Genomic DNA, 56,456 nt, shown 5'->3' with positions numbered 1-56,456 from the left:
CTCGTGTTGAAGGAGCGTTGGCGCGCCAAGCACTCCTACATCGATGGGCGGCGGCTGGTCTTCACAGGATCGGCGTGGGGTCTGTTCGGCAACTGGATCAAGTGGTTCCTGCTCTGCATCATCACGATCGGGATCTACTGCTTCTGGGTCGGTCCGAGGATCGCGAGGTGGAAATGGGAGCACACCGATTTCGATCCGGCCTGGGCGAGCCAATCGACGACGTACGTCGACTGAAGGTCTGATTCGTAGCAGGCTCATGGCTGCGTCAGGTGACCTGGGCCCACATCCTCAGGTTGGTGGCGACCGCGTCGTCGTACAGCCCATGCGCGTGGGACGCGGCCCGGCGCAGGCGGCGTACGGCGCAGCGGAGGTCGCCCAGGCTGCTGTCCCAGCGCTGGTGGGCGACCAGCTGGGAGGCCGCGGCGTACCCCTCCCACGTCTCGTGCAGGCGACCGATCTGGCGCCACAGGTCGGTGCCGAGCTGCTCGAGGGCGGTGTCGGCGGCGCCGAGCTCGGCGACGAAGTCGAGCAGCTCCTCGAGGTCGACGGTGTAGGTCGGCAGCCGCAGGCGAGTCATCGCGACGCCGCCTGCAGCCGGCCGATGAGCTCCGTGAGCGCGGCGGCCGCGCCCGCGTCGGCGTCGTCGAGCCGGGACTGCGCCGCGAGCAGCTGCTCGGCCATCGTGAGCAGCGCTGTGCGGCAGTCGTCGGCCGCGGCGTGCCAGTCGCCGAAGGCGACCGCGAACGAGTCGGCGGCCGCGCCGGTCCAGCCGACGAGGAGCGAGTCGCAGCGGCGTACGGCGCGGCGGGTGGTGTGGTCGAGCAGGTCGGCCGCGGCGCCGACGTCGGCGACCCCCTGGCGGAAGGCTTCGTGCGCGAGAGCGAGCGTCATGTCCGCCATCTAGCCACATGCAAACGCAGCCGAACAACAGCAAGAGCGGTGCCTGTGGATAGCCTCAGCGCTCCCAGGGCGGCTCGTCGCCCATCTTCTCGTAGTACTTCGCGAGGTGGCTCCGCACCCGGGGGATGTCGCCCTTCGGCAGGTCGATGCCGCCGCGGGAGCCCTCGATGACGTTGCCGGCCGTCATGAGGCCGCGGGGGACGACCTTGAGGTCGCCGCCGACGACGTCGGCGATGAGCAGCTTGTAGGACGTGAAGCGGTCGGCCCGGTCGCCGTCGTACCAGACGTGTGCCTTGCGGTACGCCGCGTTCGGCTTCTCCTGGGCGTCGGCCCACCTCCGGACGCGCTTCTCGGCGGCGGCCCCGTCCCACTCGCGCGAGCGGTCGGCCATCGGCAGGTTCGCGAATCGGGTGACAGTCATGGTCGAAACACCTCCGCGACCCCGGTACCCGCGTCGTCCGGCGTCCCAACAGTGGGTGAAGGGTCTTGGTGCCCTGTTTCGCACCCCGCATCGGCGACCTAGAGTGGAAAGGAGGGAGGATGCCCTCCGTCCACATCGGCGGGGGACGAGCGAGAAGCGAGTCGGCAGTTGCGTTGGAGCAGGGCTTGTGCAGCGGTCTCGGCGGCCGTCGTAGTGCTGGTCATCGGGCCGATCGGAGGCGCGCGCGCGGACACCGTGCCGGTCCACGGCCTGAAGTTCCCGATGGGCAGCCCGCTCCAGCTGTCGTACGTCGCCTGCAGTGACCTCTACGCCTCCCGGGACAAGCCGAAGACGCTGCGCCCGGTGATGACCTACGACGCCGGCCTCGGCACGCGCAGCGTGGACTACACGCTCCCGAAGGGGTACGCCGTCGGCACGCTGGCCTACGTCTCCAGCGTCCGCGACACGACCGACGTCGGGCTCGAGGTGCGCGACGGCGGCACCGGCGTGGCGTACGTCGTCTACCAGACCAAGGCGCAGCGTGACACGACCCGGCTCTGGGTCGGCCGGGCGTCGCTCACGGCCGGCTCCGGCTGGCAGACCGTCCAGGCCGCCGACGAGACCTACACCTGGAGGCTGTACGACGGCGCCACCGGCACCGTCGTGCCCGGGAGCAGCACCGTCACGAAGACGGTCTCGGACTTCACGGCGGCGCAGGGCGACGGGGCCGGACTGTTCACCGTCGGCTTCGGCTGCGACGGGAACACCTTCGGCATCGACGGGCTGCGGCTCGGTGACACCGTCGAGGACCTCGAGGGGCTGGTGGCGGATGTCGGCATCAGCGCCAGCCGCGACACCGTGGCGAAGGGGAAGCCGGTCTTCATCAGCGGATCCCTCCAGGACAGCACCGGGGCGCCGATCTCGCGCGGTGTGCTCGTCCTCGAGCAGAGCACGGACGGCGGCGCGACGTGGACCCCGGCGCGGGTCGTCGACGCCAGCTCGGGCTCGGTGTCCGCGACCGTGACACCGACCCAGGACACGGAGTACCGCTTCCACTTCGCCGACCGCGACCTCGCTCCCGGCGCCTACTCCGGCACGGTCAGCGTCACCGTGCGCGGCGCCGGCGCGAGCCACAGCGCGAGTCCCAGCGCCACCCCGTCGCCGTCCGCGAGCGACACGCCGAGCCCCTCGCCGAGCGAGAAGACGACCGAGCCCAGCGCGACGGCCAGCAGCACGCCGAGCCCGACGCCCAGCAGCACCTCCAGCAGCACGTCCAGCACGAAGTCCAGCCCGTCGGCGACGTCGTCGCCCAGCCCGCAGAAGTCGACCACGCCGAGCAGCAAGCCCTCGCCGACGACGAGCCCGTCGCCGAGCGGGACGAGCTCGTCGAGCCCGGATGCGAGCCCGGATGCGAGCACCGGCGCCAGCCCCGACGCGAGCGCGGACGCCGACACCACTCGGTCGGGCGGATCGAGCATGCTGCCCGACCTGACCGCGCCGCAGTCGCTCGAGTGACGGTCAGATCACCCCGGCGGCCCGCGCCGGCTCGGCGTACGCCGCCGCCAGCGACGCGACCGTCTCGTGCGCGTTGAGGCCGCTCGGGTTCGGCACGACCCACAGCTGGGCCGGGCCGAGCGGCTCGGGCTGGAGACCGAGGACGGCCTTGGGGAGGCCGAAGGCGGTGCGGTACGCCGTGATCCCGGCGACCGCGACCACGCGCGGCCGGCGCTCCTCGACCAGCCGGGCCAGCGCGGCGCCGCCCTCACGCAGCTCGGCCGTCGTCAGCTCGGACGCGCGAGCGGTGGCGCGGTGGACGAGATTGGTGATGCCCAGGCCGCGCTCGCGGAGGTGGTCGCGATCGGGGTCGGTCATGCCGGCGGCCGCGTCGACCGGATGGGTGATGATCCCGGCCTGCAACAGCGCCGGGTAGAACCGGTTGACCGGGTGCGCGAAATGCGTCTGCGTCGCGGCCGTCCACAGCCCCGGGTTGATGCCGACGAAGAGCAGCCGCAGCTCCTGGTCCTCGCGGGGGAGCAGGTCCGGGACGGAGACGCCGTAGTAGCTGAGCAGCTCGGCCTTCGTGAAGCGGGGCACGGCGGGCATCCTGCCATCACCGCCGGCGCGGCCCCGGCCGGGTGCAACGAAGCGCCCGCCTGCTGCGTTGGTGGGGGTGTGACACGGATGATTCTCGGACTCCTCTCCGTCGTGCTGCCCGGCCTCGTGCTCGCCGGCTGTGGGACCGACACGGCCGACGACGGCTCGACCGGCGGCCCGTCGACGAGCCCGTCCAGCCCGGGCAGCCCGTCCAGCCCGTCCAGCCCGTCCAGCCCGTCCAGCGGCCCGATCGACGCCCGGGTGCTCGTCGTCTCCCAGGCCGGGCCGGGCGTGAGCCGGTCGGAGACGACGGCGACCGCGCTGCCGGACGAGCAGGCGCTGACGGCGTACGCCGGGAGGCTCCGGTCGGCGCTCCAGGACAAGATCCGGCAGGCGGCGAAGCGCCTCGAGCAGACCGGTGCGACGGTCTACGCGCAGGTCGTGCACATCGGCTGCCAGGCCGTGCCCGCGAAGGCCGTCACGGTCCTGAGGCAGGGCGACGCCGTCGTACTCTCCAGCCACTTCAAGGAGCCGAAGAACGTCAACTGCTTCGCGCCGGTCACCAGCGTCGCGCTCGCGGCGGTGCCCGACTGAGCGGGTCGTGCCTGACCGTCCCGGACGCCGTGTGCGCCTAGAGTGACGGCTGTGGCGGCGCAGAACACGTTCGTCGAGGGCGACAACCTCGACGTGCTCCGCGCGCTCGCGGCCGCGGGGGAGCGGTTCGACCTCGTCTACATCGACCCGCCCTACAACACCGGCAGCGCGTTCGCCTACCACGACGACGTCCGCGGCGCCGACGGACGGCGGTCCGGCCGGCACCACGCCTGGGTGGCGATGATGCGGCCGCGGCTGGAGGCGGCGCGCGCGGTGATGAGCCGCCGCGGTGCCATCTACGTCTCGATCGACGACAACGAGGCGGCGTACCTCCGGCTCCTCCTCGACGAGGTCTTCGGCGAGCGCAACCTGCTCGCCCAGATCGTGGTCAACCTCAACCCCAAGGGGCGTCAGCTGGGCGCGGGGTTCGCGACGTCGCACGAGTACCTCCTGGTCTATGCGTACGACGCCCGCGACTGCGTCCTGGACGCCTCGACGCCCGACGCGGTCGACGAGCGCGACTTCCCGCTGGTCGCGGCGGACGGGCGGCGCTACCGCCACCTGCCGCTGCGCAACACCAACAAGAAGTTCAACCCGCGCACCGCGCGGACGCTCCACTTCGCGGTCTGGGGCGACCCGGACACCGGGGCGGTGAGGACCCGGCCGTTCGAGGGCGCGGTCGAGATCGAGCCGGTCTTCGGCGACGGCACCCCGGCGGTGTGGCGCTGGAGCGCGCCACTCATCGAGCAGCGGCCCGGCGACCTGGTCTGCCGCCGGATCCGGGGCCGGCTGGGCGAGCGGGTCGACGTCTTCCAGCGGGACTGGCTCGACACCGCCGGCGGGCGCGCGCGGCGCAAGAAGCTGCGGACGATCTGGCTGGCCGAGGAGATCGGCTCGACCGACGTGGCCGTCGCGGAGGTGAAGGCGCTCGTCGGGAAGGTCTTCGAGTCCCCGAAGCCGACCGGCCTGCTGCGGCGGATCCTCGCCACCATGCCCGACGACGCGCGGGTGCTCGACTTCTTCGCCGGCTCCGGCACGACGGGGCACGCCGTCGCCCTCGCCAACGCGGAGGACGGCGGCTCGCGGACGTGCCTGTCCGTCAACGCCGCGGAGCCGGTGCGGGCCGGCTCGGCGGCCGCACGGGCCGGGCTGCGTACGGTCGCGGACATCACGCGTGCGCGGCTGGCGGCGGTCGCCGAGACGGTCGGCGGCGGGTTCGAGGAGCGAAGCCTCGGTGAACTCCTCGCCGACGCCGCGGCCGGGTCGTTGCCGGAGGCCGCCTCCTGAGGTGAGGCTGGGCGGCGTCCGCATCGGTCTATCCCGGGGGAAACATCATGATGCTGCGACGTCTCCTGCTGGCCACTCGCCGTCCACAGGCTGTGCTGCCGGCGCCTGCTTCCACAGCCGGACTCGCCGCCGCAGCCGGCCGTCGGCGTACGTGCCTAGCGTCGCCAGCGCGTGCCGGACCCGCCGGCACCCGACCCCTGGAGACGCCATGGTCTCGTCGCTCTCGTCCCTCCTCCGGTCCATCTCGCTGCGGCCGCTGCGGACGCTGCGGCCGCTCGCCCTCGTCCTGCCCGCGCTGCTCGCGTTCGGGCCGCTCGCGCCCGGTGCCGCCGATGCGCCCCGCCGGATCGTGGCGGCGCCGCCGCCCGCCACGATCGTGAGGATCACCGGCACCGCAGCGGACGGCTTCGGGATCAAGCACTACGACGGGTCGTGGGACTACCCGCCGACGACGTCGGAGGCGCTCGCCGAGTGCGAGGGCTACGACACCCGGGTCGACACGGTGAGGTGCCGGGTCCAGACCCGGGTCTGGTATCGCGATCTCGGCCGGACCAAGCGCGCGATCGACTGGGCCAGGCACCGCCCGTGAGGTGGTCCGTCCCGGCGGTGTGGCTCTGGCAGGATCGGAGCCATGCTCCCGGCCGCAGTCGCTCGCGCGCGCAACCGCGTCCGGAACACCGCGCGGAGGCAGTACCGACGCCGGTTCGCCCGCTGGCGGTCGAAGCGGTGGCACGTCGTCCAGGCGGCGCTCTCGGCCGGGGTGGCGTGGTTCATCGCCTCCGACGTGCTCCACCACAGCCAGCCGGTCTTCGCCCCGATCGCGGCCGTGGTCTCGCTCGGGACCTCCTACGGACAGCGGCTGAGGCGGATCACCGAGATCGCGATCGGCGTGGCCATCGGGGTGCTCGTCGGGGACGTGCTCGTCCACTGGCTGGGCTCCGGAGCGTGGCAGTTGGCGCTGATCGTGGCGCTGGCGATCTCGGCGGCGCTGCTGTTCGACTTCGGTCAGCTCTTCATCAACCAGGCGGCGGTCCAGTCGATCTTCGTGGCGACCGTGCTGCCCAACAGCGGCGGGGCGTTCACCCGCTGGACCGACGCGCTCATCGGCGGCGGGGTCGCGCTCGCGGCGGCGACCGTGGTGCCGGCCGCGCCGCTGCGCCGCCCGCGGGAGCAGGCCGCCGTGGTGGTCCGCAAGATCTCCTCGCTGCTGCGCGCTGCGGCGCAGGTGATGCTGGGGGCGCCGGGCGACCACGGCTACTCCGTGCTCGCGGACGCCCGGGCGACCGACGGCCTCATCCGCGAGCTGCAGGCCGCCGCCGACGAGGGCATGGCCGTCGTGGCCAGCTCGCCGTTCCGGGTGCGCCACAAGGAGCACGTCCGCCGGATGGCCGAGCTCGTCGAGCCCCTCGACCGCGCGTTGCGGACGACGCGGGTGCTGGTCCGCCAGGTGGCCGTCACCGCCCACCTGGGGCGCCCCGTGCCGGCGTCGTACGCCTCGCTCGCGCTCGACCTCGCCGAGGCCGCCGACCAGGTCGCGGAGGAGCTGGCCGCCAACCGGCTCGCCGAGGAGGCCCGGCCCGCGCTGCTCGCTCTCGGTGAGGCGACGGGGGCGGTCGAGCGCGCCGACAACATGAACGCGGAGGTGATCCTGATCCAGCTGCGGTCGCTGGTCGTCGACCTGCTCGTCATGACCGGGGTCGACCAGTTCGAGGCGGTCGACGGGCTGCCCGCGCCGCCCAGCGGCGACTGAGCCCGACGGGCTACTGCTGCGTCCGGGCGAGGCTGTTGCGCAGCTCGGCCACCACCGAGTCGACGACCGCGACGAGATCGCCGTCGGTGGCCGCGGCGACCGCACGCTGACGCTGGTATGACGCGCCCCGGGTGACGATGTCGTCCACGGCGGCGAGCTCGGCTGCACAGCCCAGCCGCTCGGCGGTCGGGGCGAGCCGGGCCAGGAGGTCCGCGAGGTCCTCGGTCACCAGCCGCTCGTGGGACTCGGCGTCGAGGATGACGATCGCGTCGAGCCCGTAGCGCGCCGCGCGCCACTTGTTCTCCTGGACGTGCCACGGCGGCATCGTCGTCAGCGTCTCGCCGGCGGCGGCCCGGGTGTCGAGGTCGACCACGAGGGAGTGGACCAGCGCGACCAGCGCGCCGAGCTCCTCGAGCGTGGAGACGCCGTCGCAGATCCGGGTCTCGAGGGTGCCGAGCTTCGGCGAGGGCCGGACGTCCCAGCGGATCTCGCTGAGCTCCTCGATGACGCCGGTGACGAGCTGGTCCTCGGCGAAGGCCTCGAACTGCTCCCAGGTCTCGAACTGGAACGGCAGCCCCGCGGTCGGCAGCTGCTGGAACATCAGCGCCCGGTTGCTGGCGTAGCCCGTGTCGACGCCCGCCCAGATCGGCGAGGAGGCGGACAGCGCCTGGAGGTGCGGGTAGTAGGTGAGCAGGCCCGACAGCACCGGCATCACCCGCTCCCTCTCCGGCAGCCCCACGTGCATGTGGACGCCCCAGATCAGCATCTGCCGGCCCCACCACTGGGTGCGGTTGATGAGCTCCTCGTAGCGATGGCCGGGAGTGAGCTGCTGCCTGGTCCAGGAGGCGAACGGGTGCGTCCCGCCGCCGTACAGGTCGACGCCGAGCTCGTCGCAGGCCGGCACGACCGCGGCGAGCGTGCCGGTCAGGTCGGCCATCGCCTCGCCGACGGTGTCGCACACGCCGGTGACCAGCTCGACGGTGTTGCGGAGGAGCTCCTTGTGGAGCCTCTCCGGATCGCCCATCCGGGGCTTGGCCTGCGCGAAGAGCGCCTCCGCCTCGTTGACCAGGTCGCGCGTCCCGCGGTCGACCAGCGCGAGCTCCCACTCCACCCCCAGGGTCGGGGTCGGCGAGGGATGGAAGTCGATCCGCATGTCTGAAGCCTTCCCGACGTACTCGTGCCTGTCGAGGCGTGGTTTCGACAGGCCCGACCACCGACGTGCACCATCGGACGCGTGGACGCACGCGAGGTCAACCTCACGCTGGACTTCTGCCTCCGGGTCGGGGAGCTACTGCTCTCATCGGGCGCCGGCGCGGCCGACGTGACCGCGACGATGCGGTCGCTCTCGCGCCATCTCGGCCTGCGCGGGGCCGAGATCGATGTGACGTTCATCAACCTCTCGATGCAGTGGCAGGCCAGCCCCGAGGAGGTCCCCGCGCTCGCGACCCGGCAAGTCAAGCTCCGCGCCATCGACTACGAGCACCTCACCCAGGTGGACCACCTCATCCGCGCAGTGCTCCGCGACGACGTCGACCTGAGGGAGGCGCGTGCGGAGCTCGGCCGGATCGTGTCCGGTGGCCACGGCCGGCCGCGGTGGGCGGTCACCGTCGGGCTCGCCGTGATGGCGGCCGCGGTGGCGATGCAGCTCGGCGGCGACATACGCGTCGCGCTGCTGGCGTCGATCTCCGCGGCAGCGATCGACCGGCTCCAGCTGATCATGATCCGGCGGCGGATGCCGGTCTTCTACCAACAGGTCGCCGGCGCAGGGGTCGCCTCGTTGCTCGCCGTCGGTGCCGCCGCACTGCCGATCGACGTCGACGTGTCGTCGTCGATCACCGCGAACATCATCGTGCTGCTGGCCGGCATCAGCTTCATGGGCGCGCTCCAGGATGCGCTCAGCGGGTTCTACATCACCGGGAGCGCCCGTCTCCTCGAGGCGCTGATGGCGACCGCAGGCATCATCGCGGGCGTGAGCGGCGGCCTCGGGGTCGCGGCGGCGGCCGGCGTGGCCATCCCGCCCGTCATCCCGGGTGCGTCCGACCTGCAGTCGGTCGGCCTGACCGTGCTCGGCGCTGCGCTCGGCGCCGGGGCGTTCGCGTACTCGTCGTACGCCCCCCGACGGATCATCGCGCCCGTCGCGGTCATCGCAGGGCTCGCGACGGCGATGGTCGTCTCGGTCCCCGACGACGTCAGCCGGACGTGGAAGGTGGCGGTCGCGGCCTTCTTCGTCGGTCTGGTGAGCTACTCGGTGTCGGGTCGGATGCGGGTGCCGCCGCTCATCGTCGTCGTCTCGGCAGTGGTCCCGCTGCTGCCCGGTCTGTCGATCTACCGCGGCCTCACCCTGCTCGCCGACGAGTCCGGTCGCGACACCTCCGAGGGGCTGCTCGCGATGTTCACCGCCGCCTCGATCGCGATGGCGCTGGCATCGGGCGTGATCCTCGGTGAGTACGTCGCGCAGCCGCTCAAGCGGCCCGCCCGCCGGCTGGAGGTCAGGCTCGCCGGGCCGCGCCTCGTCGGCCCGGTCAAGCCGCCGAAGCCACGCCGCGAGCGCCGGGAGCGGCGGGAGCGGGAGCGCCGCGACAACCACGAGCGCCGCCAACGCCGGCCACGGGCGCGGGAGGAGTCCGCTTCCTAGCGGCTACTGCGTCGGCAGGTCGGGGAGGTCGCTGGGCAGGTCGCTGGGCAGGTCGGTCGGCAGGTCGCTGGGCAGGTCGGTCGGCAGGTCGCTGGGGATGCTGCTGGGCAGCAGGTCGGTGGGCAGGCCCGTCGGACCGGTAGGCGTCGAACCGGGCTCGCCCCACTGGCCGGGTCCGAGCCAGCGCGGGCAGTGGTCGTCCAGGAACTTCACCTCGGTGCTGATGAACGGGACCAGCCGCCGCAGTGCGGCGATGCCGCCCTGGAGGTCCCGCTTCTGCAGCGCCGTCTGCGCACTGTCGATGTCGTCGGCGGCGTGCTGCAGGGCAGTCCCGAACGACTCGTCGGTCATCTGCCCGCCGAGCTTCCGCAACCGGTCGGCGGTGCGCGGCAGCTGCGCGAGGCGCTCGTCCGCTCCGGCGCCGGTCTGGTTCAGGCTCACCAGCGTCGCCAGGTCGTTGCCGAAATCGGGTGCCGCTCTCTCGATCGCCGCGCAGTCGGCCGCGTAGTCGGGACCCTCGCCGCGGCCCAGCCACGCCCACAGGGCGATGCCGACCGCGATGAGCAGCAGCACGACCCCCGCTGCGACGAGAGGGACCACCGACCTGCGCCGTCTCTCCTGCTCCGGGCGTTCCGGGCCGTTGCCCGGACGATTGGTCTCTGGCCCGTTGCTCTCCTCGGACATCGCTCTCCTCCCGTCCGGGGCTCATCCGCGCAGCCGGCGTCGTACGGCGACCCCGATCGTCGCCAGCCCGGCGAGCAGCAGCCCGCCGACGGCGTACGGCGCCAGGTCGCGCAACCGATCGCTCGACGTCATGCTCTTCGACGGCCCGCTCGGCTCGCGGGCCGGCGGGAATGCGCGGGCCAGTGCGGTCGGGTCGACGTGCGACTTGCCGCCGACCCAGCCCGTGCCGGAGCGTGTGACGGTCCCGCCGTGCAGGCTCCGGTCGACGGCCGGGCCCAGTCCGGTGCGCTTGAAGGCGGCCTGTCCGACGGCATTCCGGGGCACCGCGCTGAAGTCGACGCCCCCGGTGACGACGGTCATGGTGTAGACCCGGTTGCCCTCGCGCCAGGTCTTCGTGAAGCGGAACTGACCGTGCGAGAACGCCTTGACGTACCGCCTGAAGGTCAGCTTCGGCCGCCAGGTCCCGTGCTCGACCCAGCGGCCGATCCGCCCGCTGTCGACGATGTTGCCGAACGTGGTCTGCTGCTGGGCGCTGCGGTCGCGGTACCACTGCGCGGCGACCCGGCTCAGGTAGATCCGGCGCAGCGCGGCGTACGCCGGCGCGGTGTTCACGGCGTGCACGACCTTGGGCAGGATGATCCGGCGGTAGGCGGCGATGATCCGCCCGTTCACCGAGTCGGGCTGCTGCGGACAGGACCGCCCCAGCGACGGCGGCAGCGGGTCGCCCTGGCGCGGGTGGTAGTCGAACTGCTCGATGCGTACGTCGAGCGGCGCGTCGACGATGTAGAGCTGGTTGCCGTCCTCGCGCACCTTGGCGACGCCGGGCGTGATCCACAGCCGCAGCCCCGGCATGCAGCGCCGGCCGATGACCGCCCACAGCCTCGCCCCGGCCGCTGTGTTGGGGTCGACCAGTGCCGATGATGTTCTCTTCAGCGAGAAGTCGGCCTCGAGCATGATCCGACCGACCGCCGTACGCCCCAGCTTCGGGTCGATGATCGTGTCCGGTTCGTTCGGCTTGAGGTTGACCCAGAAGGTCGAGGGCCGGAGCGCGAGCCACACGAAGAAGGCGTCGGAGGCCTGCAGGGCATTGGCCACCCCGTCACCCACCGTCGTGCCGTGCGCCCCGGGATCGGCGCTGAACGCGTAGCCCACGCCCTCGTCCTTCGACTCGCCGAGCGAGAGGTAGCGCAGCGACAGGGACGAGAAGTCGATCCCGCCCGGCGCGTTCGACGCCGCCTGCTCCAGTGAGCCCACCACGTCGTTCGAGACCGGCGCGGGGTTGAGCGGGCAGCTCCCCATGAGGCCGGTGCACCTCGTGCGAGCCGACGCAGACCCACTCGGCTCCGCGGATTCCGTCGTCGACACGGACTTTGCCGGCTGTTCGGGCGCGAGGACCGCGGGACCAGAGCCGCTCGGAGCAGGACGCTTCTCCCACCCCGAGCTGGTGAGCTCGAGCCGAGTGGCGACTCGTAGATCGCTGGTCATGTAGACGAGCCCGGTCCCCGGACGCGTACCGTACTTCGCCGCGTTGGCGAGCGAGAACGGGGCGTACTTGCGAGCTTCGTCGACGTACTCCGCGAGGAGGTTGGTCGCCGACGTGTCGCCTGTCGCCGCGTCGAGCCCGAAGAGGTTGACGACGATGTAGTAGTCCCCCTCCTTCGGTACGGGCTCCCAGGTGCCAGGCACCCAGAGCTGACTGGTGAGCTGCGACGCACGCCTGCCGCCGGAGCCGTCCGGGTCTGTTCGCAACGCGTTCTTGGTGGTTGTCACCAGGTCGTCGACCGACAGTTCGCGCAGCCTCCACGAGTCGTTGATGCCGTTGGGCGTGAGGGTGACGGTCTTCTCCTCCGCCCGTCGCCAGGTTGTCTTGCCGCTCGAAAGGAGCCGCTGCACGATGGCGTCGGGTGTCCTTCGCTTGTCCGGATCGGCTCTCCTTCCGGGCGGGAGAGGCTTGACGGCCGGCATCGGCTGCACGACGAGGTTGTCAGGGTCAGACAGGAGCTTCTTGTAGAACACGAGCTGGTTGAGCGCTGAACGCTGCTTCGACGGCTCGCGAGTACGCCGCATGTCCCGGAACAACTCGAGAAGCGCCTCTGAGGTCCAGCGATTGTCGGGCACGCGACCGCGATGCTTGTCGACGAACTCCTGGGCGCGCAGAGCGTCTTCGTGGAGCTCGTCTGGCGGTATCGCCGTCTTCGGCCTGCGCGACCGCCTTTTCTTGGGCGAGGCCTTCTTCTTGGGGCTGGGCTTCTGTGTCCGTACGTCGGGTGCCTGCCCAGAACCGGCGCCGGAGGCGGCGTCTGCGGTCACAAAGAGACGAGGAGACGGGGTCCTGACAGCAGCCGCCGGTGCGAGCTGCCCGACGGAAGCCATCCCTGCCAGCAGGCAGGCAACGACCGAGAGGACAAGCAGCCTGGCTATTGCGGCCATCCGGACCCCCGAGAACACGGGTGTCGGCGCAGGTCGTGCGTCGGCACGAAGTAAAGAGCGCCGACCACGCTAAGCCCGCGGGCGGGCGAAGTCTCGGGACCTATGACCCTATCTGGGGTGGAGGGTCCGACGGGTGCGCGCTACTCGAGGTAGTTCTCGACGACGCCCTCGGGTCGCACCGAGGCGGACGACGGGTCCTCGCCGGCGTTGCGGAGCGCGTCCCGCTGGCGGAGCAGGTCCCAGCACTGGTCGAGCTCGGTCTCGACGGCCTTGAGCCGCTCATGCTCGTCGGACACGCTGATCTCGCCCTCGGAGAGCTGATCGCGCAGCTCCCTCTCCTCGCTCACCAGTGCGCTGATCCGATGCCGGATGTCCAGATCCTCGGTCATGCCCCCAACCTAGGCGCCTGTCGTACGACGGGGAAGGATGCCGTCATGGACATCACCGTCGGCGAGGGCGACGCCGAGCTCGACCGGCGCCTCTCGGACGAGCTGGACAACGTCAACGCTGCGCGTACGCCGGGAGTGCAGTCCGCCCGCGAGCTCACTGTGCAGGTCAGCGACGCCGACGGGCTGGTCGGTGGGGTGAGCGGGTGGACGTGGGGCATCGCTGCCGGGATCGGGATGACCTGGGTCCGCGAGGACGCCAGGGGGACGGGCGTCGGGACGCGACTGCTTGATGCGTTCGAGACCGAGGCGCGCGCCCGCGGCGCCGGTCGGGTTTTCGTCACGTCGTTCACGTTCCAGGCGCCGGGCTTCTACCAGCGGCACGGCTACCGCGAACTGTTCCGCTGGGACGGCGTACCCGCCGAGGGCTTTGCGGATATCCATCTCCGCAAGGACCTGCTCTGAGCGATCCCCGGGCCCACAGACGTACCGGATACGTCTGAGGGCCCAAGCTCGGGCGCCGTTGGTCCGGACAGTCGCCTCGGGGACGGACGGTCGCCCGTACGGGACCTAACGGTTGGTGGCGGCGACCAGCGGTCGGGGAGAATGGAGGCGACATGCCTGAGACCCCGACGATCGCGATCACGTATCCGCCCCAGCTGCCGGTCACGCAGCGGCGCGACGACATCGCGAAGGCCATCCGCGACCACCAGGTCGTGATCGTCGCCGGCGAGACCGGCTCGGGCAAGACCACCCAGCTGCCCAAGATCTGTCTCGAGCTCGGCCGCGGCGGCACGGGCCGGATGATCGGGCACACCCAGCCGCGCCGGATCGCCGCGAGGTCGGTGGCGGAGCGGATCGCGGAGGAGCTGGACACCGAGCTCGGCGACCTGGTCGGCTACCAGGTGCGGTTCACCGACAAGACGTCGAAGGACAGCCGCATCAAGCTGATGACCGACGGCATCCTGCTGGCCGAGCTGCAGCGGGACCGGGAGCTGAAGCGCTACGACACGATCATCATCGACGAGGCCCACGAGCGCAGCCTCAACATCGACTTCCTGCTCGGCTACCTCAAGCGGCTGCTGCCGCGGCGCCCGGACCTCAAGGTCATCATCACCAGCGCCACGATCGACCCCGAGCGCTTCGCTGCCCACTTCAACGACCCTCGCACCGGCGAGCCGGCGCCGATCATCGAGGTGTCCGGACGCACCTACCCGGTCGAGCTGCGCTACCGCCCGCTCATGCAGCTGCCCGGCGATCCTGACCTCGACGACGTCGACGAGGAGGGCGAGCCCGTCGTACGCGACCAGACGGAGGCGATCGTCGACGCCGTCAAGGAACTCTCCGCGGAGGGCCCGGGCGACATCCTCGTCTTCCTGCCGGGCGAGCGGGAGATCCGCGACGCGCAGGACGCGCTCACGGACGCGCTGGGTCTCGGCCGCGATCGTCGGGCGGACCTGGTCGAGATCGTCCCGCTCTTCTCCCGCCTGTCCGCCGCCGACCAGCACAGGGTCTTCTCGCCGCACACCGGCCGCCGGATCGTCCTCGCCACCAACGTGGCCGAGACGTCGCTGACCGTCCCCGGGATCACGTACGTCGTCGACACCGGCGTCGCGCGGATCAGCCGCTACAGCGCTCGAACGAAGGTGCAGCGGCTCCCGATCGAGCCGATCAGCCAGGCCTCGGCCAACCAGCGGTCCGGGCGCACCGGCCGGGTCCGGGCCGGCATCGCGATCAGGCTCTACAGCGAGGAGGACTACGAGAGCCGCCCGGAGTTCACCGACCCCGAGATCCTGCGCACCAACCTGGCCAGCGTCATCCTGCAGATGGCCTCGCTCGGTCTGGGCGACATCGAGCGGTTCCCGTTCGTCGAGCCGCCGGACCGGCGCAACATCGCCGCCGGCGTACAGCTCCTCGAAGAGCTCGGCGCCTTGCGAGACCATCGCCTCACCAAGCTCGGGCGGCGGCTGGCGCGGCTGCCGATCGACCCGCGGCTGGCCCGGATGATCCTGGAGGCCGAGCGGCTCGGCTGTGTCCGGGAGGTCATCGTGATCGCCGCCGCGCTGAGCCTGCAGGACCCGCGGGAGCGGCCCGGTCCCGACCACCCCAAGGAGCAGGCCCAGGCCGACCAGCTGCACGCCCGCTACAAGCACGAGACCTCCGACTTCGTGACCTGGCTCAACCTGTGGCGCTACGTCCGAGAGCAGCAGCGCGAGCTCTCCAGCAGCGCGTTCCGGCGGATGTGCCGGCGGGAGTTCCTCAACTACCTGCGCGTCCGGGAGTGGCAGGACTTCGAGTCCCAGCTGCGTCAGGTCTGCAAGGAGATGGGCGTCCGGCTCGGCAAGGGTGGTTTCGAGACGGTTGCTAGCGCAACCTCCTCAACCACCGCGACCTCCTCAACCACCGCGATCGATGAGGACGGCATCCACCAGGCGCTGCTGTCGGGGCTGCTGTCCCACATCGGGATGCTGGAGGAGCGCGACGCGAAGCAGAAGGGCCGCCGCCCCGGCCCGCGGGAGTACCTCGGCGCCCGCGGCACCAGGTTCGCCATCTTCCCCGGAAGCGTGCTGCACCGCCGCAACCCGCAGTTCGTGATGGCGGGCGAGCTGGTCGAGACCTCGCGCCTGTGGGCCCGGCAGAACGCCGCGATCAGGCCCGAGTGGGCGGAGCGGCTGGCCGGCGATCTCGCCAAGCGGAGCTGGTCGGAACCGCACTGGTCGCAGAAGCGCGCCGCCGTGATGGCGTACGAGAAGGTGACGCTGTACGGCGTACCCCTCGTCGCCGACCGGCTCGTGTCGTACGCCAAGGTCGACCCGGAGCTCTCCCGCGAGCTCTTCATCAGGCACGCGCTGGTGTACGGCGAGTGGCGCACCCAGCATCGCTTCCTCCGGGACAACAGCGCGCTGATCGAGCAAGCCGAGGAGCTCGAGCACCGCGCCCGCCGGCGCGACATCGTGGTCGACGAGGAGACCCTGTTCGCGTTCTACGACCGGCGGCTGCCCGAGACGATCGTGAGCGGCGCCCACTTCGACCGGTGGTGGAAGGACGAGCGTCGGAAGCACCCCGACCTGCTCACCTTCGACCTCGACATGCTGACCAACGAGGCCGCCGAGGAGGTGACCGAGACCGACTACCCCGAGACCTGGGACGCAGGCCCGCTGACGTTCGACCTCAGCTACCACTTCGAGCCGGGGGCCGCCGACGACGGCCTCACCATCGACGTCCCGGTCGCGACGCTCAACCGGGTCGGCGGCGACGACTTCTCCTGGAACGTCCCCGGTCTGCGCGAGGAGCTCGTCACCGCGCTGATCCGCAGCCTGCCCAAGCAGCTCCGGGTCAGCTTCGTCCCGGCGCCCGACAAGGCCAGGCAGTTCCTCGCGCAGACGCCGCCGGGGGAGGAGCCGCTGCTCGATGCGCTGGAGCGCTGGGCGCGCTCGACGGCCGGCGTCCACATCCCGCGCGAGGCGTGGGACTGGTCGAAGGTGCCCGAGCACCTGCGCCCGACCTACCGCATCCTCGGCGAGGACGGCGCCGAGCAGGCCCGCGGGAAGGACCTCGACGCGCTCAAGGCGCCGCTGCAGCCGCAGTTCGACCGGGCCATCGCCGACGTCGCCTCGGACGCCGGGATCACCCGCACCGGCGAGACGTCGTGGGCCTTCGGCGAGCTCCCCGCGACCGTCACCGAGAAGCGGGCCGGTCACGAGGTGACCGTTCACCCGTGCCTGCAGGACGAGGGCAAGACAGTGGGCCTGATGGTGGTCGGCAGCGCCGACGAGGCAGCCGCGAGGCACCGGCTCGGCGTCGCCCGGCTGCTCCTGATCGAGCTGCCCGACGTCACCAGGACTGTTGTCGACGGGCTGTCCAACCTGGAGAAGCTCGGTCTCGCCGGCTCGCCGTACGCCTCCGTCGCCGACCTGGTCGAGGATTGCCGCGCCGCCGTCGTCCAGCAGGTCGTCGACGTCCGCGAGCCCGCCCGCACGAAGGAGGCGTACGACGCCCTGCGGACCGCCGTGGGCAGCGAGGCGGACCTCGTGGCCGCCGTCCGTGCCGTCCTCGGCGACGTGCTGAAGGCGCTCGACGGCTGGCGCGAGGCCGACAAGCTGCTGTCGGGCCGGGCCGACATGTACCAGCTGCCGGCCCTCACCGACATGCGCGACCAGCTCGGCCGGCTGATGGCGCGCGGGTTCGTCCGCGACGCCGGCACCGCCCAGCTGCGCCGCTACCCGACGTACCTCCGCGCCATCGTCGAGCGCCGCCGCAAGCTCGACGCAGACGTCACCGGCGACCGCGCGCTGATGGACCGGGTCTCGGAGCTGCAGGCGGCCTACCTCCACCAGCTCGCCGCGCTCCCCGAGGGTCGACCGCCCGGCGAGCGGCTGCGCGAGGTGAGGTGGATGCTCGAGGAGTACCGCGTCCAGCTCTGGGCCCAGCAGCTCGGCACAGCCCGCACCGTCAGCGACGCGCGGATCCGCAAAGCCCTCGGGTGACCACCGTGGTCCCGCTAGCCTGATCGGGATGACCAGGCAGTTCCACTCGCCGATGACACCGGGCGACGGCTTCTTCGACCAGCTGCTGGGCGGCACCGACCCAGCGGTGGTGCAGGAGGCCGCCGACCGGGCAGCGACCGCGCTCGTCCGGGGCGCGCGCGAGAGCGACGACCCGGAGGTGGCGGAGCGGATCCTCCACCTCGCCGAGGAAGAGGGGATCGAGACGATCGCCGAGGTCTGGTCGGGCTCGCCGGCCGACACCCTCGCCGGCTGCCTGTGGCGGCTGTTCCTGCTGCGCAGCTGGGTGTACGCTGACCCGGCCGGTGTCGCCCGGGAGTACGACGCGGGCCGCGCGCACGCCCAGGTCGCCCGCGTCGTCGCGGGGGTCGCCGACCCGCCCGGGCCCGACGAGCTCAAGACGATGATCGACGAGGTCCTGCGCGGGATCGCGGGCGGCGACTTCGCCGACGTACTCCTCCGGGCCGCCGCCTTCGCGCGCGTCGTCGCCACCGGCCGGGCGGCGCTCGAGCCGGCCGCCGGCGGCCCCGACGTACGCCACATGCTCCAGCTCTCCGAGCAGCTCGAGTCCGCCGGCCATGCCGAGCTCGACCACCGGCTCGGGTGACGGGCCGATACCCGAAAACGAGACCGCGTTGGGGGTGCGTCGTTAAAATGGTCAGTGAGTACGCCGGGCCGCGGCAGCCCCGGGTCCCAACATCAGCCGCTACGAGCGGCCACGCGCCGTGAGGCGCTCCCGGTCCGGCGTGCTCCCTTCTCTGCTGAGGCGGGGTCTCGACAGGCTCGACCGACGGACGGGCAGGGTCGGACGACGGCTGCCCTTCCCCGCCCGCTGGCGGGCGTCGTACGCCCCCGAGCGCGACGGGTTGCCCGACCCGGGCGAGGTCTGCTGGGCATGGGTGCCCTACGAGGACGACCCGAGCCAGGGCAAGGACCGGCCGGTGCTGATCATCGCCCGCCGCGAGGCCGGTGCCGGCGCCGAGCGGCTGCTCGCGCTGATGCTCACCAGCAAGGACCACGACCGCGACGCGGCCGACGAGGCGCGCTGGGGCCGCTACTGGATGGACGTCGGCAGCGGGGGCTGGGACCGCGAGCGGCGCCCGTCCGAAGTGCGGCTGGACCGGCTGATCGAGCTCACCGCGACCGGCGTACGCCGGGAGGGGACCGCGCTCGACAAGGGCATGTTCGAGCGGGTCATCGCCGAGGCGCGCCGCTTCCACGACCTCTGACGACCGGGCAGCCACGTCCCCGGTGAACGGGTTGTGAACAAGGTCGGGATCGGTCGGTACAGTGGGGCGGCCCGGCGATGCCGGAGCGTGAGTGAGTCGTAGCTGGAAGGCGGGGGTCGTCGGTGGGATCGCACGTGCGGTCGGTCGCCGGTCTCGTCGCCGCAGCCGTCGTCCTGACCGGGACGCTCGCGGGCTGCGGTGACGACGAGCCGGGCGCGAGCGGGACACCCTCGGCGACGCCGAGCAGCGCATCCTCCGCCTCCTCCGCATCCTCCGCCTCCTCCGCAGAGCCGGTCACCCTGACCTTCGGCGTCTACGGCAAGTCGCCGGTGGTGAAGGCCTACAGCGCAGCCGCGAAGGCCTACCACCAGGTCGACCCGAGCGTCACGATCAAGATCAAGTCGTGGCCGGACGAGTACTCCATGACGAGCAGCCTCACCGGCAGCGGCGAGGCGCCGGACGTCTTCCTCACCCCGCGCGCCGACGTCTCGCGGCTCAGCGCCGCCGGCGTCGTACAGCCCGTCGACACCTACCTCGAGGCCCGCAACATCGACCTCGGGGACAGCTACTCGCGGGCCGCGGTCAACGACTTCTCGCTGGACAAGCACCTCGTCTGCATGCCGTACGCCGTCTCGCCCGACGTGCTCTACGTCAACACCGACCTGGTCGACTTCGACGCGATGAAGAAGCGCGGGCTCGACGTCCCGGACGCGCCCGAGACCGGCACCTGGGACCTCGACGACTTCGCCGCAGCGATGAAGTTCGCAACCAGGCCGCGCAAGCACATCGCGGGGATGTACGCCGCGCCGAACCTCCGCGGACTCGCACCGTGGCTGACCGCAGCGGGCGGGTCGTTGGTGGACGACCCGAAGAACCCGACCCGGCTCGCGCTCGAGGACAGCACCGATGCGATCAAGGCGCTGTGGCCGACCGTGCTCAACCAGCGCTTCCGACTCAGCGCGACGCAGCTGGAGCAGGCCACGCCGCTGCGATGGTTCGAGCGCGGACAGCTGGCGGTGCTGCCCGGCGACCGGTCGCTCGTCCCGCACCTACGCGGCGTGCCCGGGCTGCACTGGAACGTCATGGCGATCCCGAGCACCGGCGACCCGGCGACCGTCGGCGACTACAGCGGCCTGTGCCTGAGCGAGCAGACCGAGGACCCGGACGTCGCCGCCGACTTCCTCGCCTACCTCGTCTCGGCGAAGGCCGTCGCCGAGGTGGCCAGGACCGGCTACGTCGTCCCCGTCAACCAGCAGGTGGCGTACGCCGACGCGTTCGTCCAGCCCAACCGCGCACCCGCGAACGCTGCGGTGTTCACGTCCGCGATCAAGGGGATGACCGCGATCCCCGCGCCGCACACCTTCGACCAGCTCCAGATCGTCGCCGGACCGCAGATCAGCAAGCTGCTGCATCCGGGGATCGACGTCGAGTCCGTCACGCAGACGATCGACGACCTGAGCACCAACGTGCTGCGCCCCGTGACGCCGTCGGCCAGCCCGACCGGCTGAGCCTCACTCCTCCGACTCCGCCCGCAGGATCGCGTCGGTGAGCAGCGGGGCGGTGAGGGCGATCTGCCAGCCGCGGGCGCCGTACCCGTCCAGCAGGCCGATGACGGCGTCGAGCAGGGCGCCGGGATCGCGGGTGCGCGGGGGCGCCCACAGCACCCGCCGCAGGTGGTCGGGGGTGAGGAGGTTCTCGACCGGCAGGTTGCGCTCCTCGGCGAGCCCGCCGAGCGCCGTACGCGCGAGGGTGAGCCGCCGGGCGGCGACGGGGTCCTTGTCGGCCCAGGCCCGGGGCGCCGGCGGCCCGTCGCCGCGCGGGGTGCGTGCGGGCAGCTCCTCGTCGGACATCGCCAGCACGCGCTGGATCGTCTCGACCCAGACCCGCGAGTAGCGCTCGGCGCCGCGTCCGTGGAAGCCCTTGAGGGAGAGCAGCCTCTGGCGGTCCGTCGGCAGCTCCTGGGCGGCGACGACGATGGCGGAGTCGGGGATGATCCGCCCGGGCGTCACGTCGCGCTGCCGGGCGAGCTCGTCGCGCGCCTCCCAGAGCGCCTTCACCGCTCCGAGGCCGCGGCGGCCGCGGACCCGGTGCATCCCCGACGTACGCCGCCACGCGTCGATCCGCGGAGGGGGCTGGAAGCCGCGCAGGTGGTCGAACTCCTGCCGGGCCCACTCGTCCTTGCCGGTCTCCCGCAGCTCGCGGGCCAGCGCGTCGCGCAGCTCGACGAGGACCTCGACGTCGAGCGCGGCGTACTCCAGCCACGGCGTCGGCAGCGGCCGGGTCGACCAGTCGGCGGCGGAGTGCTCCTTGAGGAGCTGGTAGCCGAGGACCGTCTCGACGAGCGTGGCCAGCCCCACCCGCGGGTAGCCGAGCAGCCGGCCGGCGAGCTCGGTGTCGAACAGCTCGCTCGGGTGCAGGCCGAGGTCGGCGAGGCACGGCAGGTCCTGGGTGGCGGCGTGCAGGATCCACTCGGTGCCCTCGAGCGCCTCGACCAGCGGCGCCATCGTCGAGAGCGGGATCGGGTCGATCAGCCACGTGCCGGATCCCTCGCGACGCAGCTGGACGAGGTAGGCGCGGTTGGAGTAGCGGTAGCCGGACGCGCGCTCGGCGTCGATCGCGACCGGGCCGGCGCCGCGCTTGATCGCGGCCGCGGCGGTGGCGAGGCCGTCGTCGGTCTCGGTGACGCTCGGGAGCCCGTCTCGCAGCGTCAGCAGGGGGGCGGGCGGCGCCTCCGTCTCGGGGACGTCGGCCCCGGCGGCCCCCGTCCCCGTCTCCTCCGTCACGAGCCGCGCTGTCCTCGCCGGCTGGGGATGACCGTGACGCCGTCCGGCACGGGCGGAAGCCCGGCCGCCGTGCACAGCAGCTCGCCCCAGGCCTCCGCATGCGGACGTACGTCGACCGGCCCGGCGTCGTCCCCGGCGGCCACCGGCGTCCACGAGGCGCGGATCTCGATCTGGGCCGAGCCCTCCTCGTCGGACATCCCGCCGAAGCTCTCGGTCGCGACCCGGGTGACGGTGCCCGAGACAGCGGCGTACGACGCGCCGTGCGCCTCGAGCGCCTCGGTCAGCCACGACCAGCCCACCTCGCCGAGCATCTGGTCGGTGATCAGCTCGACGTCGATCTCGGCCCGCGCGTACGCGACGAGACGGAAGGTGCCCCCCGCCCAGGCGTCGTTGCCGTCCGGGTCGTGGAGCAGGATCAGGCGCCCGGTCGCGACGTCGGTGTCGGTGCCGTCGACGGGGACGGTGACGTCGGCGGAGAGGGCCGTGGCGTACGGCGCGATCCGCTGCGGCGCCGGCATCTCCTCGCAGAAGACCTCCGGGCGCAGGGTGGCGGCGCGCAAGGCTGCCACCGCGGCCCTGAACTCAGCAGGGCCGCGCGCACCCGCGTCCGGGCGCGTCTCCTCGCGCACGACCATGCCGCCAGCGTAGGTCGCTTTGCCTTCCGGCGATGTGCGCACACGCCGCACCAGGTGGGACCATCGTCCCGTGACGACCCCCCGAGCGGACGAGCAGGACCACGGCACCCCGGGGCGGGGCGCCCTGACGCAGAGCGCGTTCCTCCGGGCGGTCCGTGGCGAGAAGCCGTCCCACACGCCGGTGTGGTTCATGCGCCAGGCGGGCCGGGCGCTGCCGGAGTACCTCGCCGTACGCGAGGGCATCGGCATGCTCGAGTCCTGCATGGATCCGGACCTGGTCACCGAGATCACGCTCCAGCCGGTGAGGCGGTACGGCGTCGACGCGGCGATCTTCTTCAGCGACATCGTGCTGCCGCTCAAGGCGGTCGGTGTCGACCTGGACATCAAGCCGGGCGTCGGTCCGGTCGTCGCGCAGCCCGTGCGCACCCTCGCCGACGTCGAGGCGATCCCCGACCTCACCCCCGAGCACGTCCCGTTCGTCACCGCAGCCGTCCGGTCCCTGATCGCCGAGCTGGCGGGGATCGGCGAGCACGGCACCCCGCTGATCGGGTTCGCCGGCGCGCCGTTCACCGTCGCCTCGTACCTCGTCGAGGGCGGTCCCTCGAAGGACCACGCCCGCACCAAGGCGCTCATGTACGGCGCCCCCGACGTCTGGGACGCGCTGATGGCGAAGATCGCCGACATCTCTGCGGCGTTCCTCGAGGTGCAGGTGGCCGCCGGTGCCAGCGCCGTCCAGCTCTTCGACTCCTGGGCCGGCGCGCTGACGCCGCAGGACTACGAGCGCTTCGTCATGCCGCACTCCGCGCGCGTCCTCGCACGCGTGGGCGAGCTCGGCGTCCCGCGCATCCACTTCGGGGTCAACTCCGGCTTCCTCCTCCCGCTCATGGGCGAGGCTGGCGCCGACGTCGTCGGCGTCGACTGGCGTACGCCCCTCGACTGGGCGATCGGGCAGGTCGGCGGTCGCGTGGTCCAGGGCAACCTCGACCCCACGCTCGTCTTCGCGCCCACCGAGGTCCTGCTCGAGCGCGCCGCCCAGGTCATCGAGGCCGGCCGCGCCGCGCCCGGCCACGTCTTCAACCTCGGCCACGGTGTCATCCCCAGCACCGACCCCGACCAGCTCGCGCGGCTCACCGAGTTCGTGCAGGCCTACCCGCTGGACTGAGCGCCGGCCTCACGACGCCGAGCGCTGCTCGGCGGAGCCGTCGGACTGCGCGAGGAGCGCGCGGAGGAGCGCCTCGGTGCTCCCGCCCGACCTCGCCGTACGTGCCTGGAGGGCGACCATCGTCACCGCGGTCTGGTCACCGGCGATCGGCCGCGCGGCGATCAGCCCGGCGCGCTCGAGCGTGTCGCCTACGACCGAGAAGTCCGGCAGCAGCGTCACGCCGAGGCCCTCGGCGACCATCATCTTCCCCATCTCCGCGCCGTCGGTGATGTGCCAGCCGCGGGGCAGCGAACGACCGAAGACGCGGTGCGCGAACCGGTGCATGAGGTAGCCGGCGCGCATCGCCACGAACGGCTCCGCGCGCAGGTCGTCGATCCGGATCTCGCTCTCCTCCGCGAGCCGATGGTCGGCCGGGAGCACGACCACGGGCCTTCCCCTCCGCAGTGGCGTCGCGAGCAGGTCCGGGGACAGGTCGTCGCCGTCGAGGAGGTTCACCAGCCCCAGGTCGAGGGCACCCTCGATGAGGCCGACCCTGATCTCGTCCTGCTGCAGGTTGCGGATCTCGACCGGCGTACCGGTCTGCTCCCGCTGGAACTCCCGCAGGGCGGGGAAGAGCAGCGACGTCGTACCGGCGTTGACGGTCCCCACGCGTACGACGCGCCCGCGCGTCTCCTGGGACCCGGCCGCGACCCGGAGCCGGTCGACCGCCTCGAGGACCTCCGTCATGCTGCCGAGCAGCTCGCGCCCCTCGCGGCTGATCCGCGCGCCGGACCGGCGTCGGTCGAGGAGCGTCACGCCCAGCTCGCGCTCGAGCTTCGTCACCGCCTCGCTCAGCGCGGGTTGCGAGATGTGCAGCTGCTCGCTCGCGCGGCGCAGCGAGCCGTAGTGCGTCACTGCGGCGATGTACTCCAGTTGTTCGATGCGCATCGCGGGCTCCTGTAATAGTCATGTAACTTAATGCAGTTAATGGTTTTGCCGATCTCGCTATCGGTGCTTCCGATCGTCGAATCGGCTCGGCGCCCGTGGCCCGAGGGGCGACAACGTGTGATTATCCACCATGTCACTCGACTTTGATGGGGACTGAGGTCAGGTGCCGGGCAGCCACGGGGCGATGGGGCCCTGTCGCGCTCGAGGGCGCCACCGCAGGCGGACACGAGAAGGAACGTGCATATGAACGCGATGGTCCCATCCGGTCACCCGGGGCCGACATCGGTCGGACGGCTCGCGGCCAGTCGTCGCCAGATCCTGCGAGGTGCCCTCGTGGGCACCTCGGCCCTGGCGGCCGGCAGGCTCCTGACGGCGTGCGGCGGCTCGTCGGCGAGTGCTCAGGTCGATGCCGGCGCAAAGGCGTCGCTCAAGGGCAAGACGATCAGCCTGCTGGTGAACCAGCCGCATGTGATCGCCTTCAAGGACGTCCTCGCGAAGCAGTTCGAGAAGGAGTTCGGCGGCACGTTGAAGGTGACCGCCGCACCGTACGACCAGCTCACGTCGAAGCAGATCCTGGACGTGCAGAGCGGGGCGGGCCAGTTCGACGTCTTCGACTACTTCTACTTCGGCCTCGGCTCACTGGTGGCCGCGGACGCGCTGGTCGACCTGACCGCGTGGATCAAGTCGCAGTCCGACATCGACACAGGGGACTTCCTGCGATCGATCTGGGACCCGTACACGCTGTACGACGGCAAGCGGTACGGGCTGCCGTTCGACGGCGACACGCACATCCTCTTCTACAACGCCAAGGTCTTCGACACCTACAAGCTCGACCCTCCCAAGACCTGGGACGACTACGACGCCGCCGTCGAGAAGATCACGAAGGACAGCCACGGCAAGGTCTACGGCGCGGTCATCGAGGGACAGCAGGTGCCGATGATCCTCGGCTGCACCTTCATCAACCGGCTGGCCGGCTACGGCGGCTCGCTGGTGGACAGCGACGGGAAGCCGGACCTCAACACCGACGAGGCGGTCCAGGCCCTGACCGGGCTCATCAACGTCTCGAAGTACGCCCTGCCGACGCCCCTCCAGATCGGCTTCGACCAGGCGAACTCCGCCTTCCTGTCCGGGCAGGGCGCGATGATCGACACCTGGACGGACATGGCCCTGAAGGCGAGCGACCCGTCGATGTCCAAGGTCGTCGACGCGTGGGATGCCGTACCCCTCCCCGTCGGCGGCAGCAACACCAAGCCGCGGACCGCGCTGGACGCCGGCTTCGGGCTCGGCGTCTCCGCGGGATCGCAGCAGCAGGTCGAGGCGGCCGAGTTCGTGAAGTGGGCGACGTCGAAGGCCAACAACCTCGCGGTGGCGTCGAAGGCGGGCACCGGGATCGACCCGGCCCGCACCAGCGTGCTGAACGACGCGGCGTACAAGAAGTCGCTGCCCAGGGCGTACGACACGATCAGGACCGGTCTGGTCGGTGACCCGCTCGCGTGGCCGGCCGGACCGGACGACCCGGCCGGGCTCCAGGCCATGTGCGACGAGATCGCGCTGGCGATCCAGGGCAAGAAGTCGGCGGAGCAGGCGCTCTCGGACGCGACGGACCAGTGGCGCAAGGGAGCCTCGGGATGACCGTCGCCGAGACGACAGGTGCGCAGCGACGTCCGGCCCTCGCGCAGGGATCGACCTCCGGCCGGCGGCGGGTCAGGCGCAGCTCGCCGCGGGTGCCCTTCCTCTTCGCCGTGCCGTCGATCGCCGGGCTGCTGCTCCTCATGGTCTACCCGACCGTCTACCTGCTCGGCCTCGCGTTCACCGAGTCGAACCTCGCCCTCCCGCTGCAGCGCTGGACCGGGCTCACGAACTTCACCGACGCCCTCCAGTCGACGGCGTTTCCCGGCTCGATCAGCCGCTCCGTCGTCTTCGCAGCGGCCTCGACCGTCCTCGTCGTCGTCACCGGGACGGCGCTCGCGCTTCTCCTGCGAGCACGAGGGGACCGGCTGGGTGTCCTCGGCGTCCTGCTGCTGCTTCCGCTGGTGACCCCGCCGGTGATGGTGGGCGTGGCCTGGAAGCTGATGCTCGCGCCGGTCGGAGGCGCCTTCACCGGCATCTGGTCACATGTCGGCCTGGACGGATTCAACCCGCTGGGGTCGAGCACCGGTGCGTTCCTCACCCTCCTACTCATCTACACGTGGCAGTGGATGCCCCTGGTGACGATCCTCGTGTTCGCGGCCCTCCTGGATGTGCCGCGCGACCTGGTGGAGGCCGCCCAGCTCGACGGGGCCGGGAGGATCGCCGTCTTCCACCACGTCGTCTGGCCCTCGATCCGGACCACCGTCTGGGCAGCGCTCCTGCTCGCGCTGGTCCTCGGCTTCAAGGTCTTCGACCTCGTCGTGGTCGTCACCAGCGGCGGGCCGGGATTCTCGACCATGCTCAGCTCGTTCTTCATCTACCGCACCGGCCTGCAGAACAGCTACGAGATCGGCGTCGCCTCGGCCGCGACCGTCATCTTCGTGGCCGTGGTCTCGGCCGTGATGGCGATCGTCGGCATCGCCCGGAAGAGGGCGGTGGCGGAGGCATGAGCCGACTGTCGACGATCGCGCGGCCCCTGGGTCTCAGGCTGGCCCTGCTGGTGATCGGGCTGGTGGTGAGCCTGCCCCTGCTGTTCCTCGTCTCGCTGTCGCTCCGCTCGCCCGACGACGTGCAGAACGGTGGGTGGATCCCGAGCAGGTTCGTGTGGGCGAACTTCAGCAACGCGTTCGACACGATCCCGCTGGCGACGATGGCCAGGAACTCGTGGATCGTCGCCCTCGGAGCGGCGCTGCTCACCGTCGTGATCGCTGTGCCAGCCGCCTACTTCGCGGCGCGCGCACGGTCCGGTCAGCGATTGTCGGGCGTGTTGCTGGGCAGCTACTGCGCGCCGCCGGTGGCGGCCCTGCTGCCGCTCTACTACCTGTTCAAGGACGCCGGCCTCACCAACAACGTGCTCGGGCTGATCCTGGTCGACGGCCTGGCGAACGTCCCGGTCGCCGTCTGGCTCCTCGAGGGCTTCGTGCGTCGGATTCCCGAGGAGATCGAGGAGGCGGCATGGCTGGACGGTCTCTCGGCGGGGGCGACGCTCCGGCGGATCGTCGTACCACTGATCGCTCCCGGCATCGTCGCGGTCGGGCTGATCAGCCTCTTCCTCTCCTACAACGAGTTCCTCTTCGCGGTCTCGTTCTCGCAGCGCACCGACAGCCAGACCCTGACGGTCGGCCTGTCCCTGTTCCAGGGCGACCACACGGTCCAGTACGGACAGCAGGCCGCCGCCTCCCTGATCGGTGTCGTCCCCATGTACGTCCTCGCCGTGCTCGCCCAGCGCTGGCTGGTCGCCGGTCTGACGGCGGGCGGCGTGAAGTGAGCCCGCTCCCTGGAGGTCGGCGTTGAACCGCAAGCGAATCCACCTGAACGCGTTCGACATGACGTGCGTCGGGCACCAGGCCCCGGGGCTCTGGCGCCATCCCGAGGACCAGTCGTGGCGCTACAAGAGCCTCGGGTACTGGACCGAGCTCGCGAGGCTGCTGGAACGCGGCCGCTTCGACAGCCTCTTCATCGCCGACGTGCTCGGCCTGTACGACGTCTACAGGGACGGCCCCGAGGACGCGGTTCGCAGCGCGGCCCAGGTGCCCAACAACGACCCGACCGGCGCCGTCTCGGCCATGGCCGCGGTGACCGAACACCTCGGGTTCGGGATCACGGTCTCCCTCACCTACGAGCAGCCGTACTCGTTCGCGCGCCGGATGAGCACCCTCGACCACCTCACCGAGGGTCGCGTGGCGTGGAACATCGTCACGTCCTACCTCGAGTCGGCTGCGCGGAATCTCGGCCTCGTCCGCCAGGTGCCGCACGAGGAGCGCTACGCCGTCGGCGAGGAGTTCCTCGAGGTCTGCTACAAGCTCTGGGAGGGTTCCTGGGAGGACGACGCCGTCGTACGGGACGCGGCGAGAGGCACCTTCGCCGACCCGGCGAAGGTGCATCCCATCGAGCACAAGGGCACCTACTTCGAGGTCCCGGGCATCTTCCTCTCCGAGCCGTCGCCGCAACGTACGCCGGTCCTGTTCCAGGCCGGAGCCTCGCCGACGGGTCGCGCCTTCGCCGCCGGCCACGCCGAGGCTGTCTTCGTCACGGCCACCAGGCCCGAGCTGCTCCGGACCTACGTGGACGACGTCAGACGGCTGGCCGGGGAGAGCGGCCGCGACCCCGAGAGCGTCAAGATCTTCACCCTCGTGACGATCGTGACCGCACCTACGGACGAGGAGGCGGAGGCGAAGCACGCCGACTACCGACGGTACGTCGACCTCGACGGTGCGCTCACGCTGTACGGCGGCTGGAGCGGGCTCGACCTCTCGGGGTATGACCCCGACGAGCCGCTGGAGTACGTCGAGACCGAGGCGGTGCGCAGCGCGGTCGAGGCCTTCTCTCGAGCCGACCCCGATCGCACCTGGACGCCTCGTGAGATCGCGGAGTGGGTCGGGATCGGCGGGATGGGGCCGGTGATCGTCGGCGGCCCGGAGCGCGTCGCCGACGAGCTGGAGCGATGGATCGACGAGTCTGGGGCCGACGGCTTCAACGTCGCCTACGCCGTCACGCCCGGGTCGTTCGTCGACCTCGTCGACCTCGTCGTCCCCGAGCTCCAGAGACGCGGCCGGGTGCGCACGGACTACGACGGCGACACGCTGCGCGAGAGCCTCTACGGCCCAGGTCAGCAGCGGCTGCGCAGCGACCACCCCGGCATCCAGTACAGACGAAAGGCGACGAAGTGAGCGGCGTACACGACGAGTGGCTGAGCCAGGCGGAGGACGTAGCCGCTGACCTGGCCAAGGATGCACTCGAGCGCGACCGCGTCGGAGCCCAGCCCCACGCGGAGGTCGAGAAGCTGCGGGCGGCTGGCCTGCCAGCGCTCCTGGTCCCCTCGGAGCTGGGTGGCGGCGGCGGGGACTGGGCGACGGCGCTCGGGGTCGTCCGAAGCCTGGCGGCCGCCGACGGCTCGATCGCGCAGATCCTCGGCTACCACTACGTGAACCTCGCGCAACTGTGGTTCAGCGGCACCGCCGAGCAGCAGAAGCGGTGGGGAAGCGCGACGGCGGAGGGCCAGCTCATGTGGGGCGACGCGGTAAACCCGCTCGACCCGGAGCTCGTGCTGCGTGCCGACGCGGGTGGGCTCCGGCTGTTCGGCACGAAGTCGTTCGCCACCGGCTCGTCGGTGGGTGACGTGATCGTCGTGTCGGCCGAGCGCGAGAGCGATGGCGAGCCGGTGCTGGCGCTGGTGCGCGCCGATGCCACCGGGATCGACTTCGACACGACGTGGGACAACCTCGGTCAGCGGCTCTCCGCCAGTGGGGGCGTCACCTTCGACGGAACACCGGTCGACCCTGCAGACGTCCTCGGGTCCCTCAGGCCCGACCGCGTCACGCCGTACGCGTCGCTGGTCACGCCGGCCATCCAGGCGGTCTTCGGGCATCTCTATCTCGGCATCGCCGAGGGTGCCCTGCGCGCTGCGAGGGACTACACGCGCACGACGAGCCGCCCGTGGGCTCTGTCCGGCGTCGCCACCGCGGTCGCTGATCCGTACGTCCTCGGCACGTACGGCGAGCTCGTCGCGCGCGCCCGGTCGGTCGCAGCGCTCGGAGGCGAGGCGGCGGCCGCCCTCGACGAGGCGTACGCCGCCGGCGACCGACTCACGTGGGACGAGCGCGGCGAGGTCGCCGTCCTGATCGCGGCGCTGAAGGTCGTCTCGACCGAGCTCGGCACCGAGGCGACGAACCGGATCTTCGAGGTGACCGGCGCGCGGGCGACGAACAACCGCCACGGCTTCGACCTGTTCTGGCGCAACGTGCGCACGCACACGCTTCACGACCCGGTGGCCTACAAGCGGCGCGAGGTCGGTGACCACTTCCTGACCGGTGCCTACCCCGACTTCACGCTCTACACCTGACCACCCGACGCCGACCATCCACCGCGCTCTCGGAGGAGACAACCCGTGACGACGTCCCTGGGACCCTCGCTCGACACGCCCGCCTACCGGGCCCTGCGCTCCCGGTTCCAGCCGCTCCTCGAGCAGATCGCGGCCGGAGCCCTGGCGCGCGAGCGGGCCGGGGAGCTACCGGCGGAGCCGATGGAGGCACTCAAGCGCACCGGCTTCGGGGCGCTCCGGGTGCCGGAGCCCTACGGCGGCGGGGGAGTGGACCTGGTGGAGCTGACGGCCCTGTGGATCGACCTGGCGGCCGCCGACAGCAACCTCTCCCAGGCGCTCCGCGGACACTTCGCGCTGGCCGAGGACCGCGCCTGGCAGCATGCCCGCGGGATGGACCAGAAGGTCTGGTTCGATCGCTTCGTCGCGGGCGAGATCGCGGGGAACGCCTGGACCGAGGTCGGAGCGACGCCCATGGGTGGACTCAACACCGTCGCAGCCGCCGCCGACGACGGATACGCCGTGACCGGGCAGAAGTACTACACGACAGGCTCGATCTTCGCCGAGTGGGCCGACGTCTATGCACGCCGGGTGACGCCCGACGGCGCCGAGGACCTCGTCATCGCACTCGTCGACCTCCGACACCCGGGGGCGAGCGTCAGCGACGACTGGGACGGCTTCGGTCAGCGGGGCACCGGCAGCGGCACCACGACCTTCGACGCCGTCCCGGCTGTGGAGGTCATCCCGTTCACCGACCGGTTCCCGTACCAGACGGCGTTCTACCAGCTCAACCTCCTCGCGACGCTCGCCGGCATCGGCCGCGCCGCTCTCACCGAGACCGTCGGCCAGGTGCGCGGACGATCCCGCAACTACTCCCACGCCAACGCGGCTCGGGTCCGGGACGACCCGCAGGTACTGGCCCGTGTTGGCCAGGTCCAGGCGAAGGCGTACGCCGCGGAGGCGACCGCCCTGCGGGTCGCCTCCGCCCTGCAGCGCGTGTTCGACGGCGCCGCGGGCTCCGACCAGGAGATCGAGCGGCTCAACGAGGCGGCGGAGCTGGAGTCGGCCGCCGCCCAGGTGGTGGTCACCGACCTCGTCCTCGACGCCACGACGGTGCTCTTCGACACGCTCGGCGCCTCCGCGACCTCCGTCTCGCTCGGGCTGGACAGGCACTGGCGGAACGCGCGAACGGTGGCATCCCACAATCCGCGGATCCTCAAGGAGCGGGTGGTCGGGGACTTCCTCGTCAACGGCACGCCGCCGCCGTACGCCTGGGCCATCGGGACCACCGTGCGCGAGGCGGGCGGCGGAGCCAGCAGGGACGCGGCCTCCACCAGGGGTGAAAGGCCCTGCCTATCACCCCCTCGTCCGAAACACGCGTGACACAGGCCTCTCCAACTTGATCCGGGGCCTAATGTCGATCAATCTGATCCACATAAACCAGTTGGGAGGAGTCAGCATGACGGCAGCCGAAGACCTGAAGCTCGCCTACTGGGTGCCCAACGTCAGTGGCGGCCTGGTAGTCAGCAAGATCGAGCAGCGCACCGACTGGGGCTACGACTACAACAAGAAGCTGGCACAGCTCGCGGAGAACAACGGCTTCGAGTACGCCCTGTCGCAGGTCCGCTACATGGCGTCCTACGGCGCGGCGTATCAGCACGAGTCCACCAGCTTCTCCCTGGCGCTGCTGCTGGCCACCGAGCGGCTCAAGGTCATCGCCGCGGTCCATCCGGGCCTGTGGCAGCCGGGCGTGCTGGCGAAGTGGCTGGCCACGGCCGACCACCTCTCCAACGGCCGGGCCGCGGTCAACGTCGTCTCCGGCTGGTTCAAGGACGAGTTCACGAAGCTCGGCGAGCCCTGGTTGGAGCACGGCGAGCGCTACCGCCGGTCGGAGGAGTTCATCCGCTACCTGCGCGAGATCTGGACCTCCGACCACGCGGAGCTCAACGGCGACTTCTACCGGCTGCACGACTTCGACCTGAAGCCGAAGCCGCTCGCGTCGGAGGGCCGCCCGCACCCCGAGATCTTCCAGGGCGGCAACTCCAGCGACGCTCGCGGCATGGCCGGCCGGGTCTCCGACTGGTACTTCGCCAACGGCAACACCCCCGAGGGGATCGCCGAGCAGATCCGCGACGTCAGCGACGTCGCCCAGGTCCACGGCCGCCGGGTCAGGTTCGGCGTCAACGGCTTCGTCATCGCCCGTGACACCGAGGCCGAGGCGCGCGAGGTGCTGCGGGAGATCGTCGCGAAGGCCGACCACGAGGCGGTCGAGGGCTTCGGCTCCGCGGTCAAGCAGGCGGGCCAGTCGACCGGCGACAAGAAGGGCATGTGGCAGGACTCCGAGTTCGCCGACCTGGTGCAGTACAACGACGGCTTCCGGACCGGCCTCATCGGGACCCCGGAGCAGGTCGCCCGCCGGATGCTGGAGTACAAGAAGGTCGGCGCGGACCTGATCCTGTGCGGCTTCCTCCACTACCACGAGGACGTCGAGTACTTCGGGCAGAACGTGCTGCCGATCCTGCGCGAGCTCGAGGCGCAGGAGCTGGAGACGGTCGGATGACCGCGACACAGTCCGACGTACGGGTCCCGGTGCTGACCGCCGACGAGGCGGTGGCGACGGCGCGCGAGCTCGGCGAGCGGTTCGCCGAGGGGGCGGCCGAGCGCGACCGCAGCCGCACCCTGCCGTACGACGAGGTGAAGGCGCTCGCGGCGTCCGGGCTGCTCGCCATCACGGTCCCCGCGGCGTACGGCGGTCCGCAGCTGCCGGTGAGCGCCGTGGCGGAGGTCTTCCGGCTGCTCGCGTGGGGCGACCCCAACATCGCGCAGATCCCGCACAGCCACTTCGTCTACGTCAACCAGCTGAAGCTGCGCGGAACGCCGCAGCAGCAGGCCCTCATCCTCGGCGAGGTGCTCGCCGGGAAGACGGTCGCCAACGCGCAGTCGGAGTTCGGCACCAAGCACGTGCGCGACTTCCGTACGACGCTGACGGAGGCGGGCGACGGCCGCTGGCTGCTGTCGGGGGAGAAGTTCTACTGCACCGGGTCGCTGTTCGCCGACTACCTCGCGGTCCTGGGCCATCGCCGCCGAGCCGGAGGCGATGAGAACGGCGCGGACGGCCCGCTGGCCGTGGCCTGGGTGCCGTCGGACGCGCCGGGCGTGGAGCGGATCGACGACTGGGACGCCGTCGGCCAGCGCACCACCGGCAGCGGCACCGTCAGGCTCGACGAGGTCGTCGTGACCGACGAGTGGATCACCGAGTTCTCGCCGACGTTCGAGGGCCCGACGACATACGGCGCGTTCGCCCAGGTCCTGCACGCGGCACTCGACGCCGGCATCGCCCGCCGGGCGCTCGAGGAGGCCGCGGCGTTCGTGCGCGAGCGGAGCCGCCCCTACCCCGACGCCCGGGCGACGTACGGCGTCGAGCGGGCCGCCGAGGACCCGCTGGTGGTCCAGGCCCTCGGCGAGATGGAGCTCGCCGTCCGCGGCGCCGAGGCGCTCGTCGCCGAGGCCGCCCGCGCGATCGACGCCGCCGACGCGGATCTCACCGACGAGTCCGCCGGCGCGGCCAGCCTGGCCGTCGCCGCCGCCCGGGCCGCCACCACCGCGGCCTCGGTCGACGTCGCCTCGCGCCTGTTCGAGGTGGCCGGCACCCGCTCCGCGCTCGCCGGCCTCGACCTCGACCGGCACTGGCGCAACGCCCGTACGCACACGCTTCACGACCCCGCCGCCTGGAAGGTCCAGCACCTCGGGCGGTGGGCCGTCGACGGCACGCTGCCCCCGCGGCACGGCCAGCTCTGACCGACGTACTTCCCCTTTGGAGAGGACACCATGACCGACCTGAAGTTCCACTGGTTCCTGCCGACCAACGGCGGCGACGGCCGCTCCGTCGTCGGCGGCGGCCACGGCGTGAGCGCCGGCGACGGCGTGCACGGCCGGGCCGCGACGGTGCCGTACCTCGGCCAGATCGCCCGCAGCGCCGAGCAGCTCGGCTTCGACGCCGCGCTCACCCCGACCGGTGCCTGGTGCGAGGACGCGTGGATCACCACCGCGATGCTGAGCTCGGTCTCGGAGCGGCTGCGGTTCCTGGTCGCCTTCCGGCCGGGGCTGATCGAGCCCTTCCTCGCCGCGCAGATGGCCGGGACCTTCCAGAACCTCTCCGGCGGGCGGCTGCTGCTCAACGTGGTGACCGGGGGCGAGAGCGCCGAGCAGCGGATGTTCGGCGACTTCCTCGACAAGGACGGCCGCTACGACCGCTGCGGCGAGTTCCTCCACCTCGTGAAGGCGCTGTGGAGCGGGGAGACGGTGACCCACGAGGGCCCGCACTACAAGGTCGAGAAGGCCACCCTCTCCCAGATCCCCGACCCGTTGCCGGAGATCTACTTCGGCGGCTCGTCGCCGAAGGCGCTGGACGTCGCCGCCAAGTACGCCGACGTCTACCTCACCTGGGGCGAGCCGCCCGAGGCGGTCGCCGAGAAGATCGAGCGGGTCCGCAAGCTCGCCGCCGAGGAGGGCCGCGAGCTGAAGTTCGGCATCCGGCTCCACACCATCGCCCGGGAGACCTCCGAGGACGCCTGGGCCGAGGCCGACCGGCTGCTCCAGCACATCTCGCCCGAGGACATCGAGCGGGTCCAGAGCGGCCTCAAGAGGAGCGAGTCCGAGGGCCAGAAGCGGATGCTCGCCCTCAACCAGGGCTCGAAGGACGGCCTCGAGATCTACCCCAACCTGTGGGCCGGCGTCGGCCTCGTCCGCGGCGGCGCCGGCACCGCGATGGTCGGCAGCTTCACCGAGATCGCCGACCTGGTCGAGAAGTACGCCGAGGTCGGCATCGAGGAGTTCGTCCTCTCCGGCTACCCGCACCTCGAGGAGTCGTACTGGTTCGGCGAGGGCGTCCTCCCCGAGCTCAGTCGCCGCGGCCGCTGGCAGCACCCGCACCCGGTCGTCGGCCGGGCGGCGGTGCCGTTCGGCGCCCACTTCGGCGGCGACAGCCCCGGCAAGGCGGCCGCCTCGTGACCACGACCCATCCCGACGCCCAGCCTGCGACCCCCGACGCGAAGGACGTGCCCGTGACCCAGCCCGCGCTCGCCACCAACCAGGACCTCGACCCCCAGCGCCTGCGGCAGGCCTTCGGGATCTTCCCGACCGGCGTCGTCGCCGTCGCCGCGGAGGTCGACGGCAGGCTGACCGGTCTGGCCGCCAGCTCGTTCACCTCGGTCAGCCTCGACCCGCCGCTGGTGTCCTTCTCGGTCGCCAACAGCTCCAAGACCTGGCCCCAGCTGCGCCGCGCCGCGCACCTGGGGGTCACGATCCTCTCCGGCGACCAGGGCGCCGTCTGCCGCCAGCTGGCCGGCCCGGTGGGGCAGCGGTTCGACGGCGTACGCCTCAGCGCGAGCGACGACGGCGCCGTCACGCTCGACGAGGGGCTCGCCCGGTTCGACTGCACGATCTACCGCGAGGTGGAGGCCGGCGACCACGTCATCGTCCTGCTGCGGCTGCACGCCGTCGAGCACTCCGACGAGGGCGCCACCGGCAACCCGCTCGTCTTCCATCGCTCCGGCTTCGGCCGGCTCGCCGAGTCCGCCTGACGGCTCGCCTCACGATCCCCTCGCGGGGTGGTGGTCTGCACCCGGCCACCGCCCCGCGAGGTTCTCTGGCGACGCGCTCAGTCAGCGGTGAGTCAGCAACCGTTCGCGCAGCCGATTCGGTTGCTCAGCCACCGCTGCGGGGCGACCGGGTCGCAGGTGCGACACTGTGGGCGTGCGGGTGGTCGTCGTAGGAGCAGGCATCGGCGGGCTGACCGCCGCGCACGACCTCGCCGCGGCGGGCCATGACGTCGTCGTGCTCGAGGCCTCCGACCGGGTCGGCGGCAAGCTGCTGACCGCGTCGGTCGCGGGCGTCGCCGTCGACGTCGGCGCGGAGGCGATGCTCGCCCGCCGCCCCGAGGGCACGGCGCTCGCCGAGGCGCTCGGCCTGCCCGTCGTACACCCCACCGCCGCCACGTCCCGGATCTGGACCCGCGGCGCACTCCGGCCGCTGCCGCGCTCGCTCATGGGCGTGCCGATGGACCTGCCCGGGCTCGAGGCGTCCGGGGTGCTCTCGCCCGAGGGACTCGCGCGGGTGCGCGAGGAGCCGTCGCTGCCGCCGGTGACGATCGAGGGCGACGTCTCCGTCGGCGACCTGGTCGCCGAGCGGTTCGGTGACGAGGTGACCGACCGGCTGGTGGAGCCCCTCCTGGGCGGGGTGTACGCCGGCCGCGCCCGCGAGATCTCCGCCCGTGCCGCGGTGCCGCAGCTGGTGGCGCTCGCGGAGCGCGGCCCGCTGCTCGAGCAGGCGGCCGCGCTGCCGTCCACGCCCGGCGTCCCCGTCTTCGGCGGGCTCGCGGGCGGCATGGGCCAGCTCCCGCTGGTGCTCGCCGAGAAGCTCGACGTCCGGACCGGCTCGCCGGTGACGGCGGTGGTCGCCACAGGCCCGACCGACGGCATCGACGGCTCCTGCGGCTACCGCGTGCTCTCGACCGGCGCGACCGACGGGGCGATCGACTGCGACGCCGTCGTACTCGCGACCCCGGCCGGCCCGACCGGCGCCCTCCTCCGCGACCTCGCGCCGGCGGTGGCGACCGCGCTGGCGGAGGTGGAGTACGCCTCGATGGCCGTCGTCACCCTCGCCTGCCGGGCCGCCGACCTCGCCAGCCTCGATGAGCTGGACGGGTCGCGCTCGGGCTTCCTGGTGCCGCCCGTCGACGGGCGCCGGATCAAGGCCTCGACGTTCTCCTTCGCGAAGTGGGACTGGGTGCGTGAGGCGGGCGCCCCGCACGGCGTCGTCCACCTGCGCACCTCCATCGGCCGCGTCCACGAGGAGGCCTCGCTGGACTTCACGGACGACGAGCTCGTCGCCCAGTCGCTCGCCGACCTCAGTGCGGCGACCGGGCTGACCGCGACGCCGGTCGACAGCCACGTGCAGCGGTGGGGCGACGGCCTGCCGCAGTACGCCGTCGGTCACCTCGACCGGGTGGCCAGGATCCGGTCGGCCGTGGAGCGGCTGCCCGGGCTGGAGCTCTGCGGTGCGGCGTACGACGGCGTGGGGATCCCGGCGGTGATCGCGTCCGCCCACCGGGCGGCCGCCGCGATCGACACCCTCCCCGCCACGAGGAAGGGCGACCGATGAGCGTCGAGGTCAGACCCGCACAGGCGAGCGACGCGGAGTGGCTCGCGTCGGCGTACGACGCCGACTGGGAGGGCCCGTCGATGACCCTCGACGGCGTCGACATCCCGCTGCTCGGCCTGCCGACGCTGGTGGCCGAGGACGACGGCGAGCTGTGCGGCTACCTCGTCCACGACGTCAGCGACACCCCCGATGAGCCGACCACGCTGCTCGCCATGGCCGCCCACCCGCAGCGCCAGGGCACCGGCCGCGCCCTGATCGAGGCGTTCCTCGAGCGTCATCCCGGACCGGTGCGCGTCGTCACCACCAACGACAACCTCGCCGCGGTCGCGTTCTACCAGAAGTGCGGCTTCCGCATCACCGGCGTACGCTCCGGCGCGGTCGACCGCTCCCGCGAGGTCAAGCCCGCCATCCCGCTCGTCGGGGAGGGCGGCATCCCGATCCACGACGAGCTCGTCCTGGAGCGCCACCCCGAGGCCTGAGTCCGGCCGGCGCAGGCGCACAATGGAGCCATGTCCGAGCAGACCAACGCCGCCAAGATCAACGAGCTCAACGCCTCGATCCGCTACACGATGTGGTCGGTGTTCAGGCTCGAGTCGGCCCTCGGTGACGCCGACCGGAAGGGTGAGGCGGTCGAGGTCGAGGACCTGTTCACGGAGCTCGCCGCCGAGGACGTCGTCGTACGCGGTGTCTACGACGTCGCCGGGCTCCGCGCCGACGCCGACCTCATGATCTGGTGGCACGCCTCGTCCAGTGACGCTCTGCAGCGCGCCTACCACCGCTTCCGGCGTACGTCGTTCGGGTCGCGGCTCGCCCCGGTCTGGTCGCAGATGGCGCTGCACCGGCCGGCGGAGTTCAACCGCTCCCACATCCCGGCGTTCCTCGCCGACGAGACGCCGCGCGCCTACGTCTGCGTCTACCCGTTCGTGCGCTCCTACGAGTGGTACCTCCTCGAGGACGCCGAGCGCCGCCGCCTCCTCGCCGAGCACGGCCGCATGGCGCGCGACTACCCCGACGTACGCGCCAACACGGTCTCCTCCTTCGCCCTCGGTGACTACGAGTGGATGCTCGCCTTCGAGGCCGACGAGCTGCACCGCATCGTCGACCTCATGCGCCATCTGCGCGGCAGCGAGACCCGCCGCCACGTGCGCGAGGAGGTCCCGTTCTACACCGGCTCCCGGGCCGAGGTCGCCGACCTGCTCGACCGGCTACCCTGACCTCGCGTGAGCGGGAGAGTGACCGATGGGTCACTCTCCCGCTCACACGGCCTCTTTGTGGAGAGGCGTTCGCGTCGGCCCGACGATTCCGCCACGCTCTGACTCGTGGCCCAGAAGAGACGACCCCCGACGTGGCGTGAGGTGGCGAGAGCGCAACGCGGCCTGATCACGCGCGGCCAGCTGGCTGCCACCGGGGTCGACCGCTGGGCGGTCGCGCATCGTGTCGATACCCAGCGCTGGGTGCTGCGCTCGCCAACCGTGGTCGCTACGACGACCGGCGAGCTGACCCGGGAGCAGATGATGTGGCTGGGCGTCCTGCACGCCGGGCCGGGCGCGCTGATCGGCGGCCTCAGTGCCGGCGAGGTGCACGGCCTCAAGAACTGGCATCGCGATGAAGTCACGGTACTCGTCCCCTACGCCGACGCTGTGCCGACGCCGATCGAGGGCATCGCCTATATCCGCACCAGGCGTGACCTCGCACGGATGAGGGCGCGGGGCCGGGATCTCCCGACGGCGCAGCTCGAGCCGGCGATTCTGCTCTTCGCCGCCGCGGAGCGCTCAGACCGCACTGCCCAGGGCGTCCTGGCTGCGTGCGTGCAGCAGCAGCTCACGAGCCCGGAACTCCTCAAGGACTGGCTCGGCAGACTGCCCCGGCTCCGGCGGGCACCGGTGCTCCGCCGAGCAATCGCTGACATGGTGGGTGGGGCGCAGTCGCTTGCCGAGATGGACGTCAAGCGGATGTGCCGGACCTATCGCCTGGCCCAGCCGGACCGACAAGTGAAGCGCCGGGACGCCGGCGGGCGGCTGCGATACACCGACTGCGAGTGGCGACTCCCGGACGGCCGGACCCTCATCCTCGAGATCGATGGTGGCTTCCACATGGACGTCGAGCAGTGGGAGGACGACCTTGCCCGGCAGCGGGCGCTCAGTTCGACCGACCGGCTCATCGTCCGCTGCACCTCCCGCGAGGTGCGTGACGAGCCGGAGCGGGTCGCCCGGGATCTCCGGCTGCTCGGGGTGCCTCGGGCCGCTTAGAGCCCTGGTGTGAGTGCGAGAGTGACCTCTGGGTCCCTGTGGCGCTCACGCGGCGTCGGCCTACTAGCGGAGGTGGGTCAGCGCCTCGTCCAGCATGGCGCCGAACCAGTTCACCTGCAGGGAGATGTGCCCCTCGCCGGGCTGCAGGTGCATGACCGAGCCGGGGACCCGCTCGGCCTGCCACGGCATGTGGGACTGCGGCACCATCAGGTCCTCGCTGCCCTGCCAGAACGACACCGGGACGCGGATGTCCTCCAGCTCGAAGCCCCACGGCTTGATGAAGGCGAGGTCGTCGTCGAGCCAGCCGTAGATCTCCTCCACGCCGCCGGCGAGGTTGGCGAGCAGGTCGGCGCCGAGCTCGCCGGTGAGCACCGCGCGGTCGGGCGGCGGGAGCAGCGAGGACATCGTCGCGACGACCGTCTCCGGGTCGGCGGTGCTGATCCCCTTGCGCTCCTCGAGGAGGTACGGCGTCAGGGCCTCCTCGCCCTCGAGGGCGAGCCCGAACTCGACGTGGTTGTCCTCGCCCATGCCGTCGAGGAAGCCGGGGCCGTACGGCCGTACGCCGCAGACCACGATCACCGCGGCGACCCGGTCGGGGAGCAGCGCGCCGGTGGCCAGCGTGTGCGGGCCGCCGCCGGACTGGCCGCCGGTGATGCAGCGCTCGGCACCGAGGTCGTCGAGGATCACGGCGACGTCCTCGGCCACGTCGGCGACCGAGCGGCCCGGGCGCCGCGTCGACGTGCGCGCGCCGGCGCGCGAGTAGCTCACCAGCCGCAGGCCGCGCTCGGCGGCGGTCGCGATCTTGCTCGCCGACTGGTAGGCGCAGCCCGGGGTGCCGTGGTGCCAGACGAGGGGTATGCCGTCGGGCGGACCGCTCACCCAGACCTCGAGCTCGCGCCCGTCCGGGAGCGAGAGCTGCTTCTTCTCCGTCGTCACGCCTGGTCGGCCGGCTGGTCCGCGGGCCGGTCCGCGGGCTCGAGCGTCAGCGAGATGGAGTTGATGCAGTAGCGATCGCCGGTCGGCGTGCCGTAGCCGTCGGGGAAGACGTGGCCGAGGTGGGAGCCGCAGTTGGCGCAGCGGACCTCGACGCGGCGCATGCCGAGGGAGTTGTCCTCGAGGTACTCGATCGTGTCGGTGATCGGCTGGTAGAAGCTCGGCCAGCCGCAGCCGGAGTGGAACTTCGTGTCCGACTCGAACAGCTTCGCGCCGCATGCCTTGCAGCTGTAGACGCCCTTGGTCTCGGTGTCGGTGTAGTCACCGGTGAACGCGCGCTCGGTCCCGGCCTGGCGCAGGACGGCGTACTCCTCCGGCGACAGCTGCTCGCGCCACTCGGCGTCGCTCTTCTCCACGTTGTAGGCCATGGTCCAAGCCTACGTCGGCGGTCAGAACCCCGTGATGCAGTACGGCGTCGGGCCGACGTCGCACAGCGCTGCCCACCGCGCCACGGCGTCGGCCGAGCCGCCGATCCGGCCGGCCGCGGCGAGCGTCGCCACCGGTACGCCGCCGAGGTAGAGCGACCCGAGCGTGTCGGCAGCCAGGGTGACGTCCGGCCCGGCGTCCGTGGGCGTCACCTCCGCCCGGCCGCCGGAGACGGTGACGCGGAACCGTCCGGCGGCGTGGCCGAGCGGGTCGTCGACCTCGATGACGACCGTACCGTCGGCGCCCCACGGGCGCGTCTCGAGCGCGGTCACGACGTCGAGCACCCGGACCCAGAGGAACTCCTCGACCGCCACCGTCTTCGCAGCGAACGGCTCCACCAGCGCCCAGAACAGCGGGTCCTCGACCGGCGCCTTCCGCCAGGTGACCTGGTGGACGAGGTCGAGGTCGGCGAGGAACTGCCACAGCCGCAGGTACGCCGCCGGCGTGGTCGCCACCAGGTCGCCGACCGTCACGCTCTGCCGGCCGTCCTTGGGCTCCTCGGCCTGGTAGACGGCGTACCCGTCCGGCCGGCCGCCGGCGTCGAGGTGGAGCGCCGTGTGCAGCTTCGTGTCGGGAGCGTGGGTCTGGTAGTTCCAGACCCCGGTGAGCCGCTGCTCGTGGGAGAGCGTCCGGTCGACCGAGCCGCGGGTGGAGGCGTGGAAGTCGGCGAAGACGGTGGCGATCTCCTTCGCCGCCTCGGCGGGCTCGACGAGCACCATCGAGCCGTCGTCGTCGAGTCCGCGCAGCCGGAACCGCGCGGTGGTGTCGACCTCGAGCTTGCGGACGAACGTCGCGGCGCCGAAGCCGAACCGGCCGTAGATCGACCCCTCCGAGACGAGCAGCGCGACGAGCGGGATCCGCGCCGCCACCGCGTCGGCGAGGTCGATGCCCATGAGCGCGCGCAGCAGCCCCTGGCGCCGATGGGTGGGGCTGACGGTGACGTCGGAGATCTTGCGCACCGGCAGCGTCCGCCCGCCGCCCACGTTGATCGTCTTGTCCCAGCTCGAGAACGTCGCGACCGGCAACGTCCCGGCGCCGACCACCGGGTGCTCCTGCCAGACGCCGCGCAGCGTCACCCGGTCCGCACGGACGTGCTCGAGCCAGCGGTTCCGCGACGACTCGGGGTCGCGGGGCTCGTGGAAGCCGCGCGCCACCGCGGCGTACCACCCCGCGACCAGGTCGGGCTCGTCGTCGGCGTCGAGCGTGCGGAAGGTGAGGCCGGGGTGCTCGGGGTCGCTCGTCACGCTCCGGAACCTACGCCGCCGCCATCCGATGTCGCAGGCGGTTTTCCTCCGGCCTCGGTACCTTGTCGCCATGGCGAAGACAGCCGCGGCGACGGTGTTGGCCGGCGGCCGCGAGGTCCGCATCTCGAGCCCGGACCGGGTGGTCTACGAGGCCACCGACCGCACGCCCGAGGTGACGAAGCTGATGGTGGCGGAGTACTTCGCCGCGGTCGACGACCCGCTGATGCGGGCGCTGCGCGAGCGGCCCACCGCGCTCGAGCGCTGGCCGGACGGCTGGCGGGAGGGGATGCGGCTCGCCACCGGCCCGACCGACCGGGAGGGGGACGGCTTCTACCAGAAGCGGGTGCCGAAGGGCGCGCCCGACTACGTCGAGACGGTCGAGGTCACCTTCCCGAGCGGCCGGACGGCGTACGAGATCTGCCCGACGGAGGTGGCGGTCCCGGTCTGGTGCGCGCAGATGGGCGCGCTGACCTTCCACCCCTGGCCGGTACGCCGGGCCGATGTGGACCACCCCGACGAGCTGCGCATCGACCTGGACCCGCAGCCGGGGACGACCTTCGCCGACGCGGTCAGGGTCGCCGGCGCCGCGAGGGAGCTGCTCGAGGAGCTCGGGCTGCGCGGGTTCCCGAAGACCAGCGGCAACCGTGGCGTCCACATCTACGTGCGGATCCGCCCGGAGTGGACCTTCGAGGAGCTGCGGCACGCCGCGATCGGGTTCGGCCGCGAGCTCGAGCGCCGCGACGAAGGCGTCACCACCGCGTGGTGGAAGGAGGAGCGCGGGATGAGGATCTTCATCGACTACAACCAGAACAACCGTGATCGGACGATCGCCTCGGCGTACTCCCTGCGCCCGCGCCCCGGCGCGCCCGTGTCGACGCCGCTCACCTGGGCCGAGCTCGCCGAGCTCGACGACCCGCGGAGGCTCAACCTCTTCACCGTCCCCGACAAGGTGAAGGACGGCGACGCGTGGGCCGGGATCGACGACGTCGCGCACTCGTTAGAGCCGCTGCTGGCGCTGTGGGACACGCTGCCGGGCGGCGAGCTGAACTTCCCGCCCGACTATCCCAAGATGCCGGGCGAGCCGCCGCGGGTGCAGCCGAGCAAGAAGGTCGCCGCCCACTGGGACGAGGAGGGGAACCGGATTGGCTGAGGAGCCCGAGCGGATCGAGGGCGGCGAGACGGCGTACGCCGCGGCGTACCTCCGCTTCTACCGCGACACCATCGTCGCCAAGTGCCGGGCGCTGCCCGACCCGGAGCTGCGGCGTCCGCGGCTGCCGTCGGGCTGGACGCCGCTGGAGCTGCTGGTGCACGTGACCTATGTCGAGCGGCGGTGGTTCGTGTGGGGCTTCCTCGGCGAGCAGGTGCCGGACCCGTGGGGCGACCACGTCGGCGGCGAGCCGGACGGGCGGTGGCTCGTCCCGGCCGGCACCGCGCTCGACGACGTCGTCGCGATGCTGGAGGCGACGGCCGCGCGCACCGAGACGGTGCTCGCCGAGCACGGACCGGAGGAGCTCGCAGCGCTCGGTGGACGGTTCGAGAGCGACCCGCCCACGCTGCGCTGGATCTGCTTCCACGTGCTGCAGGAGTACGCCCGCCACGCCGGTCACCTCGACGTCGTGGTCGAGCTCGCCGGCGGGCCGACGGGGGAGTGACCCCGCGTCACATCCCGGTGATGCCCTCGCCCTCGCCGGCCTGCTCGTCGAAGGTCTCGTGCTCAAGCAGGTGCAGCACCGGCACCTTCAGGTGGCGGCGCGCCTGCGCCGCCCAGTCGACGTGGAAGAACTCCGCGATCACGTGCGGCCGGGTGAGGATGATCGCCTCCCGGCCGTCGACCTCTGCCACCTTCGCCTGCAGCGCCCGGACGGCGTCGTCGACGAGCTGGCCCTCCGCGGTGGCACCGGCGTCACGCAGCGCCCGCAGCGTGGCGGCGAGGTCCTCCTGGGAGCGGTCGCGCGCGTCGCGGCGTACGGCGTCGAGGTCCACCTCGTTCATCGTCAGCGACGGCGACCCCAGGAACTCGTTGGAGCTCAGTGACCCCATCGCGCTCTCGATCCGCGCGGCCGCGTCCTCCACGGGCAGCAGCACGTAGTAGGTCACCGGTTCCTCGATCGCCTCGTGGAGCGAGCGCACCCGGGCGGCGTCGTCGGCGGACAGGGCCTGCTCGACGAGCAGGACCACGGGATAGCCGGTTTCACCCATGTTCAGACCCTACCCATCCGAGGAGCCGCTGAGGATGTGTTCGAGGTCGTATGACACGACCTCCTCGAGCTGGTCGTAGCGGCACGACTCCGGGTCCCGGTCCGGCCGCCACCGCTTGAACGGCGCGGTGTGGCGGAACCGCCGCCCCTCCATGTGGTCGTAGCCGACCTCCAGAACTCGCTCGGGGCGCAGGGGCACGAAGGAGAGGTCCTTCCCCTGCGACCAGCGCGACTGGGTGCCGGGGACGCGGTCCGGGTTGGCGGTGAGGAACTCGGCCCAGTGGCCCCATGGATGCTCCTCGAGGGGTACGACGAGCGGCTGGAGCTCCTCCCAGAGCTCGGCGCGCCGCTTCGCGGTGAACGAGGCGGAGACGCCCACGTGCTGCAACTGTGCCCCACCTTCTGGTCGATCGTCGTACAGCCCCAGGAGCAGGCTGCCGAGCAGCGGCTTGTCGGGCGTGGAGGTCTTGTGCTCCCGGTAGCCGGCGAGCACGACGTCGGCGGTCCGCTCGTGCTTGACCTTGAACATCGTCCGCTTGTCGGGGGAGTACGCCGCGTCGAGCGGCTTCGCGACGACGCCGTCGAGTCCGGCGCCCTCGAACCGGACGAACCAGTCCTCCGCCACCGCGGGATCGGTCGTCGTCGTGCACAGTCGGATCGAGGTCGACTCCACCGCGTCGAAGAGCCGCTCGAGGGCGGCGCGCCGGTCGGAGAACGGCGCCTCGAGGTAGGAGTCGTCGCCGAGCGCGAGCAGGTCGAAGGCCACGTACGACGCCGGCGTCTCCTCGCTGAGCTTCGTGACCCGGGAGACGGCGGGGTGGATGCGCTCCTGGAGCACCTCGAACTCCAGCCGCGGCCCGATGGCCACGAACAGCTCGCCGTCGAGGACGCAGCGGTCGGGGAGGACCGCCCGCATCTCGGCGACGACCTCGGGGAAGTAGCGGGTCAGCGGCTTGGTGTTGCGCGACGCGAGCTCGATCTCGTCGCCGTCCTTGAAGACGAGACAGCGGAAGCCGTCCCACTTCGGCTCGTAGCTCAGCCCGGATGTCGTCGGCACCCCCTTCACCGACTTGGCGAGCATCGGGAGAACCGGCGGCATCACGGGAAGGTCCACGGATGCAGCGTAATGGGGGGCACATCCTGTAAAGTCGAGTAAACCAATGCACAAACGAACCTAAAAATGACAGGCAGGACCCATGGGCCCGATCGTCGGCTACGTCCCCGGCGTGTTCGACCTCTTCCACGTCGGCCACCTCAACGCGTTGCGGCAGGCCCGCGCTCTCTGCGACGTCCTCGTCGCCGGCGTCGTCTCCGACGAGGTGTGCGAGGCGACGAAGGGGATCCGCCCCACGGTCCCGCTCGAGGAGCGGATCGAGATCGTCGACGCGATCGGCGTCGTGGACGCGACCTACGCCGAGCAGACCACCGACAAGATCGACGCCTGGCGCGAGGTCGGCTTCCACAAGATCTTCAAGGGCGACGACTGGCAGGGCACCGCGAAGGGCCGCGCGCTCGAGGAGAAGATGGCCGCGCTCGGCGTCGAGGTCGTCTACTTCCCCTACACGCTGCAGACCTCCAGCACCGCGCTGCGCGCGGCGATCGCCCGCGGCGAGGTCCACGTCTCGTGACCCTGCTGTCCAACGCCGTCGCGGAGGTGACCGACGACGGCGTGCTCGTCCGGGGCGTCGACGTACCCCTGGTCCTCTCCGTCGACGGGCACTACGTGTGGTCGCTCACCCCCGCGCGCGACGGGCGGCCGGCGCGCGGCGGGCTGCTCGTGCCCTGGCCGGCGGTGCTGCGCCCGTTCCTCGAGGGGCGGGCGCGGGTCCGGATCGCCGACGTACGCGGCGAGGTCGTGCTCCACGACGCCGATGTCGTCCTCGGCTCCGGCCGTGGCCGGATCGAGATCGTCGACCGCTCCGGCCATCCGCTGTGCATCGACAAGGTGGGCCACCTGACCCGCTCGTTCGAGGCGACCGGCGAGGAGGTGCGAGACGAGATCCTCGCCGGGACCCAGCGGGCGTTGCGCGACCTTCGGGAGTTCGCCGGCGTCGAGGCCTACCTCAACTACGGCGCCCTCCTCGGGGCGGTCCGTGAGGGCCGGATGCTCGCGCACGACTCCGACACCGACGTCTGCTACCTGTCGCGGCACTCCTCGCCGGCCGACGTCATCACCGAGTCGTACGCCGTCGAGCGCGTCATGCGCGAGCGCGGCTGGAGCCTGCTGCGGATGTCGGGCGGCGACATCAAGCTGCTTCTGCCGCTCTCGGACGGCCGGGTGTGCCACATCGACGTCTTCGTGGCGTTCTTCGCGCCGACGGTCGGGGCCGGACCGTTCTTCCAGCTCGGCAACCGCAGCGGCGACCTCGCCCGTGAGGCGATCGTGCCGGTCTCGACGATCACGCTGCACGGCTATGAGTTCCCGGCGCCCGCGGACCCGGAGGCGATGCTCGCGTTCGTCTACGGGCCGCACTGGCGCGTGCCCGACCCGTCCTTCCGTTACGCGGACCCGCCCGCCGGCGTACGCCGCCTCGACGGGTGGCTGCGCGGCTTCCGCACCCACATGGGCGGCTGGACGGGCTGGTACCAGGGACCGGCCAGGAAGGTCCCGCGCAAGGGCTCGCCGTTCGCGCGCTGGGTGCACCGCCAGCTGCCGAAGGGCGAGAAGATCGTCGACCTCGGCACCGGCACCGGACGGGACGCGCTCTTCCTCGCCCGCCGCGGCCGCGACGTGCGCGCCGTGGACTTCTCCCGCGCGTCCGTGGCCACGGTCCGTCGGCGGGCGGCGCGCAGCGGCCTCTCCGACCGCGTCGTCGCCGACCAGCTCATCCTCGGCGAGCTCCGCTCCACGCTCCTGCTCGCCGCGCGGCTGGCCCGGGACCCGCACCACCTTTACGCCCGGCACCTGCTCGGCGCCCTCGACACCGCCGCCACCGACCAGCTCTGGCTGCTCGCGCGGACGGCGCTGCGGTGGGGCGGGCGGCTCTTCCTCGAGTTCGCGGCCGCCGGCGACGGAGTGCCCGAGCCGGAGCCGGCCGGCCTCCTCCGCCGCCTCGATCCCGAGATCGTCGCCGACCGGATCCGCGCCGCCGGCGGCGTGGTCGAGCACCTCACCGTCGGGGAGGGGACCGACCTGCGCGGCCGCCCCGATCCGCGGACCGCCCGGATGCGGGTCGCGTGGCCCGTCGTACCTGTCCCCGTCGAGAGGAACCCCGCCCATGCCCGCCCGTGACCTCACTGCCCGCGCCCTCGTCGGCTACCGCCGCCTGCGCGAGCGCACCGACGTCTACAGCCGTCTCGCGGCCCTCGAGGCCGAGGTCCAGGAGCAGCGCCAGCTCAACCGGCGGATCGCCGAGCTCACCGACGTCGTCGCCGAGCTCCTCATCCCGCTCCAGGACCGCGACCCTGGCCGCGCGGAGGAGCTCCTGGACGCCTACCGCGCCAGGATCTGAGGCGTACGCCGGGTGCCTGCCGCGGGACGTCATACGGGCGGCGACCACTCCACGCGGAGGCCGTATGACGTCCGCCCGTGCCTTAGGGTTTCGGGTGTCCGATGGGACGTTCCCCAGTTGGTCTGCCGGCAGGGCCCGCCTGACTTTGAATCAGGACTAGCGACGGTGGTTCGACTCCACCCTGGGGAGCCAGAGGATCGGCCGGGGCGGCTCAGGTCGCCGACGCGGGCAGGACGGTGAGGGCGCAGGCGCGGGCCCAGTCGAGCGGCCGGGAGAAGAGGTAGCCCTGGACGTAGTCGTAGCCGAGCCGGCGGAGGACCTCGACCTGGTGGGGGGTGTCGACGTGCTCGGCGACGAGGCGTACGCCGAGGGATCGGCCCATGGTGGCGACAGCCTCGAGGATCGGGGCGTCGTCGCGGTCGTCGTCGATGGCCTGCACGAGCGAGCCGTCGACCTTGATGACGTCGAGCGGGAGCCGCTCGATGCGCTGCAGCGATGAGTAGCCGGCACCGAAGTCGTCCATGGCGATGCGTACGCCGCGGGAGCGGAGGGTCTGCAGCGAGCGGACGACCTGCGGGTCGTCGTCGTCGAAGCCGCGCTCGAGGACCTCGACGAGCAGCAGCTCACCGGGGACCGACCAGAGATCGAGCAGCCCGACGACCATGGGCGCGTAGTCGGGATTGCGCAGCTCGGCGACGGAGGCGTTCACGCTCACGTACCGGCGCGGCTCCGGGGCGGTCATCACGGTCTGGCAGACCTGCTTCACGAGCTAGGCGCCGAGCGAGTGCACCGCGCCCGTCTCCTCGGCCTGGGGGACGAACTCCAGCGGCTCGATCTCGCCCTTCTCGGGGTCGTTCCATCGCACCAGCGCCTCGAAGCCGACCACCTCGTGGGTCGAGAGCTGCACGATCGGCTGGAAGACCAGCCGCAGCTCGTCGTGGGAGATGGCGGCCTCCAGCCGGCTGGCCGAGCGTCCCGGGTCGCCGAAGACGACCGTCCGGCCGCCGCCGGCGGTCTTGGCGTCGAGGAGCGCCGCGTCGGCGCGGCCCATCAGGACGGACCCGGAGTCGCCGTGCTCCCAGGTGGCCACGCCCGCCGAGAGGGTGAGGCCGCCGGGCGCGAGCCGGCGCAGGTCGTCAACGAGGTCGGCCGCACGTCCGAGCGGCGTCTCGGGCATGAGCACGGCGAACTCGTCGCCGCCGTACCGGCCGACGCGGATGCCGTCGGGGACCCACGCCAGCCAGCGCCGGCCGAGCTCGGCGAGGAGCGCCTCGGCGGCGTCGACACCGAGCCTGTCGTTGATGCCGTGGAAGCCGTCGATGTCGAGGACGGCGACGGACAGCTGCGGGTTGCCGGCACCGCTCGCGGCGACCGCCTCGTGGAGGCGCCGGTCGAAGCCGCGCCGGTTGATGAGCCGGGTGACCTGGTCCTCCTCGACGGCGTTGCCCATGCGGGCGAGCCAGGCGACGAGCACAGCGGTCGCCGTCGAGGTGCCGAGAAGGAGTACGACGGTGCCCGCCGGGGCGTCGGTCCGCGAGTTCACCACGGCCGAGCAGAGATCGGCGAGAACGACGTGGGCGAGCGCTGCCCGCAGGGAGAAGAGGGCGGCGGCGCCCATGACGACGAAGAGGTACGGCCGGGTCAGGGCGATCGTGGTCGAGTCCCGCGACGCCGGCAGCGCCAGGAGCGTGACCAGGGCGGTGCCGACGACGATGAGGACGTGGTGGACCCAGGGCGGGTAGTGCAGGCCGGTGGCGATCACGACGCCGCCCACGACCACCGCGCAGACGGCGACGGCGGTGGCGGTCACGGTCGCCACCCGCGACAGGTCGAGGAACGGGCTGGCGACGAGGACGACCAGGCCCGCCACGACGTACAACAGTCCGGTCGTCCAGCGCAGCAGGCCGGGGCCGGCGACCCAGGGCGCGTCCCGCCACGCCCGGGCGAGCTCGAGGCGCCAGACGGCGAACGTCTCGCGGTCGAGCACCATGTCTGCTCCCGTCTCCTGGCGGCCTTCCTCCCATGATGCCGTCTCGGGCGCCGTGGCCGCGCGAGCCTAGACTCCCGGCCATGAGCGAGCTGACGGTGATCGTGCTGGCCGCGGGTGGCGGGACACGGATGAAGTCGAAGACGCCGAAGGTGCTCCACACCCTGGCCGGTCGGAGCATGGTCGGTCACGTCCTGACCGCCGTACGCGACACCGGTGCGGCGCGGGTGGTCGCGGTCGTCGGCCACGGCCGCGAGCAGGTCGGGCCGCACATCGCCGAGCTGATGCCCGAGGCGGTCATCGCGGTCCAGGAGGAGCAGCTCGGGACCGGCCACGCCGTACGCGTCGCCCTGGAGGCGGCGGGCCTCGACACGTCCACCGGTGCCGGGACCGTGCTGGTGGCGTACGCCGACACCCCGCTGCTCCAGGGCGAGTCGCTGCGCGCGCTGGCGGCCGACCACGAGGCCTCGGGGTGCGCCGCGACGATCCTGACGGGGCGGGTCGCGAACCCGTTCGGCTACGGCAGGATCCTGCGCGACGCGACCGGCGCGGTCGCGGCGATCGTCGAGGAGAAGGACGCGACCGACGAGCAGCGCGCGATCACCGAGATCAACTCCGGGATCCTCGCCTTCGACGCTCGGTTCCTCGCCGACGTGCTCCCGAAGATCGGCAACGACAACGCGAAGGGGGAGTACTACCTGACCGACGCCGTCGCCCTCGCCCGGGACGCCGGCCTGGAGGTGGGGGCCTACGTCCTCGACGACGTCATGCAGACCGAGGGCGCCAACGACCGCGCCCAGCTCGCGGCGCTCGGCCGGGAGCTCAACGCCCGCATCCTCACCCGCTGGATGAGGGACGGCGTGACCGTGATGGACCCCGCCACGACCTGGATCGAGGCGGACGTCGAGCTCGCCCCCGACGTGACGATCCTGCCCGGCGTGCAGCTGCTCGGCGCGACCAAGGTCGACGAGGACGCCGTCATCGGGCCCGACTGCACGCTCAAGGACTGCGAGATCGGGGCCGGCGCCCGCGTCGTGCGCGCGCACGGCGAGCTCGCCGTCATCGGCCCGAAGGCCGACGTCGGGCCGTTCTCCTACCTGCGTCCGGGCGCGCGGCTCGGCGAGGGCGGGAAGATCGGCGCGTTCGTCGAGGTGAAGAACTCCGAGATCGGCGCCGGCGCCAAGGTCCCGCACCTGTCGTACGTCGGCGACGCCACCATCGGCGAGGGCAGCAACATCGGCGCCGGGACGATCTTCGCCAACTACGACGGCGTGAAGAAGCACCGCACCACGATCGGCACGCACGTGAAGTCCGGCTCGAACGTCACCTTCGTCGCTCCGGTGGACGTCGGCGACGGGGCGGGGACCGGCGCCGGCGCCGTCGTACGCCAGGACGTGCCGCCGGGCGGCCTGGCGCTCAGCGCGGGCCCGCAGCGGGTGATCGAGAGCTGGGCGCAGGCGAAGCGGGCCGGTACGCCGCAGGCCGCTGCCGCCGAGGCGGCGACCGAGGCTGCCGCCGACGGAACATCAGATGAACGAGAGGCGACTCACACGCCGGACCCCGGGGTTGGGGATCCGCGCGGTGGTGCGCGAGAATCCTGACGTATCACCAACTGACTCCCCCGGGGCAGGAGTGCGCGCGTGACCGGAATGAAGCGGACCACCGAGAAGAACCTCATGGTCTTCAGCGGCCGGGCACACCCGGTCCTCGCCGAGGAGGTGGCCGAGCTTCTGGGGACCCAGCTCGTCCCGACGTCGGCGTACGACTTCGCCAACTCCGAGATCTACGTCCGCTACGAGGAGTCGGTCCGCGGCTGCGACGCGTTCGTGATCCAGAGCCACACCGCGCCGATCAACCAGTGGATCATGGAGCACCTGATCATGGTCGACGCGCTGAAGCGGGCCTCGGCCAAGCGGATCACCGTCGTGATGCCGTTCTGGGGCTACAGCCGGCAGGACAAGAAGCACCGCGGTCGCGAGCCGATCTCGGCGCGGCTCGTCGCCGACATGTTCAAGACCGCCGGCGCCGACCGGATCATCACCGTCGACATGCACGCCGACCAGCTCCAGGGCTTCTTCGACGGTCCCGTGGACCACCTGTTCGCGCTGCCGCTGCTGGCCGACCACATCCTCGAGAAGTACGGCTCCGAGAAGCTCGCCGTCGTCTCCCCGGACGCCGGCCGCATCAAGGTCGCCGAGCGCTGGTCCGCCCGGCTGGGCGGCGTCCCGCTGGCGTTCATCCACAAGACCCGCAACATCGACCGGCCCAACGAGACCGTCGCCAACCGCGTCGTCGGCGACGTCAAGGACCGGGTCTGCGTGCTGACCGACGACATCGTCGACACCGGCGGCACCATCGTGAAGGCAGCCGAGGCGATCATGGCCGCGGGCGCCGCGGGCGTGATCATCGCCGCCACCCACGCGATCCTCTCCGACCCTGCCGTCGACCGGCTCAAGAACAGCCCGGCCGTCGAGGTGGTCATCACCAACACGCTGCCGCTGCCCGAGGACAAGCGGTTCGACAAGCTCACCACGCTCTCCATCGCGCCCATCCTCGCGCGTGCCATCCGCGAGGTCTTCGAGGACGGCTCGGTCACCTCGATGTTCGACGGCCACGCCTGATCCGAGGCTCGTCCGCCCTACGCCCGATCGTCGAGCCTGTCCTCCCACGCCCGCCGCAGAGTGACGGGTACGTCGCCGGCGAGCGCCGCACGGACGTCGTCGAGCTGCCCGGGGTCGAGGTGGAGGGCCGGGAAGGCGCGGCCGACGACGCCCTCGAAGGCCTGGCCGCGCTTGGCGAGGCGCGGGGCCTCGGCGAGGTAGGCGGCGACGTACGGGCGGAGAAGGTCGGCCTGCTCCGGTGACCACAGGCCGTCGGCGATCGCGCTGAAGTGCCGGTTCGAGACGTCCGGGTCCTCGGCGAGCGACGCCCAGGCGGCGGCCTTCGCCTCCTCGGTCGGTCGGGCGGCCAGCGCCCGGGCGGCACCGAGATCCGCCTCGAACGAGCCGTCCCGCTCCCGCTCGGCGGCGACCAGCCCGGCGCCGGCCTCGCCCAGCTCGGCGAGCCGGGCGACCGTGCGCCAGCGGACGCTGGGCAGCAGCGGGACCCGGGCGGAGCCGCCGGTGCGCACCTCGCCGTCCGCGAGCCACCGCCGCAGCAGCCCGGAGTCGGGGCTGGTCGCCGCGAGCAGGGCCACGTGCGCAAGGGCCCGCTGGTCATCGGCGGCGGCGTCGGCGAGTCCGGCGGCGGCCGCACCGGCGATCCGCGCCACCGCGCCGGCGGCCTCGGCCGCGGGCACTCGAGCGGGCACGACGGCGTACCTCGCCCGCGCCAGCACCGCCTCCACGATCGACGGCTCGGGCTCGGCGGGCAGCTGCGACCCGACCAGCGCGAGGAAGGCGTCGGCGGAGAGCTCCCGGTCGCGGACGAGGCGGAAGGCCGTCGACCACAGCACCGCCCGCACCAGCGGGTCCTCGAGCCGGGACAGCCCGCCGGAGAGGACCGACCAGGAGTGCTCGTCGAGCGCGAGCGCGGCGAAGGTCTCACCATGGGCGTTCGGTACGACGGCCAGGCCGGCGTACTCCGGGAGGGCGACCGGGTCCTCGTCCAGCTCGAGCGGCCGGGTCCCGACCAGCCGCAGCGAGTCGTCGTACGCCGCGACCGTGACGGCGTGGGGCCGCAGACCGTCCCGGGCGAGGACGGGTACGTCCCCGTCGCGACCGACGCGGATCGTGTCGTGGCCGCTGCGGCGCAGCCAGAGCTCGACCCAGCGGCGTACGTCGCGGCCGGAGACGGAGTCGAGCGAGTCGACGAAGTCGGCGAGGGTGGCGTTGCCGAGGTGGAAGCGGGTCAGGTGCGCGTTGATGCCGGCGAGGAACTCCTCGTCGCCGAGCCAGGTGGCGAGCTGGCGGAGGCAGGCGTTGCCCTTCGCGTACGAGATCGCGTCGAAGATCGCCGCCGCCGCGTCGACGTCGGGGACCTCCTCTGCCAGCGGTGCGACCGGATGCGTCGAGCGGCGCCGGTCGCCGTCGTACCCCCACGGCTTGCGGCCGATCTCGAGGTCGACGAGCGTCCCCTCGAAGCCGGCGCCGTCGGCTGCGACGCGGTAGCCCATGTAGTCCGCGAACGACTCCTGCAGCCAGGTGTCCTCCCACCAGGTCATCGTCATGTCGTCGCCGAACCACATGTGGGCCATCTCGTGCGCGATCACCATCGCCCGCTGGCGGCGGTGCCGATCGGTGATCGCACCGCGCGGGAGCAACTCGTCGCGGTAGGTGACACAGCCCGGCATCTCCTGCGCGCCCCAGTTCAGCCCGGGGACGAAGGCCTGGTCGTAGGAGTCGAAGACGTACGGCTCGGTGAAGAGCTCCGCGTAGTGGTCGAAGCAGGCCTCGGTCGTGGTGCGCAGCTCGGCCGCGTCCCGGTCGAGCTCGGCGGCGAGCGAGCGGCGGGCGTGCCAGCCGAACGGGAGCCCGCGGTGCTCCCACCGCACCGAGTGCCACGGGCCGGCGCAGACGACGACCAGCGACGGCGGGATCGGGGGCGTACGCGCGAACTCCCACCGGCCCCCGCCGGACGACGCGACGCTGCCGTTGGACAGCACCGTCCATGCCGGGTCGGCGGTCACCGACACCGCGACGGTCGCCTTGAGGTCGTTCTGGTCGAAGCAGGCGAAGACCCGCTGGGCCACGTCGAGGCCGAGGTAGGCCGAGACGTACCGCTCGCCGTCGGCGGGGTCGGTGAACGTGTGCATCCCGTCGCCGTCGGTGACATAGGGGATCCGCGCGTCGACGACGACCTCGTTGGTCCGGTCGGTCAGCAGGCCGGCGAGGGGCAGCCGGCGGCCGTCGTACGCCGCCTCGGCGGGCTCGCCGTTGACCGTCATCGCCACCGAGGTGGCGCCCCTGAGCTCGAGGAACGCCTCCGGCACCGCGCTGTCGAAGCGGACGGTGGTGACGCTGCGGAAGTCGTCGCGACCGGTGAGGTCGAGGTCGAGGTCGTAGGAGAGCCGAGAGAGTACGCCGGCGCGCTGCCGCGCCTCGGTGAGGGTGAGGGGCACGCGGCCACCGTAGGGCCGCGCCACAACTGTGGGAGGCCACGGCGGCGGCGTCGCGGGTCGCGGCGAGATTTCGCCGCACCGTGAGTCCCGGCCTAGACTTGCGTGGTTGCCTCGGCGAGGGAGCGCGTCCCGGACGCGGACTCCGTGATCGACAGGGCTGGCGTCGGTGTCACCGACATGTGCCGCGCGTCCTGTCGGGCGCGCGGTTTCTTCGTCTCCAGCCGCCGGGCAGCCACCGACGTCAGCACCGTTCAGCATCACTGTGGGACCACCGAGGAGCACCATGGCCACCGAGAAGATCACCGCCGAGACCCGCACGGAGTTCGGCAAGGGCGCCGCCCGCCGCATCCGCCGCGAGGACAAGATCCCCGCCGTCGTCTACGGCCACGGAGGGGACCCGATCCACGTCACCCTGCCCGGCCACGAGACCATGATGGCGCTCAAGCACCACGGCCCGAACGCCCTGCTCGAGCTCTCCATCGACGGCAAGACCCAGCTCGCGCTGACCAAGCAGGTCCAGCTCGACAGCGTCCGCCGCCTCATCGAGCACGTCGACTTCATCGCCGTGAAGGCCGGCGAGAAGGTCACTGTCGAGGTTCCGATCGTCATCGTCGGCGAGGCCGCCCCGGAGACCCTCGTCACCACCGAGCGCGACGTCGTCGCCCTCGAGGCCGAGGCGACCCACGTGCCGGAGTCCGTCGAGGTCTCCGTCGAGGGCGCCGAGGCCGGCACCCAGATCACCGCGGGCGAGCTCACCCTGCCGGAGGGCACCACCCTCGCCGCCGACCCGGAGCTCCTGGTCGTCCACATCTCGCAGGCCCAGACCGCCGCGCAGCTCGAGGCCGAGCTCGAGGCCGCCGAGGCCGAGGCCGGCATCACCCACGAGGAGCACGAGGAGGCCGAGGCCGCCGAGGCTGCTCCCGCCGAGGAGCCCGAGGCCGCCGCGGCCCCCGAGGCCGAGTGACCCTCCGGTCACGTCCTCGCTGATCGGAAACGGACACAGCGTTGAACGACGCTGACGGCGTGTGGCTGGTCGTCGGCCTGGGCAACCCCGGGCCGACGTACGCCGGCCACCGCCACAACATCGGCTACCTCGTCAACGACGAGCTGGCCCGGCGGCTGGGCGGCTCCTTCAGGAGCCACAAGTCCGGCCGCGCCGACGTGCTGGAGGGGAGGCTCGGGTCCGTGGGCTCGGGCCTCCCCGGCCCGCGCGTCGTGCTCGTCCGCCCTCGCTCGTACATGAACGAGCTCGGCGGCCCCACCAAGGCGCTCGCCAACTTCTACAAGGTGCGGCCCGACCATCTCGTCGCGATCCACG

At 72.0% G+C, this 56,456-nt stretch carries 53 protein-coding genes, 1 tRNA gene and 1 pseudogene (2 of these 55 only partly in view); 37 read left to right on the top strand and 18 right to left on the bottom strand.

Going from position 1 to position 56,456, the window contains the following annotated elements:
• Window positions 1–234: the 3' portion of a DUF898 family protein gene (locus ABLE53_RS05495; protein WP_348857688.1), read on the top strand. The gene continues 117 nt to the left of window position 1, outside the view; 234 of the gene's 351 nt are visible here — the last part of the coding sequence; its start codon lies beyond the left edge, outside the window; the stop codon is at window positions 232–234.
• Between the two features lie 31 nt (window positions 235–265).
• On the opposite strand, the gene ABLE53_RS05490 is transcribed toward ABLE53_RS05495, so the two are convergent.
• The 3 genes from ABLE53_RS05490 to ABLE53_RS05480 all read right to left on the bottom strand — a co-directional run bounded on the left by ABLE53_RS05490 (window position 266) and on the right by ABLE53_RS05480 (window position 1,321).
• The gene (locus tag ABLE53_RS05490; protein ID WP_348857687.1) at window positions 266–577 is read right to left on the bottom strand and encodes a WXG100 family type VII secretion target; all 312 of its coding nucleotides are present in this window, start codon (window positions 575–577) and stop codon (window positions 266–268) included.
• Window positions 574–891, bottom strand: coding sequence for a WXG100 family type VII secretion target (locus ABLE53_RS05485; protein WP_348857686.1), 318 nt, complete (start codon window positions 889–891; stop codon window positions 574–576). Before ABLE53_RS05485 ends, ABLE53_RS05490 begins: the two co-directional genes overlap by 4 nt.
• 64 nt (window positions 892–955) lie before the next feature.
• Window positions 956–1,321 (bottom strand): hypothetical protein, encoded by a 366-nt coding sequence (locus tag ABLE53_RS05480; protein ID WP_348857685.1) that lies wholly within the window; start codon window positions 1,319–1,321, stop codon window positions 956–958.
• A 255-nt stretch (window positions 1,322–1,576) separates the two neighbouring features.
• Between ABLE53_RS05480 and ABLE53_RS05475 the strand changes: the two genes are divergently transcribed.
• Entirely contained in the window at window positions 1,577–2,836 is a 1,260-nt protein-coding gene (locus ABLE53_RS05475; RefSeq protein WP_348857683.1) for a hypothetical protein, read from the top strand.
• Between the two features lie 3 nt (window positions 2,837–2,839).
• Here the strand turns inward: ABLE53_RS05475 and ABLE53_RS05470 are convergent, their stop codons facing one another.
• The gene (locus ABLE53_RS05470; protein WP_348857682.1) at window positions 2,840–3,424 is read right to left on the bottom strand and encodes a mismatch-specific DNA-glycosylase; all 585 of its coding nucleotides are present in this window, start codon (window positions 3,422–3,424) and stop codon (window positions 2,840–2,842) included.
• A gap of 78 nt (window positions 3,425–3,502) precedes the next feature.
• On the opposite strand from ABLE53_RS05470, the gene ABLE53_RS05465 reads away from it, so the two are divergent.
• The 4 genes from ABLE53_RS05465 to ABLE53_RS05450 all read left to right on the top strand — a co-directional run bounded on the left by ABLE53_RS05465 (window position 3,503) and on the right by ABLE53_RS05450 (window position 7,046).
• Window positions 3,503–4,009, top strand: a complete 507-nt coding sequence (locus ABLE53_RS05465) for a hypothetical protein (protein WP_348857681.1) — start codon at window positions 3,503–3,505, stop codon at window positions 4,007–4,009.
• A 51-nt stretch (window positions 4,010–4,060) separates the two neighbouring features.
• Complete coding sequence (locus ABLE53_RS05460; protein WP_348857680.1) at window positions 4,061–5,296, top strand: site-specific DNA-methyltransferase; 1,236 nt, start codon at window positions 4,061–4,063, stop codon at window positions 5,294–5,296.
• Between the two features lie 208 nt (window positions 5,297–5,504).
• Complete coding sequence (locus ABLE53_RS05455) at window positions 5,505–5,885, top strand: hypothetical protein (RefSeq protein ID WP_348857679.1); 381 nt, start codon at window positions 5,505–5,507, stop codon at window positions 5,883–5,885.
• 42 nt (window positions 5,886–5,927) lie between these two features.
• Window positions 5,928–7,046, top strand: a complete 1,119-nt coding sequence (locus ABLE53_RS05450) for an FUSC family protein (protein WP_348857678.1) — start codon at window positions 5,928–5,930, stop codon at window positions 7,044–7,046.
• Between the two features lie 10 nt (window positions 7,047–7,056).
• Here the strand turns inward: ABLE53_RS05450 and ABLE53_RS05445 are convergent, their stop codons facing one another.
• Entirely contained in the window at window positions 7,057–8,199 is a 1,143-nt protein-coding gene (locus tag ABLE53_RS05445; protein WP_348857677.1) for a glutamate--cysteine ligase, read from the bottom strand.
• A gap of 81 nt (window positions 8,200–8,280) precedes the next feature.
• Here ABLE53_RS05445 and ABLE53_RS05440 point away from each other — a divergent pair, with 81 nt between their 5' ends.
• On the top strand, window positions 8,281–9,681 hold the full coding sequence (locus ABLE53_RS05440) for a threonine/serine exporter family protein (RefSeq protein WP_348857676.1): 1,401 nt from the start codon (window positions 8,281–8,283) through the stop codon (window positions 9,679–9,681).
• A 3-nt stretch (window positions 9,682–9,684) separates the two neighbouring features.
• On the opposite strand, the gene ABLE53_RS05435 is transcribed toward ABLE53_RS05440, so the two are convergent.
• The 3 genes from ABLE53_RS05435 to ABLE53_RS05425 form a co-directional block, all read right to left on the bottom strand.
• Window positions 9,685–10,281 carry a hypothetical protein gene (locus ABLE53_RS05435; RefSeq protein ID WP_348857675.1) on the bottom strand — a complete coding sequence of 199 codons (597 nt, stop codon included), beginning with the start codon at window positions 10,279–10,281 and terminating at the stop codon, window positions 9,685–9,687.
• Window positions 10,282–10,386: 105 nt separating this feature from the next.
• A complete protein-coding gene (locus ABLE53_RS05430) occupies window positions 10,387–12,675 on the bottom strand; it encodes a hypothetical protein (RefSeq protein ID WP_348857674.1) in 2,289 nt (762 codons plus the stop codon).
• 260 nt (window positions 12,676–12,935) lie between these two features.
• On the bottom strand, window positions 12,936–13,184 hold the full coding sequence (locus ABLE53_RS05425) for a DUF2630 family protein (protein ID WP_348857673.1): 249 nt from the start codon (window positions 13,182–13,184) through the stop codon (window positions 12,936–12,938).
• Window positions 13,185–13,229: 45 nt separating this feature from the next.
• Between ABLE53_RS05425 and ABLE53_RS05420 the strand changes: the two genes are divergently transcribed.
• The 5 genes from ABLE53_RS05420 (at window position 13,230) to ABLE53_RS05400 (ending at window position 20,423) form a co-directional block, all read left to right on the top strand.
• Complete coding sequence (locus ABLE53_RS05420; protein WP_348857672.1) at window positions 13,230–13,646, top strand: GNAT family N-acetyltransferase; 417 nt, start codon at window positions 13,230–13,232, stop codon at window positions 13,644–13,646.
• Window positions 13,647–13,798: 152 nt separating this feature from the next.
• Complete coding sequence (gene hrpA, locus ABLE53_RS05415; RefSeq protein WP_348857671.1) at window positions 13,799–17,668, top strand: ATP-dependent RNA helicase HrpA; 3,870 nt, start codon at window positions 13,799–13,801, stop codon at window positions 17,666–17,668.
• A 28-nt stretch (window positions 17,669–17,696) separates the two neighbouring features.
• A complete protein-coding gene (locus tag ABLE53_RS05410; protein WP_348857670.1) occupies window positions 17,697–18,293 on the top strand; it encodes a hypothetical protein in 597 nt (198 codons plus the stop codon).
• Between the two features lie 118 nt (window positions 18,294–18,411).
• The gene (locus ABLE53_RS05405; RefSeq protein WP_348857669.1) at window positions 18,412–18,915 is read left to right on the top strand and encodes a type II toxin-antitoxin system PemK/MazF family toxin; all 504 of its coding nucleotides are present in this window, start codon (window positions 18,412–18,414) and stop codon (window positions 18,913–18,915) included.
• Between the two features lie 122 nt (window positions 18,916–19,037).
• Entirely contained in the window at window positions 19,038–20,423 is a 1,386-nt protein-coding gene (locus tag ABLE53_RS05400; protein ID WP_348857668.1) for an extracellular solute-binding protein, read from the top strand.
• Window positions 20,424–20,426: 3 nt separating this feature from the next.
• On the opposite strand, the gene ABLE53_RS05395 is transcribed toward ABLE53_RS05400, so the two are convergent.
• Together ABLE53_RS05395 and ABLE53_RS05390 are read right to left on the bottom strand one after the other, a co-directional pair.
• Window positions 20,427–21,698, bottom strand: coding sequence for an HRDC domain-containing protein (locus ABLE53_RS05395; protein WP_348857667.1), 1,272 nt, complete (start codon window positions 21,696–21,698; stop codon window positions 20,427–20,429).
• The gene (locus ABLE53_RS05390; RefSeq protein WP_348857666.1) at window positions 21,695–22,333 is read right to left on the bottom strand and encodes a DUF3000 domain-containing protein; all 639 of its coding nucleotides are present in this window, start codon (window positions 22,331–22,333) and stop codon (window positions 21,695–21,697) included. The genes ABLE53_RS05395 and ABLE53_RS05390 overlap by 4 nt, the downstream gene beginning before the upstream one ends.
• 70 nt (window positions 22,334–22,403) lie before the next feature.
• Between ABLE53_RS05390 and hemE the strand changes: the two genes are divergently transcribed.
• Window positions 22,404–23,495: a uroporphyrinogen decarboxylase gene (gene hemE, locus ABLE53_RS05385; RefSeq protein ID WP_425474840.1), complete on the top strand. Its 1,092-nt coding sequence runs from the start codon at window positions 22,404–22,406 to the stop codon at window positions 23,493–23,495.
• A gap of 9 nt (window positions 23,496–23,504) precedes the next feature.
• On the opposite strand, the gene ABLE53_RS05380 is transcribed toward hemE, so the two are convergent.
• Entirely contained in the window at window positions 23,505–24,422 is a 918-nt protein-coding gene (locus ABLE53_RS05380) for a LysR family transcriptional regulator (RefSeq protein ID WP_348857665.1), read from the bottom strand.
• A gap of 333 nt (window positions 24,423–24,755) precedes the next feature.
• On the opposite strand from ABLE53_RS05380, the gene ABLE53_RS05375 reads away from it, so the two are divergent.
• The 14 genes from ABLE53_RS05375 (at window position 24,756) to ABLE53_RS05310 (ending at window position 39,779) form a co-directional block, all read left to right on the top strand.
• Window positions 24,756–26,054 (top strand): ABC transporter substrate-binding protein, encoded by a 1,299-nt coding sequence (locus ABLE53_RS05375; RefSeq protein WP_348857663.1) that lies wholly within the window; start codon window positions 24,756–24,758, stop codon window positions 26,052–26,054.
• Window positions 26,051–27,001: a carbohydrate ABC transporter permease gene (locus ABLE53_RS05370; protein WP_348857662.1), complete on the top strand. Its 951-nt coding sequence runs from the start codon at window positions 26,051–26,053 to the stop codon at window positions 26,999–27,001. Before ABLE53_RS05375 ends, ABLE53_RS05370 begins: the two co-directional genes overlap by 4 nt.
• The gene (locus ABLE53_RS05365) at window positions 26,998–27,819 is read left to right on the top strand and encodes a carbohydrate ABC transporter permease (protein WP_348857661.1); all 822 of its coding nucleotides are present in this window, start codon (window positions 26,998–27,000) and stop codon (window positions 27,817–27,819) included. Before ABLE53_RS05370 ends, ABLE53_RS05365 begins: the two co-directional genes overlap by 4 nt.
• A 22-nt stretch (window positions 27,820–27,841) precedes the next feature.
• On the top strand, window positions 27,842–29,221 hold the full coding sequence (locus ABLE53_RS05360) for an LLM class flavin-dependent oxidoreductase (RefSeq protein ID WP_348857660.1): 1,380 nt from the start codon (window positions 27,842–27,844) through the stop codon (window positions 29,219–29,221).
• Window positions 29,218–30,393, top strand: coding sequence for an acyl-CoA dehydrogenase family protein (locus ABLE53_RS05355; RefSeq protein WP_348857659.1), 1,176 nt, complete (start codon window positions 29,218–29,220; stop codon window positions 30,391–30,393). The genes ABLE53_RS05360 and ABLE53_RS05355 overlap by 4 nt, the downstream gene beginning before the upstream one ends.
• 45 nt (window positions 30,394–30,438) lie before the next feature.
• Window positions 30,439–31,752 (top strand): acyl-CoA dehydrogenase family protein, encoded by a 1,314-nt coding sequence (locus tag ABLE53_RS05350; RefSeq protein WP_348857658.1) that lies wholly within the window; start codon window positions 30,439–30,441, stop codon window positions 31,750–31,752.
• A gap of 76 nt (window positions 31,753–31,828) precedes the next feature.
• Entirely contained in the window at window positions 31,829–32,929 is a 1,101-nt protein-coding gene (sfnG, locus tag ABLE53_RS05345) for a dimethylsulfone monooxygenase SfnG (RefSeq protein ID WP_348857657.1), read from the top strand.
• Entirely contained in the window at window positions 32,926–34,167 is a 1,242-nt protein-coding gene (locus ABLE53_RS05340) for an SfnB family sulfur acquisition oxidoreductase (RefSeq protein WP_348857656.1), read from the top strand. Before sfnG ends, ABLE53_RS05340 begins: the two co-directional genes overlap by 4 nt.
• A 30-nt stretch (window positions 34,168–34,197) precedes the next feature.
• Window positions 34,198–35,379: an LLM class flavin-dependent oxidoreductase gene (locus ABLE53_RS05335; RefSeq protein ID WP_348857655.1), complete on the top strand. Its 1,182-nt coding sequence runs from the start codon at window positions 34,198–34,200 to the stop codon at window positions 35,377–35,379.
• On the top strand, window positions 35,376–35,951 hold the full coding sequence (locus ABLE53_RS05330; RefSeq protein ID WP_348857654.1) for a flavin reductase family protein: 576 nt from the start codon (window positions 35,376–35,378) through the stop codon (window positions 35,949–35,951). The genes ABLE53_RS05335 and ABLE53_RS05330 overlap by 4 nt, the downstream gene beginning before the upstream one ends.
• A gap of 172 nt (window positions 35,952–36,123) precedes the next feature.
• On the top strand, window positions 36,124–37,530 hold the full coding sequence (gene hemG / locus ABLE53_RS05325; RefSeq protein ID WP_348857653.1) for a protoporphyrinogen oxidase: 1,407 nt from the start codon (window positions 36,124–36,126) through the stop codon (window positions 37,528–37,530).
• Window positions 37,527–38,009: a GNAT family N-acetyltransferase gene (locus ABLE53_RS05320; protein ID WP_348857652.1), complete on the top strand. Its 483-nt coding sequence runs from the start codon at window positions 37,527–37,529 to the stop codon at window positions 38,007–38,009. Before hemG ends, ABLE53_RS05320 begins: the two co-directional genes overlap by 4 nt.
• 30 nt (window positions 38,010–38,039) lie before the next feature.
• Window positions 38,040–38,744 (top strand): hydrogen peroxide-dependent heme synthase, encoded by a 705-nt coding sequence (hemQ, locus tag ABLE53_RS05315; RefSeq protein ID WP_348857651.1) that lies wholly within the window; start codon window positions 38,040–38,042, stop codon window positions 38,742–38,744.
• A gap of 141 nt (window positions 38,745–38,885) precedes the next feature.
• Entirely contained in the window at window positions 38,886–39,779 is an 894-nt protein-coding gene (locus ABLE53_RS05310) for a hypothetical protein (protein ID WP_348857650.1), read from the top strand.
• A 63-nt stretch (window positions 39,780–39,842) separates the two neighbouring features.
• On the opposite strand, the gene ABLE53_RS05305 is transcribed toward ABLE53_RS05310, so the two are convergent.
• From ABLE53_RS05305 to ABLE53_RS05295, 3 genes are read right to left on the bottom strand one after another with little or no spacing between them, the layout of a single operon-like run.
• The gene (locus tag ABLE53_RS05305; protein ID WP_348857649.1) at window positions 39,843–40,715 is read right to left on the bottom strand and encodes an alpha/beta fold hydrolase; all 873 of its coding nucleotides are present in this window, start codon (window positions 40,713–40,715) and stop codon (window positions 39,843–39,845) included.
• Entirely contained in the window at window positions 40,712–41,140 is a 429-nt protein-coding gene (msrB, locus tag ABLE53_RS05300) for a peptide-methionine (R)-S-oxide reductase MsrB (RefSeq protein WP_348857648.1), read from the bottom strand. Before msrB ends, ABLE53_RS05305 begins: the two co-directional genes overlap by 4 nt.
• A gap of 21 nt (window positions 41,141–41,161) precedes the next feature.
• Entirely contained in the window at window positions 41,162–42,442 is a 1,281-nt protein-coding gene (locus ABLE53_RS05295) for a GNAT family N-acetyltransferase (RefSeq protein ID WP_348857647.1), read from the bottom strand.
• Window positions 42,443–42,512: 70 nt separating this feature from the next.
• Between ABLE53_RS05295 and ABLE53_RS05290 the strand changes: the two genes are divergently transcribed.
• Both ABLE53_RS05290 and ABLE53_RS05285 read left to right on the top strand, forming a co-directional pair.
• Window positions 42,513–43,592 (top strand): DNA polymerase domain-containing protein, encoded by a 1,080-nt coding sequence (locus ABLE53_RS05290; RefSeq protein ID WP_348857646.1) that lies wholly within the window; start codon window positions 42,513–42,515, stop codon window positions 43,590–43,592.
• The gene (locus ABLE53_RS05285; RefSeq protein ID WP_348857645.1) at window positions 43,585–44,094 is read left to right on the top strand and encodes a DinB family protein; all 510 of its coding nucleotides are present in this window, start codon (window positions 43,585–43,587) and stop codon (window positions 44,092–44,094) included. The genes ABLE53_RS05290 and ABLE53_RS05285 overlap by 8 nt, the downstream gene beginning before the upstream one ends.
• A gap of 7 nt (window positions 44,095–44,101) precedes the next feature.
• Here the strand turns inward: ABLE53_RS05285 and ABLE53_RS05280 are convergent, their stop codons facing one another.
• Window positions 44,102–44,641 carry a hypothetical protein gene (locus ABLE53_RS05280; protein ID WP_348857644.1) on the bottom strand — a complete coding sequence of 180 codons (540 nt, stop codon included), beginning with the start codon at window positions 44,639–44,641 and terminating at the stop codon, window positions 44,102–44,104.
• A 9-nt stretch (window positions 44,642–44,650) separates the two neighbouring features.
• Window positions 44,651–45,754 carry an ATP-dependent DNA ligase gene (locus ABLE53_RS05275; protein WP_348857643.1) on the bottom strand — a complete coding sequence of 368 codons (1,104 nt, stop codon included), beginning with the start codon at window positions 45,752–45,754 and terminating at the stop codon, window positions 44,651–44,653.
• 82 nt (window positions 45,755–45,836) lie between these two features.
• Between ABLE53_RS05275 and ABLE53_RS05270 the strand changes: the two genes are divergently transcribed.
• From ABLE53_RS05270 to ABLE53_RS05255, 4 genes are all read left to right on the top strand, one after another.
• The gene (locus ABLE53_RS05270; protein ID WP_348857642.1) at window positions 45,837–46,268 is read left to right on the top strand and encodes an FAD synthase family protein; all 432 of its coding nucleotides are present in this window, start codon (window positions 45,837–45,839) and stop codon (window positions 46,266–46,268) included.
• Window positions 46,265–47,872, top strand: coding sequence for an SAM-dependent methyltransferase (locus tag ABLE53_RS05265; RefSeq protein ID WP_348857641.1), 1,608 nt, complete (start codon window positions 46,265–46,267; stop codon window positions 47,870–47,872). Before ABLE53_RS05270 ends, ABLE53_RS05265 begins: the two co-directional genes overlap by 4 nt.
• On the top strand, window positions 47,859–48,092 hold the full coding sequence (locus ABLE53_RS05260; RefSeq protein WP_348857640.1) for a DUF6752 domain-containing protein: 234 nt from the start codon (window positions 47,859–47,861) through the stop codon (window positions 48,090–48,092). Before ABLE53_RS05265 ends, ABLE53_RS05260 begins: the two co-directional genes overlap by 14 nt.
• 110 nt (window positions 48,093–48,202) lie before the next feature.
• A tRNA-Gln gene (locus tag ABLE53_RS05255) sits at window positions 48,203–48,284 on the top strand.
• A 19-nt stretch (window positions 48,285–48,303) separates the two neighbouring features.
• Here the strand turns inward: ABLE53_RS05255 and ABLE53_RS05250 are convergent.
• Window positions 48,304–49,542, bottom strand: a pseudogene (locus ABLE53_RS05250) (putative bifunctional diguanylate cyclase/phosphodiesterase).
• 620 nt (window positions 49,543–50,162) lie between these two features.
• Here ABLE53_RS05250 and glmU point away from each other — a divergent pair.
• Window positions 50,163–51,680 carry a bifunctional UDP-N-acetylglucosamine diphosphorylase/glucosamine-1-phosphate N-acetyltransferase GlmU gene (glmU, locus tag ABLE53_RS05245; RefSeq protein WP_348857639.1) on the top strand — a complete coding sequence of 506 codons (1,518 nt, stop codon included), beginning with the start codon at window positions 50,163–50,165 and terminating at the stop codon, window positions 51,678–51,680.
• Window positions 51,681–51,719: 39 nt separating this feature from the next.
• The gene (locus tag ABLE53_RS05240; RefSeq protein WP_425474839.1) at window positions 51,720–52,700 is read left to right on the top strand and encodes a ribose-phosphate diphosphokinase; all 981 of its coding nucleotides are present in this window, start codon (window positions 51,720–51,722) and stop codon (window positions 52,698–52,700) included.
• A 17-nt stretch (window positions 52,701–52,717) separates the two neighbouring features.
• Here ABLE53_RS05240 and pepN read toward each other — a convergent pair whose 3' ends face one another.
• Entirely contained in the window at window positions 52,718–55,138 is a 2,421-nt protein-coding gene (gene pepN / locus ABLE53_RS05235; protein WP_348857638.1) for an aminopeptidase N, read from the bottom strand.
• A 283-nt stretch (window positions 55,139–55,421) separates the two neighbouring features.
• Between pepN and ABLE53_RS05230 the strand changes: the two genes are divergently transcribed.
• Both ABLE53_RS05230 and pth read left to right on the top strand, forming a co-directional pair.
• A complete protein-coding gene (locus ABLE53_RS05230) occupies window positions 55,422–56,102 on the top strand; it encodes a 50S ribosomal protein L25/general stress protein Ctc (protein WP_348857637.1) in 681 nt (226 codons plus the stop codon).
• 41 nt (window positions 56,103–56,143) lie between these two features.
• Window positions 56,144–56,456, top strand: partial view of an aminoacyl-tRNA hydrolase gene (gene pth / locus ABLE53_RS05225; RefSeq protein WP_348857636.1) — the 5' portion only. 290 nt of this gene lie beyond the right edge of the window; 313 of the gene's 603 nt are visible here — the first part of the coding sequence; its start codon is at window positions 56,144–56,146; the stop codon falls past the right edge of the window.

The organism is Nocardioides asiaticus, from assembly GCF_040049175.1.
Taxonomy (GTDB): domain Bacteria; phylum Actinomycetota; class Actinomycetes; order Propionibacteriales; family Nocardioidaceae; genus Nocardioides; species Nocardioides cheoyonin.
Note: the sequence above shows the minus strand (reverse complement) of the source record. Positions and strands in the feature narration are given on the sequence as shown.

What these genes read in the sequence shown, in the direction of transcription:
- ABLE53_RS05465 (WP_348857681.1), top strand. Translation starts at nt 3,503, where the DNA reads ATGATTCTCGGACTCCTCTCCGTCGTGCTGCCCGGCCTCGTGCTCGCC.
- ABLE53_RS05455 (WP_348857679.1), top strand. Translation starts at nt 5,505, where the DNA reads ATGGTCTCGTCGCTCTCGTCCCTCCTCCGGTCCATCTCGCTGCGGCCG.
- ABLE53_RS05370 (WP_348857662.1), top strand. Translation starts at nt 26,051, where the DNA reads ATGACCGTCGCCGAGACGACAGGTGCGCAGCGACGTCCGGCCCTCGCG.
- hrpA (WP_348857671.1), top strand. Translation starts at nt 13,799, where the DNA reads ATGCCTGAGACCCCGACGATCGCGATCACGTATCCGCCCCAGCTGCCG.
- msrB (WP_348857648.1), bottom strand. Translation starts at nt 41,140, where the DNA reads ATGGCCTACAACGTGGAGAAGAGCGACGCCGAGTGGCGCGAGCAGCTG.
- ABLE53_RS05490 (WP_348857687.1), bottom strand. Translation starts at nt 577, where the DNA reads ATGACTCGCCTGCGGCTGCCGACCTACACCGTCGACCTCGAGGAGCTG.
- ABLE53_RS05280 (WP_348857644.1), bottom strand. Translation starts at nt 44,641, where the DNA reads ATGGGTGAAACCGGCTATCCCGTGGTCCTGCTCGTCGAGCAGGCCCTG.
- ABLE53_RS05365 (WP_348857661.1), top strand. Translation starts at nt 26,998, where the DNA reads ATGAGCCGACTGTCGACGATCGCGCGGCCCCTGGGTCTCAGGCTGGCC.
- ABLE53_RS05485 (WP_348857686.1), bottom strand. Translation starts at nt 891, where the DNA reads ATGACGCTCGCTCTCGCGCACGAAGCCTTCCGCCAGGGGGTCGCCGAC.
- ABLE53_RS05445 (WP_348857677.1), bottom strand. Translation starts at nt 8,199, where the DNA reads ATGCGGATCGACTTCCATCCCTCGCCGACCCCGACCCTGGGGGTGGAG.
- ABLE53_RS05290 (WP_348857646.1), top strand. Translation starts at nt 42,513, where the DNA reads ATGGCGAAGACAGCCGCGGCGACGGTGTTGGCCGGCGGCCGCGAGGTC.
- ABLE53_RS05260 (WP_348857640.1), top strand. Translation starts at nt 47,859, where the DNA reads ATGCCCGCCCGTGACCTCACTGCCCGCGCCCTCGTCGGCTACCGCCGC.
- ABLE53_RS05335 (WP_348857655.1), top strand. Translation starts at nt 34,198, where the DNA reads ATGACCGACCTGAAGTTCCACTGGTTCCTGCCGACCAACGGCGGCGAC.
- ABLE53_RS05420 (WP_348857672.1), top strand. Translation starts at nt 13,230, where the DNA reads ATGGACATCACCGTCGGCGAGGGCGACGCCGAGCTCGACCGGCGCCTC.
- glmU (WP_348857639.1), top strand. Translation starts at nt 50,163, where the DNA reads ATGAGCGAGCTGACGGTGATCGTGCTGGCCGCGGGTGGCGGGACACGG.
- ABLE53_RS05410 (WP_348857670.1), top strand. Translation starts at nt 17,697, where the DNA reads ATGACCAGGCAGTTCCACTCGCCGATGACACCGGGCGACGGCTTCTTC.
- ABLE53_RS05425 (WP_348857673.1), bottom strand. Translation starts at nt 13,184, where the DNA reads ATGACCGAGGATCTGGACATCCGGCATCGGATCAGCGCACTGGTGAGC.
- sfnG (WP_348857657.1), top strand. Translation starts at nt 31,829, where the DNA reads ATGACGGCAGCCGAAGACCTGAAGCTCGCCTACTGGGTGCCCAACGTC.
- ABLE53_RS05480 (WP_348857685.1), bottom strand. Translation starts at nt 1,321, where the DNA reads ATGACTGTCACCCGATTCGCGAACCTGCCGATGGCCGACCGCTCGCGC.
- ABLE53_RS05320 (WP_348857652.1), top strand. Translation starts at nt 37,527, where the DNA reads ATGAGCGTCGAGGTCAGACCCGCACAGGCGAGCGACGCGGAGTGGCTC.
- ABLE53_RS05390 (WP_348857666.1), bottom strand. Translation starts at nt 22,333, where the DNA reads ATGGTCGTGCGCGAGGAGACGCGCCCGGACGCGGGTGCGCGCGGCCCT.
- ABLE53_RS05470 (WP_348857682.1), bottom strand. Translation starts at nt 3,424, where the DNA reads ATGCCCGCCGTGCCCCGCTTCACGAAGGCCGAGCTGCTCAGCTACTAC.
- ABLE53_RS05380 (WP_348857665.1), bottom strand. Translation starts at nt 24,422, where the DNA reads ATGCGCATCGAACAACTGGAGTACATCGCCGCAGTGACGCACTACGGC.
- ABLE53_RS05450 (WP_348857678.1), top strand. Translation starts at nt 5,928, where the DNA reads ATGCTCCCGGCCGCAGTCGCTCGCGCGCGCAACCGCGTCCGGAACACC.
- ABLE53_RS05270 (WP_348857642.1), top strand. Translation starts at nt 45,837, where the DNA reads ATGGGCCCGATCGTCGGCTACGTCCCCGGCGTGTTCGACCTCTTCCAC.
- ABLE53_RS05340 (WP_348857656.1), top strand. Translation starts at nt 32,926, where the DNA reads ATGACCGCGACACAGTCCGACGTACGGGTCCCGGTGCTGACCGCCGAC.
- ABLE53_RS05230 (WP_348857637.1), top strand. Translation starts at nt 55,422, where the DNA reads ATGGCCACCGAGAAGATCACCGCCGAGACCCGCACGGAGTTCGGCAAG.
- hemQ (WP_348857651.1), top strand. Translation starts at nt 38,040, where the DNA reads ATGTCCGAGCAGACCAACGCCGCCAAGATCAACGAGCTCAACGCCTCG.